Origin of the sequence: Pantoea phyllosphaerae (assembly GCF_051025595.1) — a bacterium.
Taxonomy (GTDB): Bacteria; Pseudomonadota; Gammaproteobacteria; order Enterobacterales; family Enterobacteriaceae; genus Pantoea.
In genome coordinates, this window is sequence record NZ_JBPFDE010000011.1 from 1 (window position 1) to 57,671 (window position 57,671).

The following is a 57,671-nucleotide window of genomic DNA, read 5'->3' on the forward strand; positions in this document are numbered from 1 at the left end:
TGGCGAGCCCCTTAACACGCACGCCAGCAGCGGAGCGGCTGAAACTCCCTGCCGTCTGGCGGGCGGAACCCGCTCAGCGCCCTGCCTGCGCAGCAGGCTAACCCGCCTGGCGGGCGGAACCCGCTCAGAGCACGTTCGCGCAGCGAACCTGAACCGTCTGGCGGGCGGAACCCGTTCAGCGCCCGCCTGCGCAGCAGGCCAACCCGGAACCCGCTCAGAGCCCGTTCGCGCAGCGAACCAGAGCCTCTGCGCAGCAGCCACCCTGTCAATAACGCCGATAGCTGCGCTGCGCCGTGCTCACCTTATACAGATAGCGCCGTGACTCCGCCGACGGATGCCGCGTCGTCAGCGTGTTATAAACCTCCCCAGGCGACATATTATTTATGGCGTTAAAAGCGCGATCCTTATCGCTGGAGAAGACGCGCAGCACGCTGCCCGCGCCGCCGTTATAGGCGGTGATCACCGCATAGCGACGCGATACCGGATCCTGGATCCCGCCCAGATAGCTCTTCTGCAACAGCGAAAGATAGGCGGTGCCCGCATCGATATTGTTCTCGGGATCGAGCAGATAGCTGCGGCTCGGCTTGCCCCACTTGCCCTTCATGCGGAACACATCGACGCCTGCGGTATGCTGCACCACCTGCATCAGCCCCAGCGCGTCGGAATGGCTGACCGCATAGGGGTTGAAGCTCGACTCGGTCTGCATAATCGCCAGAATCAGCGACGCGTCGACGCCGTACTCCTCGGCGGCCTTACGCACCATCGGCAGATATTTGTGCGCACGTTTGTCGAGGTGGTTAGGCACCATTGGAATGGTGACCGAGTAGATAACATGCAGGCCGGAAACGCGGCGCTGCAGTTTATTTTGCAGCAGGTAGTCGGCGAAGTTGCCCGCGCGGCCCTGCCAGCGAATCGGCTGGCCGGTGTTGTCCAGCACCTGGCCGTAGAGCAGCGGCTCTTTGCTGATAACAATATCGTTGGCGTCAGAATAGAGATCGACATTGCCTGGATCGTCGCCGATCAGCAGCGTGGTCACGATCGCCTGGCGCAGGCTGGCCATCGGATCGGTACCGGAAATGGTTTCGATAGTGATGTTGCCGCTTTCGAAGTTGATATGGCTGCGGGTGTAATAGTTGTCGCTGTATTTGACGTAATCTTTTGGTCCGGCGATCAGGACTTCGTTGATACCCCAAATGTTCTCAATGTTATGCGCAAACTGGCCCATTAAAATATCGAAGCCGTTGGTGTCCTTTACCCACTCTTCGTGATACTGCGAAGACTTCTTTCCTGAGCAGGAGACCAAAAGAGGGGCGATCACCAGCAGTGCGAGTAATTTCTTATTCATTGTAAATACGTGCCTGACCCGGAAAAGAGAGGGGCCTCAACGCTGAGGCCCTAAATTTATGCTTCTGGCGGCGTATAGCCTTCGATATGGACCTCTTTGCCTTCAAACAGGAAATTCACCATCTCCTTTTCCAGCACTTTGCGGTCTTCTGGATTCATCATGTTGAGCTTTTTCTCGTTGATCAACATGGTCTGTTTGGCCATCCACTTCTGCCAGGCTTCTTTGGAAATCTCATTGTAGATGCGCTTGCCCAGTTCGCCCGGATAGAGCTGGAAATCCTGCCCTTCGGCGTCGCGCTGTAGAAACGTACAAAAAATCGTGCGGCTCATTACTTTTCCTCTCTTATCTCATGCCGGTGCAGGGCCAGCTGTTGCGGGTGACGTAGCTCGTGCAGAAGCCGCTCAACCGGCGCCGCCAGCCCCACTGACGGCGGCTGGGCTAAGTTATACCAGAGACCGCCTGGTTCATCCATTGCCGCCCCGACAGATGACCACGATAGCCACATTGGGACAATATCCAGGTGGAAATGGCTAAAGGTGTGGCGAAACGCGGTGAGCTGCTGCGGCTTTGCATCAATGCCGCGCGCCTGCAGCCAGCTGTGCAGCGCATCCTCAGTAGGAAACTGTGGGAAACAGAACAGGCCGCCCCATAACCCCACCGGCGGGCGCTGCTCAAGCCAGACGTCGTCGCCATCCTGCAGCAGCAAAAACCAGCCGCTGCGCTCCGGCAGGATCTGCTTCGGCTTTTTGCCGGGATAGCTCCCCTGGCTATTACTGGCGTAGGCGATACAGCCGCTGTTAAGCGGGCAGATGTCGCATTTGGGCTTCGAGCGGGTGCAGACCAGCGCGCCGAGATCCATCATCGCCTGATTGAACTGGCTGACGCCCTCCGCTGGCGTGACCGTTTCGCTGATCTCCCACAGCCGCTTTTCGACCTCTTTTTTACCTGGCCAGCCTTCAACCGCGTAACAACGAGCCAGCACGCGCTTTACGTTACCGTCAAGGATGGGGAAGTGCTGGCCAAGCGACAGCGACAGCACTGCGCCTGCGGTGGAGCGCCCCACGCCAGGCAACGCCGCAACGTCATGGAAGTTGCGCGGGAACTCGCCCTGATGCCGATCGGCTATCTGCTTCGCCGCCTTATGCAGGTTGCGCGCGCGGGCGTAGTAGCCGAGTCCGGTCCAGAGGTGCAGCACCTCGTCGAGCGGTGCGGCGGCCAGATCGGTGACGGTGGGAAAGCGCGCCATAAAGCGTTCGAAATAGGGAATAACGGTGGCGACCTGGGTCTGCTGCAGCATCACTTCAGAGAGCCACACCTTATAGGGCGTTTTCTCCTGCTGCCACGGCAGGGTCTTGCGGCCAAAGCGCTGATACCAGTCCAGCACCTGTTGCGCGAACTGCGGCGCTTGCATCATAAGAAGGAAATTTTCCGTGATTACTCTACACTCAGGCAGGCATTCCAGCACAGGCGCGGCCCCGGTGTAAACCTGAAGATCGCAAGGGCTTGCTTCTGCTAATTAACTTTGCATAATGCGCCTTTCCCCAAACAGGCTACTCAGCAGGCTACAACATGATTAATGACGTCATCACTCCGGAATTTGATGAGAACGGGCGGCCGCTGCGCCGTATACGCAGTTTTGTGCGCCGCCAGGGGCGTCTGACCAAAGGGCAGCAGCTGGCGCTCGACCAATACTGGCCGGAGATGGGCGTTGAGTTTCAACCCGAGCCGCTGGATCTGACGCACCTGTTTGGCCGCGACGCGCCGGTGGTGCTGGAGATCGGCTTCGGCATGGGCGCCTCGCTGGTCACCATGGCGCAGAATAATCCGCAGCAGAACTTCCTCGGTATTGAAGTGCACGCACCGGGTGTAGGCGCCTGTCTCGCCTCCGCGAAAGAGGCGAACGTCGAGAACCTGCGCGTAATGTGCCACGATGCGGTGGAAGTGCTGGAGAAGATGATCCCGGATAATTCGCTGCGCATGGTACAGCTTTTCTTCCCCGATCCCTGGCATAAAGCGCGCCATAACAAGCGCCGCATCGTGCAGACGCCTTTCGCCGAGCTGGTGATGCGCAAGCTGAAGCTGGGCGGGGTATTCCATATGGCGACCGACTGGGAAGCCTACGCCGAACATATGCTGGAGGTGATGAACAGCATTGATGGCTACAAGAACCAGTCGGAAACGCAGGATTACGTGCCGCGTCCGGAGACGCGTCCACTGACCAAATTCGAGCAGCGCGGGCAGCGACTGGGCCACGGCGTTTGGGACTTAATGTTTGAGAGGATTAAATAATGGCCACACATCGCAGCCGCCGTTTACGTAAAAAACTGCATATCGACGAATTTCAGGAGCTGGGCTTTTCGGTCGCCTGGCGCTTCGCCGAGGGCACCACGGAACAGCAGATTGATAAAACCGTCGATGACTTTATCAACGAAGTGATTGCGCCAAACGGCCTCGCCTATGACGGCAGCGGCTATCTGGTGTGGGAGGGCTTGATCTGCCTGCAGAAGACCGGCAAGTGCACCGACGAGCACCGCGAGCTGGTGCGCAAGTGGCTGGAAGATCGTCAGCTGAGCGATGTGCAGGTTACCGAACTTTTCGACGTCTGGTGGGACTAATATTTTTATCCGGCGTTGAGTCCGCTTCAGGCTGGCTTACTTGCGCTACCGACGCCGGGCAGTGCTCGCCTTCCTCACGTACTTCAGTACGCTCCGGAGGCTGTGCGCTGGCCGTCGCCAGTATCGCTGCGCCGCCGACGCCTGACCCTTCAACAGCGGAAAGGCGATTACACGGAATAAGTTTCGTTGGGAGAGATTATGGTTCGTAAAACGCTTATCGCCGCGCTGCTGCTGGCAGCGACGCAGGCGCAGGCTGCCTGGGAGTGCAGCGTTAAACCGCAGGATGACGTGGTGATTAAGCCGCAAAGCGTGCAGGTGGTTGGCGCGAACGGCAACCTGGAGATCTCTCCGCAGGGCGATGTGCAGTTTAACGGCCGGAAGGTGGCGGTGAACAATGCGCAGCGCCAGCAGGCTATCGACTACCAGAATGCACTGCGTCGCGATCTGCCCTGGATCGATACCGGCGCCTCGTCGCGTCTGGAAAAAAGCCGCATCGCGCTGGATAAGGTGATTGTCGAGAAGCTCGGCGCCGACAGCAACGTACGTAACCGCCTCACCACGCTCAACGGTCAGCTGAAGCAGCAGATGAACCGTATTATCGAACATCGCGACGACGGCCTGACCTTCCATCATCAGGCGATCGACCAGGTGCGCGCCGACGGCGAGCGTCTGGTACAGAGCACCATGGGCGGCGTATTGCAGGACAGCCTGAACGAGATGGGCAGCAAGCAGGCGAGCGGCAACAATCCGCTGCAGGCGATCATGGGCAACCTGGGCGGGCTACAGCAGTCGATTCAGGCGGAGTGGAGCAATCAGGAGCAGGATTTCAAAAACTTCGGGCAGGAAGTCTGTCATCGCGTGATTAGCCTGGAAGATCAGCGCAAGAAGCTGGTCGGCAGCGTGAAGTCGTAAAAAAGGCGGCGCGCCTGTCAGTGACAGGCGCGTCTCACCAGGTTACTCGTTGCCCCACTGGTTAAGAAACTCAGCGATCTCATCAATACGCTGCGCGTCGATGCCCGCTTCGACAGCCATCTCCTGCTGCGCTTCTTCGCTGATCTCCTCATTATTCATCAGGCGCTCAATCAGCAGCTGGAAATAGCGCGCCAGTGAATCGCGTTCCGATTCCTCTACCGGCTTGTCGCTCTCTGTCGCATACTCATCGGCAACGTCGTAGTATTTGATTGGTATTTCATCGTTCATGAAGGATCTCCAGGTAACGCCTGTTCGGTTTTTGGGACAGTCTGCGGTATCTCAGACCTTGAGCATTTTTGCCGTGGCATCGACGTCGATCTCATCTTCCGAGAAGATCAGCGTCGTTCCCTGGAAAGTCGTGATCGCCAGCTTTCTCACCGTGCGCATTTCGCCAGGCTTAGCGTCACTTTTCGGCCGGATGTTATTCAACAGTGAACCGACAGAGAGTACGGTGTTCTCTTTATCGATACGCGTATCTGCAGGAACCTCTTCGCTGAAGACCACGAAAGATTTGATTGCGGTGAGCTTGATGCGCTCGCCAGCGATAAAGATATATTTGCTCTCCGGGAGCACCTTCACCGCATAGGCTGACAGCCCTTTGCTGTTGGTGGTGGGTTCGAAGGTCACCGCCGCACTCTTTTTGATCAGTTCAGGGTTGGCGACCTTGATCACATGAAAATAGCGGTTGTCGCCGTTCTCATCTTTGATAAATCCAAAACCCTTGTCCTGAAACCAGGTTGTGATCGTTCCGTTCATCGCCGTTACCGCCTGTTTAATCGTTAATCTACTCAGTTTTTGCAGCGCGCAGTGTAATGCACAATGGCAGTGCCGACTACGGCTTTGGGTAAGTGTGGATGATAAATTTAATGGGTGCGAGGAGGGAGCGGGCAGCGTCAGGGAAACAGATATAAAAAAACCCGCACGAGGCGGGTTCATTTTATTATCAGCGGCAGCTTAGCCGCTCAGGCTTGCGCCTTCATCGCTGTTGTAAGCGTCGCTGATAACAGGCGCGTCTTACAGCGCGGTGACGTTGCCGGCAGCAGGGCCTTTAGCACCATTTTCAATGGTGAAAGAGACTTTCTGGCCTTCGTCGAGGGTTTTGTAGCTGTCGCTCTGGATAGCAGAGAAGTGTACGAACACATCTTTGCTGCCGTCGTCCGGAGTGATGAAGCCGAAACCTTTGTCAGCGTTGAACCATTTTACTAAACCAGTCATTTTGTTAGACATCGATATTTCCTTAATTTATGAGCCACTTAACGCGGCGAAGATGGCCTGAGAATTACTTATGGGGCGCTTAGGAGAAGGCTCATGAAGAAGGGTATCTTTGGACAACACTTGAACTGAGGACTGCTTTACTAAAACTGCTTTCATAAGGTCTGTATTCCAAACCGATGGCGCTATTAAGCCACAGGAGATAAGGTCTGGCAACATTTGCATTAATTTATTTTAACCACTTATACACCTGGATGGCTGTATGAGGAGGGCGGTGAGCGCGTTACCGAGATGGTAGCCAGCTCACAACTCTGGAGGTCGCGGCCCGCTGATTGCGCGCGCGCGTGATAGGCTGGCCTGATGCCGCGCACCCATTCTTCTCTGTCACAGGCTGTATGAAACGCAGACTCTCTTTCCAGGTGAAACTCTTCCTTTCGCTGGTGTTATTCTCCTGCCTGCTGCTGGCGCTGCAGGGCGCCATCCTGTTTCACTTTATTGACCGGCAGCTGCATCACGATCTGGGGCAGCGCGCGCGAGTGCAGGCGAGCGAGATTGCGCTGATGCCAGGCCTGGCGGAGAAGGTGGCGAACCGCGATATCGCGGCCATTGCCCGCCTGATCCAGCCGCTGCGCGAGCAAAGCGACGCCAGCTATATCGTGATCGGCGACGCACGCGAGCAGCATCTTTACCACTCTGAATCGCCGGAACGCCTTAACTTGCCGCTGATTGGCGGCGATAACGCCGAGGTGCTGCAGGGGAAAACCATTATTTCGGTGCGTAAGGGCGGCATTGGCATATCACTGCGCAGCAAAGCCCCCATCTTTGATGCCCGCCATCAGGTGATCGGCATCGTTTCGGTCGGTTACCTCACCTCCTGGATCGCCAATCTCAACATCAGCCTGCTGTGGCAGGCGAGCCTGTACGGGCTGGCGCTGCTGCTGCTGCTGTTTATTTTTTCATGGGCTTTTAGCCGCAACCTGAAGAAGCAGATGTTCTGGCTGGAGCCGAAAGATATCGCGCTGCTGGTGCTGCAGCAAAAAGCGCTGCTTGAGGCGATGTATGAAGGCGTCTTTGCCGTCAACGCCGAACGTCAGCTGATTTTAATTAACCGCGCGGCGAGGGAGTTGCTGGAGATCGAGCGCAGCGAGAGCGAACTGCTGGGCAAGCCGCTACAGGAGGTCGTGCAGATCCATCCCGCCTTCCTCAGCCAGAGCGGCCGCCAGCACGATCAGATCACCGTCCTGAACCAGCGCCAGGTGATCGCTAACCGCGTGGCGATTGAACTTGAACCCGGCGTGCCGGGCGGCTGGGTCTGCAGCTTTCGCGATAAAAACGATATCAATACCCTGAGCAGCCAGCTGAGCCAGATAAGGCGCTATGCGGATAATTTGCGCATTATGCGCCATGAACAGCTTAACTGGACCGCCACGCTGGTGGGGCTGCTGCAGATGCAGCGCTACGACGATGCGATGCGCTATATTCAGGCGCAGTCCGCTGGCGCGCAGCAGGTGCTCGATTTCGTCTCGGCGCGCTTCACTTCGCCGGCGCTGTGCGGGCTGCTGCTGGGGAAATATGTCAGCGCGCGGGAAAAAGGGGTTGAGCTACAGTTCGATCCCGCCTGCCAGCTGACCCGTATTCCGACGGCAATCAGTGAAACGGCGCTGATGTCGGTGGTGGGAAATTTACTCGATAACGCCGTGGATGCCACGCTGAACGCCGGGCATCCGGTCGCGCCCGTTGAACTTTATATCTCCGATCGCAACCAGGAGCTGTTAATTGAGGTGGCCGATCGGGGTTGTGGCGTGGACGAGCAGCTGAAGCCGCATCTGTTTGAGCAGGGCGTGAGCAGCAAACCCGCCAGCGGCGATGCGCTGCTGGGGTCGGAACATGGTATTGGCCTCTACCTCGTGGCAGGGTATGTTCATCAGGCGGGCGGCAGCATCGAAATTGAGCACAACTCACCGCGGGGCACCATCTTCTCTGTTTTTATTCCCTATCAGCCCACAGCAATGACAGGACTTTCCCATGAGCAACGTTAAGCCACTTAATGTCGTGATTGTTGAGGATGAGCCGCATCTCGCCGGTTTGCACCGCGAGTTTATTGAGCAGCATTTCCACCTGCGCGTGGCGGGTATTGCGGCCACGCTGGAACAGGCGCGCCAACTGATCGAGCAGCATCAGCCGCGGCTGGTGCTGCTCGACAACTACCTGCCGGACGGGCAGGGCGTCACGCTGATCGACGACCCGCTGCTGAAGCGTTTTGACTGCTCCGTGATCTTTATTACCGCCGCGAGCGACATGCAGACCTGTAGCCATGCGATGCGCAGCGGCGCGCTGGACTATCTGCTCAAGCCGGTCTTTTTTCACCGTCTGCGCGCCTCGCTGGAGCGCTTTATGCTGCTGGTGCAGACGATGCGCCAGATGACCAATGTGGACCAGCATGCGCTGGACAAGCTGTTCAACCTGCCAGCCAGCGACGTCCCGCCCGCGCCGTCGACTAAAGGCATTGAGTCTCTGACCCTGACGCGAGTGAAACGCTTTTTCAGCGATGCGCCTGACCGCAGCTGGTCGGTAGAGCAGGTGGTAGAGAGCGTCGGGATCAGTAAAACCACCGGCCGCCGTTATCTGGAGTATTGCGTGGAGATCGGCTTTATTGGCGTCGAAATGCAGTATGGCAATATTGGCCATCCGCGCCGGCTTTATCGCAAAACTAGCGGCCTGTAATAGTGTGATCGTGCGCAATAAGGGCACGCGTCATCCACGTGGTTTTAATGGTGTTAATTGCCGAAAAAACGCCAATAATCACACTTCATGAAGATAACGCCTGGGCACCTCTTGCCTGACGGACCCGATCGGCTATGTTGACCTTTAGTTCCCAAAGTGTAACTAAAAGGTTAAATATAATGTCGAAAAAATACCCTCTTACTCTGGTTGCCGCTACTCTGTTTCTCTCCTGTTCCGCCTTCTCCGCGCCGCCGCAGGGCTATCCGGCGGACTACCAGGGCGTTATCGACGCCGCCACCAAAGAAGGCAAAGTGGTGATCTATTCCACCACCGACACCAAAGCCGCAGCGCCGCTGATCAAGGGGTTTGAGGCTACCTATCCCGGCATCAAAGTCGAATATAACGACATGAACAGCACCGAGCTGTATAACCGCTTTATCAGCGAGCAGGCTTCTGGCGGCACCAGCGGCGACGTGGTCTGGAGCTCCTCTATGGATACCGGCCTGAAGCTGGCGACCGACTACGCCCTGGAGTATCAGTCGCCCGAGCTCGCTCAGCTACCAAAGTGGGCGGTGTGGAAAAACCGCGCGTACGGTACCACCTATGAACCGGTGGTGATCATCTATAACAAGCGGCTGATCCCGGCTGGCGAGGTGCCCGATTCGCACGCCGCGCTGGCGAAGCTGATCGCCAGTCAGACCGATAAATTCAAGAGCAAAGTCACCACCTACGATATTGAGAAATCGGGGCTGGGCTTTATGCTGTCGGTGCAGGATTCCAAAGCCGATCCGCACTATTTCAAAACCTTGTCAGAAGTGGCGAAGGGCGGCTTAGCGGTGCAGTCCTCTACCGGCACCATGATGGAGAGGGTCTCTTCCGGCGAAAACCTGATTGGCTTCAATATCCTTGGCTCCTACGCCGAAGCCCGCGCCAAAACCGATCCTTCGCTGGGCATCTCTTATCCGAGGGATTACACGCTGGTGCTGTCGCGCGTCTCCTTTATCAGCCAGCAGGCGCAGAACAGCCATGCGGCGAAGCTGTGGCTCGATTACGTCCTCTCTGAAAAAGGGCAAACCATTCTGGCTAACCAGGCTGACATTCCCTCGCTGCGTAACGATATCGAAGGCAAAAGCGATATCGACGGCCTGACCAAAATGTTAGGCAATGCGCTGAAACCTATCCCGGTAGACGAAAGCCTGCTGGAGTACCTGCAGCCGAAAAAACGTCTGGATTACATCAAGCAGTGGCGCGCAGCCGCCGGTAAATAACGGCAGTTCGGAAGCGCGACCTGCTGCGTCGCGCTTCTCTTTCCTAAGATTTCGCCATTCAGGATCCCAATATGAATGCATTGCGCAGAAAGTGGCAAAGCCTGCCGCGCGGCGTCGTGGTGCTGTTAACCGCGCTGGTTATCTATGTTCCGCTGTCGTTTATTGTCATCCAGAGTTTCTTGTCCGCCCCCTTTTTTGCGCCGTCAAAAGCGTGGAGCCTGGAGTCGTTTGAATTTATTTTCACCGACCCCGACTTCTACAAGGCGCTGAAAAGCGGCTTTATTCTCGCCTTTGGGCTGGTGATTATCGCCATTCCGCTGGGCGGTATTCTGGCGTTTCTGATGGTGCGTACCGATCTGCCGGGCAGACGCATTATCGAGCCGCTGATCCTCGTGCCGATCTTTGTCTCGCCAATGGTGCTGGGTTTCGGCTATGTGGTGGCCGCCGGGCCGGTCGGCTTCTTCTCGCTGTGGGCGCAGTCCCTGCTCGGCTTTGTGCCGTGGAATATCTACGACATGTCGAGCATCGTGGTGATTGCGGGGCTGACGCACGTTCCTCATGCCTACCTCTATATCTCCTCGGCGCTGCGCAGCGTGGGCTCGGATGTCGAAGAGGCGGCGCGCATCGCTGGCGCCTCGCCGCTGCAGGTAATGACGGCAGTGAGCCTGCCGATGGTACGCCCCTCGATCCTCTATGCCGTGGTGCTGCTGTTCTTCCTCGGACTTGAGGTGTTTGGCCTGATGCTGGTGCTGGGTGATCCCGAAGGCAATATGGTGCTGGCGACCTATCTCTACCAGCTGACCAATAAGCTCGGCACGCCTTCGTATCACCTGATGGCCGCGGTGGCCGTGGTGCTGATCTGCATCACCATCCCGCTGGTGATGCTGCAGCGCCGCCTGATGCGCACAGCCAACCGCTTCGTGACCGTTAAGGGCAAAGCGTCGCAGGCGCGCGCCTTGCCGCTGGGGAAATGGCGCTGGGTGGCGGGCGCGGTGGTAGCGTTCTGGCTGACCGTGACCATTGGCGTGCCGCTGCTGGGCGTGGTGCTGCGCGCCTTTATCTCTAACTGGGGCGTCGGCGTCTCGCTGTGGGACGAGCTGTCGATCAAAACCTTCCAGACGATCTGGGCGCAGCCAAATCTGCTGCGCGCCATCGTCAACTCCATGGCGATCGGCGTGATCGGCGGCGCACTGGCGGTGGGATGCTACCTGTTCATCGGCATCGCCATGCACCGTAAGCCTGACAACACCACGCGCTTCCTCGACTACAGCGTGCTGGTACCGCGCGCCGTGCCGGGGCTGCTGGCGGGCCTGGCGTTTCTCTGGGTGTTTTTGTTCCTGCCGCTGTGGCTGGACAACGCGCTGAAGTCGGGCTGGCTTTCCGATTTCGCCTGGTCGCAGTGGCTGCGCGATAACCTTATTGTCTGGCTGCGCTCGCTGCGCAGCACCATCTTCAGCGTCTGGCTGGCCTACACCGTGGTGTGGATGGCCTATGGCCTGAGGCTGATCTCGTCGACGCTGCTGCAGGTAGGGCCCGAGCTGGAGGAGGCGGCGCGCAGCACCGGCGCCACACGCGGGCAGATTACGCGCCACGTGACCATTCCGCTCTCACGCTACGGCCTGATCGGCTCCTGGCTGCTGATGTTCCTGATTTTTGAACGCGAATACTCCACCGGCGTTTATCTGCTGTCGCCCGGCACGGAAACTATCGGCTCGATGCTGGTTTCCCTGTGGGCCGCGGGCGCGATCGACATCGTTGCTGCACTCTCCTTTATTAACATCCTGCTGGTGGTGGTAGGCCTGGGTATCGCCCTGCGATTTGGAGTTAAATTACATGATTGAATTATCAGTAGAAAATCTGCATTTAACCTATGGCGACAACCCGGTTCTTAAAGGGGTCTCCATGAATTTACAGCGCGGCGAAGTGGTGTCGCTGCTTGGCCCCTCCGGCAGCGGTAAAACCACGCTGCTGCGCGCCGTCGCCGGGCTGGAAAAGCCGACGCAGGGCAAGATTATCATTGGCAAAAATCAGGTCTATGCCGGGACGCCGCGCAGCGAGATCCCGGCGGAAGAGCGCAACCTCGGGCTGGTGTTTCAGTCCTACGCGCTGTGGCCGCATAAGACGGTATTTGAGAACGTGGCCTATCCGTTAAAGCTGCGTAAGGTCGCCTCTGCGGAGATTAATCAGCGGGTGCAGGACGTACTCAACCAACTGGGGCTAGGCCATCTGGGCAAACGCCATCCACATCAGCTTTCTGGCGGGCAGCAGCAGCGCGTCGCCATCGGCCGTGCGCTGGTCTATAACCCACCGGTGATCCTGCTGGATGAGCCGCTGTCGAACCTCGACGCCAAACTGCGCGAAGAGGCGCGCGTTTTCCTGCGTGAGCTGATTATCAAGCTCGGGCTGTCGGCGCTGATGGTGACGCACGACCAAAACGAGGCGATGGCGATTTCCGATCGCATCCTGCTGCTGAATAACGGCAAGATCGAGCAGCAGGGCACGCCGCAGGAGATGTACGGCTCGCCGAAAACCCTGTTTACCGCTGAGTTTATGGGCAGCAATAATCGCCTGAACGGAAAAATCGCCGAGTTGCGCGACGGTAGAGCGCGTATTGAGGGCAAAGGCTGGAGCCTGTGGGGCAGAGCGGGAGAAGGGGTGCAGCAGGGCCAGGAGGCCACGGCGGTGATCCGCGTGGAGCGTGTGAGGCTGGTAGAGGGGCCAGGCGAGAACCAGCTGGAGCTGCCGCTGGTCACCAGCATGTATCTCGGCGACCGCTGGGAGTACCTGTTCCGCACCGCAGGCGACGATTTTGCTATTCGCGCCTACGGCAATGAGGTGCGCGATCCGCAGCACTGCTATCTGGCGCTGCCGGAAAACCATCTGTGGATTTTCCCGAAGGCGTAACGGTGAGGGCGGCCTGTGCCGCCCTCGGCTTTTCCACTTACTCCTCCGCCAAAAACAGCTCCAGCAGCGAGTTCAAAAACAGCTTACCTTTCTCCGTTATCTGCCAGTGCGTCGCGCTCTCCGCGACGTAGCCTGCAGCGATCGCTGCCTCAATCTGCGGCCGAATGGTCTGCTCGCTCAGGCCGGTGTAGCGCGCAAACTCCTCGCGCGGCGCCGCTTCCAGCAGGCGGAAACGGTTCATAAAGTATTCGAACGGCTTCTCTGCGTCGGCGACCTCATACTGCTTCTCCTGATAGCGGCCCTGCATAAAGCCGCGCGGATGGCGCGTCTTCACGGTGCGCACGATGCGTCCGTCAGGCTGGGTCAGCTTGCCGTGCGCGCCACAGCCGATGCCGAGGTAGTCGCCGAAGCGCCAGTAGTTGAGGTTGTGCTCGCAGCGGTAGCCCGGCTTCGCGTAGGCAGAGGTCTCATACTGCTGATAGCCCGCGGCGGTCAGCAGGCGATCCCCTTGCTCGAAGATATCCCACAGCGCGTCGTCGTCCGGCAGCGTCGGCGGACGCGAGCCGAACAGCGTATTGGGTTCAATGGTCAGCTGATACCAGGAGAGATGCGGCGGATTGAGCGCAATCGCCTGCTTCAGGTCGCTCAGCGCCTCCTCCAGCGACTGATCGGGCAGGCCGTGCATCAGGTCGAGGTTAAAGCTGCGCAGATGCAGCCCCTCGGCCAGCTGCGCGGCGCGCTTCGCCTCGTCCGGGCCGTGAATACGCCCCAGCCGCTCCAGCTTCTGCGGGTCGAAGCTCTGCACGCCGATAGAGATACGGTTAATGCCCGCCCGCTGATAGGCGCTGAAGCGGTCCGCCTCTACGGTGCCGGGATTGGCCTCCATGGTGATCTCCGCATCCGCCGCCAGCGGCAGCCGCGCGCGCACGCCGTCCATCAGCATCTGCATCGCCTCGCCGCTCAGCAGGCTCGGCGTGCCGCCGCCGATAAAAATGGTGCGCACCGCGCGCCCGTGGGTCAGCGGCAGGTCGTTTTCCAGATCGCACAGCAGATGCTGCACATACTCGACGTGCGGCACCTCGCCTTTTAACGCATGGGAGTTGAAGTCGCAGTAGGGGCACTTCTGCACGCACCACGGAATATGGATATAGAGGCTTAACGGCGGTAAATCAGGCATTGCGCATCGCTTCCAGCAGCAGCGTCAATGCTTTGCCTCGGTGAGAAACCGCGCCTTTTTCCGTTTTGCTTAGCTCGGCGGCGGTTTTGCCCAGTTCGGGCACGTAGAAGATCGGATCGTAGCCGAAACCGCCTTCGCCAGCGGCGGAGCGGGTGATTTCGCCCGCCCAGCTGCCGTGGAACACCAGCGGCGTCGGATCTTCCGCATGGCGCAGATAGACCAGCACGCAGTGGAACTGCGCCTGACGTTCGCCGTCCGGCACCGCTTCCAGCGCGTTCAGCAGCTTCTCGAGGTTCTCCCGGTCGCTGGCTGCCTCTCCGGCGTAGCGCGCCGAATAGATGCCGGGCGCGCCGCCCAGCGCATCCACCGCCAGGCCCGAATCGTCGGCGATGGCGGGGAGGCCGGTGATCTGCGCGGCGTGACGCGCTTTCAGAAGGGCGTTTTCGATAAAGGTCAGGCCGGTCTCTTCCGCCGACTCCACGCCCAGATCGGTCTGCGCCACGATATCCAGGCCAAAGGCGGAGAGCAGATCCGCCAGTTCACGTACCTTGCCGGGATTGCCGGTGGCGAGCACAACTTTTTGCATAGCAGTTCCAGTCATATTTACAGCAGAAACCAGAGGCCTGGAAACAGGTCCATTCCGAGGAAGTTCAGGGCGTAAAGCACCAGAATCACAATCATCGCCGAGAAGTCGATGCCGCCCATCGCAGGCAGAATGCGGCGAATCGGCGACATCAGCGGTTCAGTCAGCTGCACCAGCACATAGTCCAGCGGGCCGCGTCCCTGGCTGATCCAGCTCATCAGCGAGCGAATGATGATCACCCAGAACACCAGATAACCGGCAGATTTCAGCAGCGAGAGCAGGCCAACCAGCAGATTGGCCGGATCGACCGAGAAGGCGCCCACCTGGATCAGCAGCAAAATCGGATATTTTAGCGTCGTCAGCACAAACGCCAGCAGCAGCGAGGCGGTGTCGATTGGGCCGATAGCAGGAATAATGCGGCGCAGCGGCTTGATGATCGGCTGGGTAATCTTCACCACAAACTGCGACAGCGGATTATAAAAATCGCAGCGCGACCACTGCATCCAGATGCGCAGCAGCAGCACCATCACGTACAGGTCGATCAGCGTTTTGACTAAAAACGTCAGTGTTAACATGAGGTTCCTCAATTATTGTTGTGGGTTGCGCGCATAATTCCGCGCGCCGAAAATCGCAGTGCCGATGCGCACCATGGTGCTGCCTGCGGCGATAGCCGCTTCCATGTCGTCGCTCATTCCCAGAGAAAGCGTGTCGACGTCGGGGTAGCGCTGCTTCAGCTGACGGAAGGCGTCGGCCATTCGCTGACAGACCGCCAGCTGGCGCGCGTAATCGCTTTCCGGCGCCGGAATCGCCATCAGGCCGCGCAGCCTCAGCCGCGGCAGCGCGGCAACCTGCTGCGCCAGTTCGGATAAAGCCTCCAGCATGATGCCAGATTTGCTGTTTTCGTCACTGATATTTACCTGAATCAACACATTCAGCGGCGGCAGCGAGTCGGGACGCTGATCGTTCAGGCGCTGGGCAATCTTCAGGCGATCCACCGTATGGCACCAGGCGAAATGCTCCGCGACCAGACGGCTTTTATTCGACTGCAGCGGGCCGATGAAGTGCCACTCCACCTCTGGATGTGCGGCCAGCGCCTCAATCTTTTCAACCCCTTCCTGCACGTAATTTTCGCCGAAGGCGAGCTGGCCAGCTTCGATGGCTTCCTCGACCGCGCTCGCAGGTTTGGTTTTACTGACGGCAAGCAGCGTAACTTCTTCTGGATCGCGCCCGCATTGCGTTGCGGCAGCGCGGATCCGCTGACGCAGTTGCTGTAGGTTGTGCTGGATTGAGGTCATCGTCAGGAGGCTATCTATGGAGTTGGAAGAAATGGTGGCGCTTAGTGTAAAGCATAATGCCGCCGATCTGCACCTGTGCAGCGGAGATTCGCCGCGCTGGCGGCGCCACGGCAGGCTGGAGCGCATTCCCGATCTCGCGCCGCTGACGGCTGACTGGCTGGAGCAGGCCATCGGGCGCTATCTCGACTCGCGACAGCGCGAAGAGCTGGCGGCGCAGGGGCAAACCGACTTCGTCTTCTCGCTGGCCGACGGTCAGCGGCTGCGCGCCAGCGTGTTTCGCCAGCGGCAGGGGCTGTCGCTGGCGCTGCGGACGCTGGCGACCCGCTGCCCAGCGCTAGAGAGCCTGCGACTGCCGGCGGTAACGTCGCGCTGGCTGCGGCTGGAGGATGGGCTGCTATTAGTGACCGGCGCGACCGGCAGCGGCAAATCGACTACGCTTGCCGCGATGGTCGACGCCATTAACCGCCAGCAGGCGAAGCACATTATTACGCTGGAAGATCCCATCGAGTTCATTCACCAGAGCCGGCAGTCGCTGATCCAGCAGCGCGAAATCGGCACGCACTGCGCCTCGTTCAGCCTCGGGCTGCGCGCCGCGCTGCGTGAAGATCCCGACGTCATCCTGCTGGGCGAGCTGCGCGACGGCGACACTATCCGCCAGGCGCTCACCGCCGCCGAAACTGGCCACCTGGTGCTCGCCACGCTGCATACGCGCGGCGCGGCGCAGGCGATCGATCGTCTGGTGGATGTCTTTCCGGCGGAGGAGAAAAACCTGGTGCGCGCCCAGCTGGCAGGCAGCCTGAAAGCGGTACTGGCGCAGAAGCTGACGGCGGCGCGCGACGGCGGGCGCATCGGGCTGTTTGAGGTGTTGATCGCCACGCCTGCTATCGTCAACCTGATCCGCGACGGCAAGATGCATCAGATTGGCGCACTGCTGCAAACCGGCGCGCAGGCTGGCATGCAAACCTTCGAGCAGAGCCTGCTGGCGCGGCAGCGGGAAGGGCTGCTCGCCCCTGAACCAGGTGCGAGCGAGGCGGGCCCTAGTGGGTTTCGAACCAGTCCTGCAGAATAATCGCCGCCGACTGCGAGTCCACCGAGCCTTTATTCAGCGCGCGATAGCCGCCGCGCTCGAACAGGCCAGCACGCGCTTCTACCGTGCTGAGGCGCTCGTCCTGCAGCTCGACACGCACGCCGAAGCGGCCGTGAAGGCGGTTGGCAAACTTGCGCGCGCGCGCGGTCAACGGCTGCTCGGTGCCGTCCATATTCAGCGGCAGGCCGACCACCACAAAATCGGGCTGCCACTCTTTCAGCAGGCGCTCGATCTGCAGCCAGTCCGGCGTGCCGTCCTGCGCTTTCAGCGCGGCGAGCGGGCGGGCACTGCCGGTCAGCTGCTGGCCGACCGCGACGCCGATGCTTTTGGTGCCGAAGTCGAAACCGAGCAGCGTTTGCGTCGTCATCAGGCGTGTCCCGCATCGCTGGCGATGCTGTGAATATCGATGCCAATGCTGCGCGCCGCTTCGCGCCAGCGCTCGGCGATTGGCGTCTGAAACAGAATATTGCTGTTGGCGGGCGTGGTGAGCCAGGCGTTCTCCATCAGCTCATTTTCCAGCTGATCTTTCTCCCAGGCGCAGTAGCCCAGCGCCACCAGCACATGCTCCGGCTGCGAAGCGGTGCCGAGCGACTCCAGCACATCGCGCGAGGTGGTGATCACCGTGGTGTCGGAAATGCGGATGCTGGATGAGAAGATGCGCTGCGCGGAGTGAAGAATAAAGCCGCGATCCTCGGCCAGCGGCCCGCCGCTGAATACCGGTTTGTCCAGGCGAATTGCGGGGTCGCGCTCGCCTGACGTGATTTTCAGCTTCTTTAAAATGCCTTCGACCGTCAGGTTCTCCATCGGCTTGTTAATAATCAAACCCATCGCGCCTTCTTCATTATGCTCGCAGATATAGACCACAGAGCGTTTGAAAAAGGGATCCTGTAGGGAAGGCATGGCAATCAAAAAATGATGCTGTAAATTCATTCTCACTCGATGTACCAAAAATAGCCGGCGCGGGTGTGCGCCGGTTTGGGTTGATCACGGAGCCTGGCTCCAGGGTCATGCTCAGCCCAGACGCTTCTCGATAGCGTCCATCAACATGCCGGTGATGGAGATCGGGAATGCGGCTTCGATTTCACGCACGCAGGTCGGGCTGGTGACGTTCACTTCAGTGAGTTTATCACCAATGATATCCAGGCCGACAAAAATCAATCCTTTTGCTTTCAGCGTCGGGCCAACGCGGCGGGCAATTTCCCAGTCGCTTTCGCTCAGCGGACGCGCTTCGCCGCGGCCGCCGGCCGCCAGGTTGCCGCGCGTTTCGCCGCCCTGCGGGATGCGCGCCAGGCAGTAAGGCACCGGCTCGCCGTCCACCACCAGCACGCGCTTGTCGCCTTCTTTAATGGCGGGCAGATAGTTCTGCGCCATGCAGAAGAACTGGCCGTGGTTGGTCAGCGTCTCGGTGATCACGCCGAAGTTTGGATCGTCCTGCTTGACGCGGAAAATCGACGCGCCGCCCATGCCGTCCAGCGGCTTCATGATAATGTCGCCGTGCTCCTGCCAGAAGGCGCGCAGTTTCTCTTTGCTGCGCGTCACCAGCGTATCCGGCGTGAACTCCGAGAACCAGGCGGTGTAGAGCTTCTCGTTACAGTCGCGCAGGCTCTGCGGCTTGTTAACGATCAGCGTGCCTTGCTCTTCGGCGCGCTCCAGAATATAGGTGGCGTAGATAAACTCGGTGTCGAACGGCGGATCCTTACGCATCAGGACCACGTTGAGATCGGCCAGCTTGATCTCCTGCTCGCTGCCGAATTCATACCATTTATCATAGTTCTGATCGACGCTCAGCAGGCGGGTGCGGGCGTAAGAGACGCCGCCGCGCAGCGAGAGGTCGGCCATTTCCATATAGTGAATTTCGTAACCGCGGCGCTGTGCTTCCAGCAACATGGCGAAGCTGGTGTCTTTTTTAATGTTGATGGACGCGATAGGGTCCATAACGATGCCAAGTTTAATCATTATTCTCTCCTCAGAGAGGCGGTCTTTTCCGCCTCGTTCTGTGCGGTCAGCGCAGGCTGACCAGTCAGGACGCCAGTAAGTGCTGCGCGCGTCTTAATATAATCCCTGATTATTCCCTAGCCGAGATCGCCAAACCTCACCTGAAGTGCCGTAATCGCGGTCAGCGCGGTGGTTTCCGTGCGTAACACGCGCGGGCCGAGCAAAATATCGGTAAAACCGCGCTCGCCGGTCATGGCGATCTCCTCGGCGCTAAGCCCGCCTTCCGGGCCGATCAGCAGGCGAACCCGCTCGACCGGCTGCGGCAGCGTGTTGATGCTCTGCTGCGCGCGCGGATGCAGGTTGAGCTTCAGACCGTCGTCGGCCTCGGCGCACCAGGCCTCCAGCGTCATGGCCGGACGGATTTCCGGCACGCGGTTGCGGCCGCACTGTTCGCAGGCGGCAATCGCGATCTTTTGCCACTGCTGGCGTTTTTTCGCCAGCCGTTCCGCATCCAGCTTAACGCCGCAGCGTTCGGAAAAGAGAGGGGTAATCACGCTCACACCCAGCTCAATCGATTTCTGGATGGTGAACTCCATCTTTTCGCCGCGCGACATCACCTGGCCAAGATGCAGAAACAGGGGAGACTCACGATCGTCAGGCTGGCCTTCAAGGACCCTTACTTTTACACGCTTTTTATCGACAAGAGTGATCTCTGCCGCAAAAGTCAGATTAGTGCCATCAAAGAGTTCCAGACGCTGGCCGCTGGTCATACGCAGCACGCGTCCAACGTGGTTAGACGCGTCTTCGTCCAGCGCGATCTCGCTGCCGCTGGTTAAAGGTTCGGAATGATAAATGCGAGGTATGCGCATACGGGCCCTGAAAGCTGAACGCCGCGCACCCGGCGCGGCAATATCGAGAAGACGTTAGTGTAGGGCAGTGATTTTAATGCTGGCAAGCCTGCTGCACATAAGGATTGTGATTGCCCTGCACGCGCGCGATGCGCTGGTCGCGTTCGCACTCCCAGCTGGAGACCGGATAGAGCTTGTTCCAGACGGTGAAAAGCTGAGTCTGCTGGCGCGACAGGCGCAGGTGGTACTGGTCACGCATATAGAAATAGGTGCGCGCGATAGCGCCGCGGGCGCGGGCGGGCGGCTCGGCCTGCTTGTTCTTGAAGTCCACCTTCATGGCGCACTGGCCATACTGCTGTTCGCCGCCGTTCCACTGGCTGTAGGCGAAGTTGCCTCGGTCGCCGTTGACCTCGCCGACGGCGGGCTGCAGGTTATGCAGATCGCTTTCGATGCGGCGGTAGTCGGCGTCTTTGCTGCAGTTTTTGCGGCCGCCGTTCTGCCAGCACTGACGCTGGTGGCCGAATTCCCAGGCGGGCATCACATGTTCCCACTCGATGCGTCCGGCGCGGTTGGCGTTTTTACGCGCCTGATAGCCGCAGCTATTGAGATCGGGTATGCCTTTTTTACCCTGCCAGCTGATTTTACAGCCGCAGTAGAAGGAGCCGGGCGCGTCGGCGTTAATCGCCACAGCGAAGGTTTTCGCCTGCTGAAAGTTATTTTGATGGTAGTTATTGAGTGCGATCGCCTGGGCGGCGAGAGGAGAGAGCAGCAGCGCGACGGCGCAGATCATTTTGCGAGACATGTTGCGGAATTATTCTCAGTCGGTAAAAAAGTGCGGCAGGGTAGCAGAATGGCGCCGCAAGCGGAATGAGAATTGCGCTCAGGCTGGGGAGTAGTCGCCCGGTTTTAACAGGCTTTTGCAGCGCACGCAGCGGTATTCGCTTTCGCCGCGCAGCACGCGGTTATGGCGGCGTACCGTGAGGTGATGCTGCTGGCATCCGCAGCGGTAGGGGAAGGTGGCGGCGCGCACCGAGGCGATTTCGAACTGATGGGTGCGGCGCGCGGGCACGCCAAGCACCTCCTGCATCATCCACTTCCACTCTTTGCCGTGCGGCGGCACGCGGCCAAAGACTTTCCATACCAGCAGATGCGCCAGCTCGTGCGGCACCACCTCATCAATGAACGCCTGCTGGTTTTCCAGCAGCAGCACTGGATTAAGGCGAATTTCCCACTTTTCCAGCCAGGCGGTGCCTGCCGCCGTGCCGCGCTGCTGATAGACCAGCGCCGGTTCGGCAAACGGGCGCTCCAGCTTCTCGCTGGCAAGCTGTAAGAAATGGCGCAGCGAGCGCATAACCGCCTGCTGGAGGGCGATGGGGAGTCGGGGCGTTTTCATGCCGGAAGCATAGGCGGGGCGGGCGAAGAACTCAATCAAATAAAAAAGGCGGGCCATAAGGCCCACCTTCAGGCGGCGAACAAACTCAAAACACGGGTGACAAGGACCGAAGAGCAAAGCGTCCCGCGCAAGGGACTGCGCGGGCCGAGCCGCCATGGATGGCGCTTTTGCGTCTTTGCGATCGGGCCTTGTCACCCGTGTCCGCACATTGCTAACCGCTTCAGGCGGGCCTTTTGGCCCGCCAGGGTAACTTAGTTGTTTGAACCGATATCGCGCAGTTTCTTGCCGGACATCAGGTTGCGCTCAATGTGCTCCAGCGAGACGTTTTTGGTCTCTGGAATCAGCATCAGCGTCAGCACAATAAAGAAGACGTTCAGCAGCGCATAGACCCAGAAGGTATTGGCGTTGCCCAGCGTATTCAGCATGGTGAGGAAGGTCGCGCCGACAATCATGTTGGCGATCCAGTTGGTCGCGGTCGAAACGGTAATGCCGAAGTCGCGGCCTTTCAGCGGCTGGATCTCTGAACAGAGCACCCAAATCAGCGGACCGGCGCTCATCGCGAAGCCAACGATAAACATCAGCAGCATGGCGATAGCAAAGTACTGCGCGCCCTGCGAATGGATGCCCATATGCAGCATGGTGCCCAGCACGCCCATCCCTGCCGCCATCACCAGGAAGCCCAGGATCAGCGTCGGTTTACGGCCCCAGCGGTCCACCAGACCGATAGCGATAAAGGTCGCCAGCACGTTGACCAGGCCAACGATAACGGTGCCCCACATCTGCTCGGTGGTATTGGTGAAGCCGGCGATTTCAAAAATCTTCGGCGCGTAGTACATGATGACGTTCATACCGGTGAACTGCTGCATCACCTGCAGCAGCACGCCGAGGAATACCGCGCGGCGGAAGTTGCTGTTGCTCTGGAACAGCTGCCAGCCAGACTGCTTGATCTTCAGGCTCTCGCGGATCTCTTCCAGCTCGCGTTTCGCCTGCTCGCTGGTGTCGCGCAGACGATCCAGCACGCGCTGGGCGTCGCGGAAGTCGCCTTTGGCCGCCAGCCAGCGAGGGCTGTTAGGCAGGAAAATGACGCCCACCAGCAGCAGCACCGCCGGAATGGTGATGATGCCCAGCATCCAGCGCCAGTCGCCAGACGCGCTGAAGGCGGTGTCGGAGAGGTAGGCGCCGAGAATACCGATGGTAATCATCAGCTGATAGAGCGAAATCATCGAGCCGCGAATTTTTTCCGGCGCGATTTCAGACAGGTAGAGCGGCGCGGTGTAGGAGGCCACGCCGACGGCGAGACCCAGCACGACGCGTGCCACGATCAGCATCTCCGGGTTCGGCGCCATGGCGGACCAGAGCGAACCGATCACAAACAGAACAGCGCCAGCCATCAGGCTTTTTTTACGACCAAGACGCGACGACATCCAGCCGGAGCCGACCGCGCCGACCGCTGCGCCAAACATCATGGAGCTAACGATCCACTCCTGCTGGTGTGCGGTAACGTTAAAGTCTTTGGCGATAAACGGCAGCGCACCTGCGATAACACCGATATCCAGTCCAAATAACAGCCCTGCGAGAGCTGCAAGAAAGCAGACAAACAAGGTCATCGCCTTGTTTGAGGTTCTGCTTTTGTGAGTGTTGCCAGGCATATTGCCTCCGAGTTTATCCATCATTGTTGTTATCTAATGTTAAAAAACCTTTCTCGGGTAAAAAGTGAGGACGATCACGCTAATGTAATCGCTTACACAAGCTGAAACCCTGAAATTCAGCATATTCAGCCCGAAAAGACTCATTAACCAGTAAGGTATAGCACTTGTTAAGTTTCCGACACGGCGTCAATTATCGGCTATCAGAGGACGCTGAAAATAACGCATTTTCAGTCGAATAACCACGCAGGTTAAATCCTAAATAACAGATTAATAAAGCGTTTCAATTTGTAATCGGTAACACGCCGGGGCTTGACGAGTGTGAAAAGTGTAGTTGAGAAAAGAAATTGTGCTGAGCAGGGCGGAAGGCTGAGGAAAAAGAGCACAAAAAACAAGGCTCTCCCCTGTTACAGGGGAGAGCCTTTAGCGGGAAATCTTACAGGCCAGCCGCGTCGCGTAGCTGAGCAGCCTTGTCAGTTTTTTCCCACGGGAAGTGCTCGCGACCAAAGTGACCATAAGCGGCGGTCTCTTTGTAGATCGGCTGCAGCAGGTCCAGCATCTGAATCAGGCCGTAAGGACGCAGGTCAAAGAACTCACGCACCAGCAGCGTCAGCTGTTCGGTTGAGATCTTCTCGGTGCCGAAGGTTTCCACCATGATGGAGGTCGGCTCCGCCACGCCGATAGCGTAGGAGACCTGAATCTCGCAGCGGTCGGCCAGGCCGGCGGCAACGATGTTTTTCGCCACGTAGCGCGCCGCGTAGGCTGCAGAACGGTCAACCTTCGACGGATCCTTGCCGGAGAACGCGCCGCCGCCGTGACGTGCCATACCGCCGTAGGTGTCGACGATGATTTTACGGCCGGTCAGGCCGCAGTCGCCCATCGGGCCGCCGATAACGAAGCGGCCGGTCGGGTTAATGTGGTATTTGGTGCTGGCGTTGATCCACTCGCTCGGCAGCACCGGCTTGATGATCTCTTCCATCACCGCTTCGCGCAGGGTTGCCTGGTCGATATCTTCAGAGTGCTGAGTTGACAGCACCACCGCGTCGATACCTACGATTTTGCCGCCGTCGTACTGGAAAGTGATCTGGCTTTTCGCATCCGGGCGCAGCCACGGCAGCGCGCCGTTTTTACGTACTTCAGACTGGCGCTGCACCAGACGGTGCGCGTAGGTCACCGGTGCTGGCATCAGCACGTCGGTTTCATTGGTGGCGTAGCCAAACATCAGGCCTTGGTCGCCCGCGCCTTGCTCCAGCGGGTCGGTGCGGTCAACGCCCTGGTTAATGTCAGGAGACTGCTTGCCGATGGCGCTCAGAACGGCACAGGAGTTGGCGTCAAAGCCCATATCAGAATGGACATAACCGATTTCACGTACGGTATTGCGGGTGATCTCTTCGATATCGACCCATGCGCTGGTGGTGATCTCACCGCCGACCAGCACCATACCGGTTTTAACGTAGGTTTCGCAGGCCACGCGTGCTTTGGGATCCTGCTCGAGGATGGCGTCCAGCACGGCATCAGAAATCTGGTCGGCGATTTTATCAGGATGTCCTTCTGATACGGACTCGGACGTAAAAAGGTGTTTAGCCATTCTGTTCTTTACCTTACAAATGGTTTGAATTCGACTGCATAGCGTAAGTGAGATGAACTTACTTGACGCCCCTTCAGGCAAAGCCGCGAGCAGTGTTAGAAGTGTCAGTATGTCAGACGTGAAACGCCTGGATGTTAACCAGTTTAGATGGAAAACCATCTGGACGGCTATTTTAGGTTAAGGGATGAGCCAAATGCCAGCCCTTTTTCTGTTTCCGCATTTTTCAGAAAAGCGTCTGCTGGCAAAAAATCGTGACGCGGAACGGCGGCGAGCCAGCAAAACGCTTTGCAATTTAGGCCGTCAGACGGTATAAAACGCCGCTGCTGCCTGCAGCTATAAGGATGACGCCGCTGCGCGTAAGCCACTGTCAGAGCTTCTCTGACGTTCGCCCAGATTGTTTCCACATGCGAAAACATGTGTGGAGGTGACAGAAGTAATGAACCACGCTCTCTTCTCTTGCGGTTCTCTGCGCTTATCGGGCGCGCTGGCGTACTCCTTTCCTGCCTTTTCTCCTCTTTTCCGACGTATCGCCTGTTGCGGTCATTCTCCCGACACGCGCGCCGGTTAACCTGTTTTTCCTTATTTACGCTACTGGCGCTCGCACGTCGGTGAACGTCGTGATGCATTCGGGGTCCATTTACACGTAACGGGCCAGGGTGTTTTACACTTAGTTTTGTGCTTTTTTCACATTCCAACAGAAATTCGAGGTTCGTGATGTCTGGCGACATGAAGACTATCAAGGGTTCGTCAGCTGGCGAACAGGGTGTGCTCCGCTCAATGCAGGAGGTTGCAATGAACGACCAGGATGCCAGCAAAATGCTGCGTACCTATAACGTTGCCTGGTGGGGCAATAACTACTACGACGTTAACGAACTCGGTCACGTCAGCGTCTGTCCGAACCCGGACGAGCCGACGCTGCGCGTCGATCTGGCAAATCTGGTGAAAGAGCGCGAGGCCCAGGGCCAGCGTCTGCCTGCGCTGTTCTGCTTTCCACAAATCCTGCAGCATCGTCTGCGCTCGATTAACGCGGCGTTTAAGCGCGCGCGCGAATCCTACGGCTACCGCGGCGACTACTTCCTGGTCTACCCAATCAAGGTCAACCAGCATAAGCGCGTTATTGAATCGCTGGTCAACTCCGGCGAACCGCTGGGGCTGGAAGCGGGCTCCAAAGCGGAGCTGATGGCGGTGCTGGCTCACGCCGGCAAAACCCGCACGGTGATCGTCTGTAACGGCTACAAAGATCGCGAATATATCCGTCTGGCGCTGATTGGCGAAAAGCTCGGGCACAAAGTCTATCTGGTCATCGAAAAGATGACGGAAGTGCGCCTGGTGCTGGAAGAGGCCGAGCGTCTGAATGTGGTGCCGCGCCTTGGCATCCGCGCGCGTCTGGCGTCGCAGGGCTCGGGTAAATGGCAGTCGAGCGGCGGCGAAAAATCGAAGTTCGGCCTCTCGGCGTCGCAGGTGCTGCAGCTGGTGGAGATAATGCGTAACGCGGGCCGTCTCGACAGCCTGCAGCTGCTGCACTTCCATCTCGGTTCGCAGATGGCCAATATTCGCGACATCGCCACCGGCGTGCGCGAGTCGGCGCGCTTCTATGTGGAACTGGCGAAGCTGGGCGTCAACATCAAATGCTTCGACGTCGGCGGCGGTCTGGGCGTCGACTATGAAGGCACCCGCTCGCAGTCCGACTGCTCGGTCAACTATGGCCTGAACGAATACGCTAATAACGTTATCTGGGCGATCGGCGATGCCTGTGAAGAGCATGGGCTGGATCACCCGACGGTCATCACCGAGTCGGGCCGCGCCGTCACCGCGCACCATACCGTGCTGGTCTCCAACATTATTGGCGTGGAGCGTAACGAGTTCATTACGCCGCAGGCGCCGCAAGAAGATGCGCCGCGCCCGATCCTCAGCATGTGGGAAACCTGGCAGGAGATGCACGAGCCTGACGTACGTCGATCGCTGCGCGAATGGCTGCACGACAGCCAGATGGACCTGCACGATATCCACACCGGCTATGCGTCTGGCACCTACGATCTGACGCAGCGCGCCTGGGCGGAGCAGCTTTACCTGAGTATCTGCCACTATATTCAGCAGCATCTCGACCCGAGCAACCGCGCGCACCGTCCGATTATCGACGAGCTGCAGGAGCGCATGGCGGACAAGATGTACGTTAACTTCTCGCTGTTCCAGTCGATGCCGGATGCCTGGGGCATCGATCAGCTGTTCCCGGTACTGCCGCTGGAAGGGCTGCATAAAAAGCCGGAGCGCCGCGCGGTGCTGCTGGACATCACCTGCGATTCCGACGGTACCATCGATCACTACGTCGACGGTGACGGCATTGCCGCCACCATGCCGATGCCGGAATACGATCCAGAGAACCCGCCAATGCTCGGCTTCTTTATGGTCGGCGCCTATCAGGAGATCCTCGGCAACATGCACAACCTGTTCGGCGATACCGAGGCGGTTAACGTTTACGCGCGGGCGGACGGCGAAGTCGAGGTCGAACTGTCGGACGAGGGCGATACCGTTGCGGATATGCTGGAGTACGTCCAGCTGAATCCCGACGAGCTGATGACGCTGTTCCGGAACCAGGTCAAAGAGACCGATCTCGACGACGAACTGCGCGCGCAGTTCCTGGAAGAGTTTGAAAGCGGCCTGTACGGCTACACCTATCTTGAAGATGAGTAAATAATGCTTTATGCCGGGCTTTGTCAGAGGCCCGGCACGCTCTTCTCCCGCCTGAAATTCCCCTTTTTATCTGTTTTGTGAGCGCAATCACCGTTTTACGCCTGATTAAGTTTCGTAAAGCATGTGTTCCCACTCAGCTTCTTCACCGCCCCGAAATTTTTCAAAAAAAAACGAGACGTTAGCGTCAGCCTCTTTTTGCGCTTCCAGAATGGTTAAATCTAAAACCTGAATAGCTTATGATTTCCCGGTTTATATATTATTAAACTTAAACATTATGACTAAAGTCGAATTGGCGGGTGTGATTTTTATCTGACGCTTTCTGGAGCGGTGTTCATTTAATTTTCCAGAAAAAAATTATCACTATTTGTGATGTTTTACAGGGGTGATATGCTGTTTTTTTGTATTTAAAACAAATGAGTACGAAATTAGCGTTTCGTCAAGTCTGTCATAACAATTAATTTAAAGCATGTTTTAAGAATTTTATTAACCCTGCGCAGCTTTAAACGGTCTCTTTTGATTGCTTTTGTCTATTGAAAATTTGAGCGTATTTGGCTTAAATCTATTTTTCAAAATGTAAGTTGTACGTTAGCATCAGGCTAAGGTGTTAAGAATCCTCTGGGTTTTCTTAACGTTCATATGAGTTTTCCTGACATTTCCGTTGCGGTTTTCAGGCAGCTGACTTATCGGGTCAAGCGGGTAGCAGCAGAATGGGTCGTCAACTACATCTTCGTCAGCACTACGTCTTTTTGCTCGACCCGATTCATGCTCCCTCAGGGAAAGTGATAGCGTGGGAGCTGTTAACGCGCTTCGCGCCGGATGGCGACATCGCCAGGCTGGCGGATGACAGCAGCGAACACCGGCTGCTTGAGTGTCTGCTCGAAGCGGAAAAAAGGCAGCTGTTTCAGCGACAGCTAAACCGGCTTGAGACGCTTTATAACCGCGGTTTCAACCAGCTAATTAGCCTTAACGTCGATGGCGATATTATTCGCCATATTCTTGAGGATGCTGCGACGCAGCAAAGGCTGGATGAGCTGCCGTTATTGCGTCTCGAAATTTCCGCTTTTTTCACCCAGCGCTATTGCGCTGCCGATCGTCTGCTGCTGCAAAAGCTGGCGGGTATTACGCCTGCGTTATTATGGCTTGATGATTTTGCCGCGGGCGGTTCAACCCTTTCGATGCTCACCAGCGGTCTGTTTGAATATGTTAAAACCAGCCGCGACTTCTTCTGGAAATATGGCGAAGGCTACGCGTTTGATACGTTGCTTAATCATGTAAACGATTTCTGCAGCGGTATTATCGTTCAGGGCATAGAAACAGAGCGCCACCTGGAACGGGTTATGCGGAAACCGGTTATTGGTCTTCAGGGCCACCATTGGTCAGCGCGCCCACTGGCTGATGTTATTGATAAGACAGTAAAAGTAATGCCTTCTCAGGCGATAAAACAACAACAGACCTCCATCGCCAGCTACCCTAATTTTTTATGATATATCGCCTGCCTCCGCTATTGCGGGAGCGGGCCAGCCCGTTGCGGTTATTAAAACAATAAAAGTCACTCTCTCACCAGGATAAAGATTCAAAACGGCTCAGCGCGATTTCGTCATGCAGATGGGATCGACAAAGAGGGAAGTGAATAGCGCGCAGCGTTATTCACGGATAAACCGGGATCTTCAGGTGCCGGGCACTTTTATGAATATCAATAACCTCAGTGGGATATACATAACATGAATAATATCTCAGTAACGCCTAAAGGCGGTACTATCGCCTCTCAGCTGAGCGGCAGCGACGTCAATTTATCCACCCCAAGTGTGGTTAAACTCAACCTCAATCGAACTGACATTAAGTCTTTCGCACGCAACGGCAACGATCTCGTTGTGACGACGAAATCTGGCGAAAAGGTGGTTATTCATAATTTTTATGGCCCGGCAGGTGAAAGCGATCTGGTGCTGCAGGATGACAAGGGCGCGCTCTGGTGGGTAGAAAATCCCGGTGAACAGGGTTTCCAGTACGTCTCTATCGACAGCACCGAAGGGCTGCTGGCGGATAACCTGACCAGCGACAACACGATTGCCGCCTTTGGTATCGGCGGCGCGGCGCTGGCGGGTATCGGCGCGCTGTTTGCTACTAACGGCGGCGGCGGCGGCGGTGGTGGCGATGCAGGCGGCGGTGACGCCGGCGGCGGCGAGAACCCCGGCGGTGGCACAGGCGGTGGCGATACCGGTGGTGGCACAGGCGGTGGCGATACCGGTGGTGGTACAGGTGGCGGCACTGGCGGCGGCGATACTACCGCGCCCGGCGCGGCGGCCAATCTGGTCATTAGCGATAGCGTCGGCAGCATTCAGGGCGCCATCGCCGCAGGCGGCATTACCGATGACAATACGCCGGTCTTAAGCGGAACCGCTGAAGCGGGCGCCACCGTCAGCGTTTATGACAACGGCACGCTGCTGGGTACGGCAACTGTCAACGCCGACGGCAGCTGGAGCTTTACCACGCCGACGCTGGCGGAGGGGCCGCACAGCCTGACGGTAACGGTGACCGATGCCGCAGGCAACACCAGCAGCGCCACCGATCCGCTGACCTTTACCGTTGATACCCTGGCGCCGGTACTCACCGACGTGAGCGCCGCCAGCGATAACGGGTCGATCCTCACCCCCATCGCGGCAAATGGCGCGACCAGCGACACGACGCCGACGCTGCAGGGGACGGCCGAGGCGGGCAGCACCGTCACCATTAGCGATAACGGCAGCGTGCTGGGCACGGTTATCGTCGGCAGCGACGGGCGCTGGTCTTTCACGACGCCTGCGCTGAGCGAAGGCAGCCATACGCTGAGCCTGACCGCCACCGACGCGGCAGGCAATGTTAGCCCGGCAACAACGCTGACTTTCACCGTTGATACCGCTGCGCCGGATGCAGCCAGCAACCTGCAGCTGACCGATAACGTTGGCGACAGCCAGGGCCCACTCGCTTCCGGCAGCTCGACCGACGACAATACCCCAACGTTGAGCGGACAGGCAGAAGCGGGCGCCACCGTCAGCGTCTATGATGGCGATACTTTACTCGGCACGGTCACGGCTGGCGCTGATGGCCTCTGGAGCTTTACCCCACCCGCCCTGAGCAACGGCAGCCATAGCCTGACGGCGACCGTGACCGATGCCGCAGGCAACGTCAGCGCGCCGACGGCGGCGATTGTGATCAACGTCGCGGCGGATCTGCCGCCAGCGACCAGCTCGCTGGAGATTACCGACGACAGCGGCACCACGCTGGTGCCGCTGACCAACGGCGCCTCAACCGCTGACAGCACGCCGACCCTGAGCGGCCTGACGACGGCGGGCGCGCTGGTGACGCTCTATAACGGCGATACGGTCATCGGCAGCGTCACCGCCGACGCCAGCGGCCAGTGGAATTTCACCCCCGCTGCGCTGGCGGACGGTACCTACGCCTTCCGCGCCGATACCACCAACGCCGACGGCAGCATCACCCCCTCGCCGGTGCTGACCATCACTATCGACACGCTGGTACCAGCCACGCCAGCCGATCTGCAGCTGGTTAACGACGACGGCGCGGCGGTAGCCGCTGGCAGCGCAACAAACAACAACGCCCTGACGCTGAGCGGCAGCGCGGAACCGGGCAGCACCGTCACCGTGCGCGACGGCGATACGCCGCTGGGCAGCGTGACAGCAGGCGAAGACGGCAGCTGGAGCTTCACCACGCCGGTGCTGACCGACGGCAGCCACAGCCTGTCGGCAACGGTCACGGATGCGGCGGGTAACGTCAGCGCGGCTTCCGCGCCGCTGAACTTTACCGTCGATACGCAGGCACCGGAAGCGGTCAGCGGCCTGGTGGTCACTGACGACGTCGGCGACAGCACCGGCCCGCTGGCGTCAGGCGCGACCACTGATGACGCGACGCCTGTTCTGAGCGGACAGGCGGAGCCCGATTCGCTGCTGACGATTTACGATAACGGCGTCGCCATTGGCAGCCTGACGGTCGGCACCGACGGCAACTGGAGCTTTACCACGCCGACGCTGAGCAACGGCGCGCACAGCCTGACGCTGACCCTGACCGATGCGGCAGGCAACATCAGCGCGCCGACCGCACCCTTCGATCTCACCGTCGCCGCAGGCGAACCGCCGGCGGCCAGCACGCTGGTCATCACCGACGACAGCGGCAGCGCGCCGGTGGATCTGGCCGACGGCGCCAGCACGCGCGACACCACGCCGACCCTGAGCGGACAGACCCTCGCCAACGCGCTGGTGACGCTCTACAACGGCGATAGCGTCATCGGCAGCGTCACCGCTGATATCAACGGCCAGTGGAACTTTACGCCCGCCGCGCTGGCGGACGGCACCTACGATTTCCGCGCCGCCGTTACCGATGCCGCCGGCAATACCACCGATTCCGCCACTCTGGCGATCACCATCGATACCGTCGCCCCGACAGCGGCGGCGGACGTTACGCTGGCGGACGCCAGCGGCGATCCGATCGGCGGCCTCACCAACAATAACGCGCCGGTGCTGAGCGGCACGGCGGAGCCGGGCAGCAGCGTCACCGTCTCTGACGGCGATACGGTGCTGGGCAGCGTCACGGTTGGTCAGGACGGCAGCTGGAGCTTCACCGCGCCAGCGCTTGCCGACGGCAGCCACAGCCTGACGGCGGTGGTTACCGATGCGGCGGGCAACGCCAGCGCGCCGAGCACGCCAGCGAACTTCGTTCTGGACACACAGCCGCCGGTCGCCGCGGCCGATCTGGCGCTCAATAGCGACAGCAGCGGCGTTTCCGTGCCGGTCGCCGCAGGGTCTGCCACGCGCGACGCCTCGCCGGTATTGAGCGGCAGCGCCGAACCAGGCAGCACCGTGACCATTTCTGACGGTGATACCGTCCTGGGCACGGCGACCGTCGGCGGAGACGGGCGCTGGAGCTTTACCGCAGCAGGCCTTGACGACGGCGGCCATAGCCTGACCACTACCGTGACCGATGCGGCGGGCAATACCGGCCCGGCTTCGGCTCCGATCTCCTTTACCGTTGATACCCTCGCCCCAGAGGCGTCTACCGGCCTGGTCGTCACTGACGACGTGGGTGTCGACCAGGGCGATCTCGCCTCCGGCGACACCACCGACGACAGCACGCCGACCCTGAGCGGCGCGGCGGAGGCCAACGGCGTCGTCAGCGTCTACGACGGCGACACGCTGCTCGGCACCGTGACGGCAGATGCCAGCGGCAGCTGGAGCTTCACCACGCCGGTGCTGAGCAACGGTCTGCACAGCCTGACCGTCACCGTGACCGATGCGGCAGGCAACGTTAGCGCCCCGACAGCCGCGTTTGATCTCACCGTTGACGCTGGCGTGCCGCCAGCCACCGCCTCGCTGGAGGTGGCCGACGACAGCGGCAGCACCCTTGTGGCGCTGGCCGACGGCGACAGCACGCGCGACACCACGCCGGTGCTGAGCGGACTGACCACCGCGGGCGCGCTGGTGACGCTCTATAACGGCGACGCGGTCATCGGCAGCGTCACCGCCGATGCGGCGGGCCAGTGGAGCTTCACGCCCGCGGCGCTGGAGGATGGCAGCTACGCCTTCCGCGCCGACACCGCCAATGCAGACGGCACGATCACGCCATCGCCGGTGCTGACGATTACGGTTGATACCGTGGCGCCGACGGAGGCGGCGGACATCGCGCTGACCGATGCCAGCGGCGACCCGATCGCCAGCGGCGGCGCAACCAACAGCACCGCGCCGGTGCTGAGCGGCACGGCGGAGCCGGGCAGCGTGATTACCGTAGCCGATGGGGATAACGTGCTGGGCACCGTCACCGTTGGGCCGGAGGGCAGCTGGAGCTTCACCGCGCCAGCCCTTGCCGACGGCGATCACAGCCTCACCGCCACCGTGACCGACGCGGCGGGCAACGTCAGTGCGCCATCCGCGCCGCTGACCTTCACCATTGATACCGCTGCGCCACCGGTTGCCGCCGACCTGACCGTGACCGATAACGTCGGCGACCGCCAGGGTGAACTCGCTTCCGGCGATACCACCGACGACAGCACGCCAACCCTGAACGGCACGGCGGAAGCCAACAGCGTCGTCAGCGTCTATGATGGCGGCACGCTGCTGGGCACGGCCAATACCGACGCCGACGGCAACTGGAGCTTCACCACGCCGCCGCTTGACGACGGCCCGCACAGCCTGACCCTGACCGTGACCGATGCGGCAGGCAACGTCAGCGCAGCGACGCAGCCCTTCGATCTCACCGTCGCTGCCACCCAGGCGCCTGCGACCGTCACCCTGACGGTCACTGACGACAGCGGCAGCGCACCGGTTGAGCTGGCCAATGGCGCCAGCACCCGAGACGCGACGCCGCTGCTGAGCGGTGTCACCACCGCTGGCCTGCTGGTGACCATCTTTAACGGCGATGCGGCTATCGGCAGCGTCACCGCCGACGCTGACGGCAACTGGAGCTTTACGCCGCAGGCGCTGACAGATGGCAGCTACGATTTCCTCGCCACCGTGACCGATGCGGCTGGCAACAGCGCCTCATCGGCGACCCTGACCATCGCCATCGACACCGCCGCGCCGCAAGCCCCTGCCGACGTCGCGCTGGTGGATGCCAGCGGTGATGCGATCGCCAGCGGCGCTCTTACCAACAGCAATGCCCCTGTATTGAGCGGTACGGCGGAGCCGGGCAGCACCGTCACCGTTTCTGACGGCGACGTCGTACTGGGCACCGCGACGGTGGACGAAGACGGCAGCTGGAGCTTCACCGCGCCCGCGCTGGATGACGGCAGCCACAGCCTGACGGCCGTGGTGACTGATGCGGCGGGCAACGCCTCCGCGCCGTCCACGCCGTTCACCTTTACGCTGGATACCGTGCCGCCAGCCGCCGTCGCAGAGCTGGCGCTGGTTGCAGACAATAACGGCGTCTCGGTACCGGTTACCGGCGGCGGCCTGACCGGCGACGCCTCGCCGGTGCTGAGCGGCAGCGCCGAGCCAGGCAGCACGGTGACGGTCTCTGACGGCGACGCGGTGCTGGGCACCGCGACGGTCGGTCAGGATGGCCGCTGGAGCTTTACCGCAGCCGATCTGACCGACGGCGGCCACAGCCTGACCGCCACGGTGACCGATGCGGCGGGCAACACTGGACCGGCCTCTCCCGCACTCGACTTCACGGTCGACACGACTGCGCCTGACGCCATTGTTGACCTGACGGTAAGCGACGACGTGGGCGCCTCGCAGGGCGATCTCGCCTCCGGCGACACCACCGACGACAGCACGCCGACCCTGAGCGGCACGGCGGAGGCCAACGGCGTCGTCAGCGTCTATGACGGCGACACGCTGCTGGGTACCACCACGGCAGATGCCAGCGGCAGCTGGAGCTTCACTACGCCGGTGCTGAGTAACGGCCTGCATAGCCTGGCCGTCACCGTCACCGACGCGGTGGGCAACGTCAGCGCGCCGACGGCAGCGTTCGATCTGACTATTGACGCCGACGTGCCGCCAGCCACCGCCTCGCTGGTGGCGACCGACGACAGCGGCAGCACCCTTGTAGATCTGCCCGACGGCGCCACCACGCGCGACAGCACGCCGGTGCTGAGCGGCCTGACGACGGCGGGCGCGCTGGTGACGCTCTATAACGGCGACGCGGTCATCGGCAGCGTTACCGCCGACGCGGCGGGCCAGTGGAGCTTCACGCCCGCGGTGCTGGACGATGGCAGCTACGCCTTCCGCGCCGACACCGCTAATGCGGACGGCAGCGTCACGCCTTCCCCGGTGCTGAATATCACCATCGACAGCGTCGTGCCGGATGCGGTCAGCGGACTGCAGCTGAGCAGCGACGCCAGCGGCGCGCTGGTGCCCGTCACCACGGGCGCGACCAATGACACGACGCCGGTGCTGAGCGGCACGGCGGAGCCGGGCGGCATTGTCACCGTTTCCGACGGCGATAACGTGCTGGGCAGCGTAACGGCCGATCCAGACGGCAGCTGGCGCTTCACCACGCCTGCGCTGAGCGAGGGCGCACACAGCCTCAGCGCCACCGTGACCGATGCGGCGGGCAACGTCAGCAACGCCTCCGCGCCGGTAACCTTTAGCGTCGATACCACCCCACCAGCGGCGGCGGGCGATCTGCTGCTGAGCGATAGCCGCGGCGGTACGCTACAGCCGATCGCGGCGGGTGGATCGACCAACAGCACGACGCCAACCCTGAGCGGCAGCGCCGAACCGGGCAGCACGGTTACTCTCTCGGACGGTGATCAGGTGCTCGGCACCGCCACGGTCAACGGCGACGGCAGCTGGAGTTTTGTCACCCCCGCGCTGGGCGAGGGGGGCCACAGCCTGACCGCCACGGTCACCGATTTAGCGGGCAACAGCGGCCCGGCCTCTGCGCCGCTGGCCTTTAACGTCGATACCGTCGCGCCTGCCGGGGTGAGCAACCTGGTGGTCAGCGACGATTACGGTGACGCCACAGGTCAGCTCGCCTCGGGCGATACCACGGACGATCGCACCCCGACCCTCAGCGGTCAGGGCGAGCCAGGCGCGCTGGTGACCATTTATGACGGCCAGACCCTGCTGGGCTACACCACCGTCGACACCGACGGCAGCTGGAACTTCACTACGCCGACCCTGAGCAGCGGCGCGCACAGCCTGACCACGACCGTGACGGACGCGGCAGGCAACGTCAGCCCGACGTCAGATGCCTTTGACCTCACTATCGACGGCGGTCTGCCGCCGGCCACTACGCCGCTGGAAGCGGCCAGCGAAAACGGCAGCACCGTCGCGCCGCTGTCTGATGGAGCGGTAACCAATAACGACAGCCCGGTACTGACTGGCCTCGCCGATCCGAACAGCGTGGTGACGCTCTACGACGGCCAGACGCCAGTAGGCAGCACCACGGCAGACGGCAGCGGCCAGTGGTCTTTCCGGCTCTTCTCGCTGTCGAACGGCCTGCATGCGTTTTATGCCACTATCGTCAGGCCTGACGGCACCACCAGCAACGCTGGTCCGCTCAACATTACTGTTGATACCCTGGTGCCCGCGGCGGCTGATAACCTGCAGCTTACCGGCGACAACGGCAGCACCAGCGCACCGATCGGTGACGGCAGCGCCACCCGCGATACGTCACCGGTGCTGAGCGGCACGGGCGAGCCGGGCAGCACCGTCTCTGTTTCCGACAATGGCAACCTGCTGGGCACTGCCACGGTCGATAATGACGGCAGCTGGCGCTTTGCCACGCCAGCGCTGGCGGAAGGGCCGCACAGCCTGACCACCACCGTTACCGATCTCGCTGGCAACGTCGGCCCGGCTTCGGCGCCGCTGAGCTTTACCGTCGATACCACACCGCCAGCCGCCGCCAGCAACCTGGTGGTGACTGACGACGTCGGCGGCAGTCAGGGCCCGCTGGCTTCCGGCGACACCACCGATGACAATACCCCGACGCTGAGCGGCCAGGCGGAAGCGGGGGCGCTGGTCAACGTTTACGAAGGCAGCGTGCTGCTGGGCAGCGCCGTCGCTGACGGCAGCGGCAACTGGAGCGTCACCACCATTGCGCTGAGCAACGGCAACCACAGCATGACGGTGACCGTTACCGACGCGGCGGGCAACGTCAGTCTGGCGACGCCAGCCTTTAACCTGAATATTCAGGCGGGGCTGCCGCCGGCCACCCTCTCGCTGGAGGCGATCGACGACAGCGGCAGTCCGCTGCTGCCGCTGGCCAACGGCGCCAGCACGCAAGACACCACGCCGATCCTTAGCGGCCTGGCGACGGCGGGCGCGCTGGTGACCCTCTTCAGCAACGGTGACGCACTGGGCAGCGCCACCGCCGACGCGAACGGGCAGTGGAACGTCACGCCTGCGGCGCTGGCGGATGGCACCTACACCTTCCTCGCCAGCTATACCGACGCGACCGGCAACCTGGTTGAATCCGCGCCGCTGACGCTGACCATCGACACTGTTGCGCCGACCGCGGCGGCAGACCTCGCGCTGACCGACGCCAGCGGCGATCCGGTGGGCACCGATACGCCGACCAGCAACAATACGCCGACGCTGAGCGGCAGCGCGGAGCCGGGCAGCATCGTGACCGTTTCCGACGGCGGCCAGGTGCTGGGCTCGGCCACGGCAGGCACTGACGGCAGCTGGAGCTTTACCACGCCGACCCTCTCCGATGGCGATCACAGCCTCACCGCTGTGGTCACCGATGCGGCTGGCAACACCAGTCCCGCCACCGCGCCTGTCGCCATCACCGTCGACACATTACCGCCATCCTTGCCGACGGATGTAGTGCTGAGCAATGACGGCGCGCCGATCGCGTCCGGTAGCCTGATTAACAACGCTACGCCGGTCATGAGCGGCAGCGCCGAGCCGGGCAGCATCGTGACCGTTTCCGACGGCGACACGCCGCTGGGCAGCGTAACGGTGGGCAATGACGGCAACTGGAGCTTCACTACGCCGACGCTGGGCGAGGGCGACCACAGCCTGAGCGCGGTGGTGACCGACGCGGCGGGCAACAGCAGCAGCGCCACAACGCCCGTGCGGGTGAGCGTCGATACGATCGCGCCGACCGCAGCAGGGGATCTGCTGCTCAGCAGCGATGAGAGCGGCACCCCTGTACCGATCGCCGGCACCGTCACCAACGATCCGACGCCGGTCTTGAGCGGCACCGCCGAAGCGGGCGGCTTTGTCACCGTTTACGACGGCGATACAGCGCTTGGTTCCGCAGTGGTGGGCAGCGACGGCAGCTGGAGCTTTACCGCACCTGCCCTGAGCGAAGGGGATCACAGCCTGACGGCCGTGGTGACCGACGCGGCAGGCAACGCCGGTCCGGCGTCGGAAGCGGTCGCCATCACCGTCGATACCACGCCGCCAGCCGTGGCGGCCGACCTGCAGCTCGCTAACGAAGACGGCACGGCGATCGCCGCAGACGGCCTGACCAACAGCGCCGCGCCGGTGCTGAGCGGCACTGCCGAAGCGGGCAGCCTGATCGTCGTCTCTGACGGCGACCAGGTGCTCGGCTCGGTCACCGCCGCGGATGACGGCAGCTGGAGCTTTACGTCGCCGCCGCTTGACGACGGCCCGCACAGCCTGAGCGCCACCGTGTCGGACGCCGTGGGCAACGCCAGCGCGCCAACCCCGCCGCTGAACTTCACGGTAGACACGCTGCCGCCAGCGGCCGCGCTCGGCCTGACGCTGGTTGACGATCGGAGCGGGGCGACGATCCCGGCAGACGGCGCGACCAACGACACGACGCCGGTGCTGAGCGGCACGGCGGAGCCTGGCGGGGTCGTCACCATCTTCGATGGCGCAACTGAACTGGGTTCCGTGGCGGTAGACGCGGAGGGCAACTGGCGCTTTACCACCCCGGCGCTGGCGGCGGGCGATCATAGCCTGACCGCCACCGTGACCGATGCGGCGGGCAATACCGGCGAGGCGTCGGCGGCCTATCTCTTCAGCGTCGATTTATCGGCGCCAGCGGCGCCGGCGGATCTGCTGCTGACCAATGACGGCAGCAACGCGGCCATCACGGCGGGCAGCCAGACCAACGACACCACGCCGGTGCTGAGCGGCACCGCAGAGCCAGGCGGCACGGTGACGGTGCTCGACGGCGCCACGGTGCTCGGCACCGCGACGGTCGATGCAGACGGCAACTGGAGCTTTACCGCACCCACCCTGAGCGAAGGGGCGCACAGCCTGAGCGCAACCGTCACTAACGCCACCGGCAACAGCAGCGCGCCATCCGAGTCGATCGGCTTTAGCATCGACACCGGCGCACCTGCGGCGGCGGCAGACCTGCTGCTGACCAACGATGCCAGCGACACGGCTATCGCGGCGGGCGGCGTCACCAACGACAGCACGCCGGTGCTGAGCGGCACCGCAGAGCCAGGCGGCACGGTCAGCATCTCTAACGGCGCCGCGCTGCTGGCGACGGTGCCGGTCGCCGCCGACGGCAGCTGGAGCTACACGCTGCCGACGCTGGCTGAGGGCAACTACAGCCTTACCACCGTGGTGACCGACGCGGCAGGCAACGTCGGCCCGACCTCCGACGCCTTTAACTTCAGCGTCGATACCACCGCGCCGACGCTCCCGAATGATGTCGTGGTCAACAACAACGCTGGCCAGACGCTGGTGCCGATTGCAGAAGGCAGCACCGTCAACGACGCTACGCCGGAGCTGACCGGCACGGCGGAAGCGGGCAGCATCGTTACCCTGTTTGACGGCGATACCGTGCTGGGCTCCGTCACCGCCGGAGCGGACGGCAGCTGGATCTTTATTACCCCAGAGCTGGCAGACGGGCCGCACAGCCTGAGCGTGAGCGCCATCGACGCGGCGGGCAACAGCAGCGGCAATACGCCTGCTATCAGCTTTACCGTTGACACCGCCGCACCAGAGGCAGCGACGGAACTGGCGCTGACCAACGACGCTACCGGTGCGGCAATTCAGCCTGGCGGCCTGACCAACGACAATACGCCGGTGCTGAGCGGCACGGCGACGGGAGGCAGCATCGTCACCGTGCTGGACGGCACGGCGGTGCTCGGCAGCGCCACCGTGGCGGACGACGGCAGCTGGAGCTTCACCACGCCGACGCTTAACGACGGCCCGCACAGCCTGAGCGCCATCGTGACCGACGCGGCGGGCAACGCCAGCGCGGCCAGCGAAGCGATTGCGCTTAACGTCGATACTCAGCCGCCAGCGGCGGTAACCAGCCTGGCGCTGACCAACGACAGCGGCGCCGGGGAGGTGGCCATCCCGAACGGCGGCCTGACCGACGACAGCACGCCAGTGCTGAGCGGCCTGGCAGAGGCGGGCGGCACGGTCGCCATCTACGAAGGCGCGACGCTGCTGGGCAGCGTGGCGGTTAACGATGACGGCAGCTGGCGCTTTACTCCGTCTGCGCTGGACGACGGCACCCATACCTTCACCGTGACGCCGACCGATGCGGCGGGCAACGCCGGCGCCTCCGCCGCTATCAGCGTGGTGATTGACGCCACTGCGCCGGAGGCGGCGCTGGATATCACCCTCAACAGCGATAACGGCACGACGCCGGTCGCCATCGCCGACGGCGACACCACCAGCGACAGCACGCCGCTGCTGAGCGGCAGCGGCGAGGCGGGCAGCATCGTCACCGTCTATGACGGCGCTAACGCGCTCGGCACCACGACGGTCGGCGCCAGCGGCCTGTGGAGCTTCTCCGTGCCGACCCTGAGCGACGCGTTGCATAGCCTGACGGTGACCCTCACCGACGCGGCGGGCAACGTCAGCGCACCTTCGGCGGCCATCGGCTTTACCGTCGATACCGTCGCGCCGGACGTGACTGCGCTGACGGTCAGCAGCGACAACGGCCCTGAGCCGGTGGTGCTGACGCCAAACGCCGCCACCAGCGACAGTACGCCGCTGCTGAACGGCACGGCGGAGCCCAACAGCCTGGTGACCCTTTATGACGGCGACGTAGTGATTGGCTCAACAACAGCAGACGGTCAGGGGGCATGGAGCTTTACCTCGCCGACGCTGGCGTACGGAACCCATGTGCTGAGCGCCACGGTCACCGACGAGATCGGCAACGTCAGCCCGCGCTCTGACACCTTCACTATTCAGGTGGATGTCACGCCGCCAGAACCGGTAGCTGCGCTGACGCTGAGCAATAACGCTGGCGCTGCCATCCCCGACGGCACCACCACTAACGACAGCACGCCAGCCATCAGCGGCACGGCAGAGGCGGGCAGCATTGTCACCGTCTATGACGGCACGACGCCGATCGGCTCGGTGACGGCGGATAACAGCGGCGCCTGGAGCCTGACGCCGACCACCGCGCTTTCCGATGCCCTCCATACGCTGAACGTGACGGTCACCGACGCGGCGGGCAATGTCAGCGCCACGACCTCCACCACGTTGACGGTAGATACGCTTGCGCCGGAGCCGGTAGCGACCTTTGAGATCTACGATACCAACGGCGCAACGCCGGTATTGATCGCCAGCGATGGCTATACCAACGACGATACGCCGGTGCTGCGCGGCACCGCCGAGGCGGGCACCTCGGTCAATATTTATGAGGGGGACACGCTGCTCGGCACCGCGACGGTGAACCAGAGCGGCGTCTGGCGCTTTGAAACCGGCACGCTAGCCGAAGGGCAGTATACCTACACCGTGTCGGTTACCGATGCGGCAGGTAATACCAGCATCGAGGCGCAGCCCTACACCATCAATGTCGACCTCACCCCACCGGCGGCTATCGCCGATCTGACGGTGAGCGACGATGCGGGCGCCACCAGCGGCCCGCTGGCTAACGGCGCCATCACCGATGACAACACGCCGACGCTGAGCGGAACGGCGGAGGCGGGCAGCCTCGTCAGCATCTATGACGGTGACACGCTGCTGGGCTCGGTGACGGCGGGCGTCGATGGCGCATGGAGCTTTACCACCGGCGCGCTGAGCAACGGTCCGCACAGCCTGATCGTGACGCAGACCGACGTGGCGGGCAACGTCGGCGCGGCGAGCACGCCTTTCGCCATCACCGTTGAGAATGGCCTGCCGCCGACCACCAGTACGCTGCAGCTCACCGACGACAGCGGCAGCACGCTGGTCAGTCTGACTAACGGTTCCTTTACCCGCGACACCACGCCGGTATTGAGCGGTCAGGCAACCGCTGGCGACGTCATTACTATTCTTGACGGCACCACCACGCTGGGCAGCGTGACCGTGGGGGCAGGCGGCGTGTGGACCTTTACGCCAGCGGCGCTGGCGGAAGGGGCGCACAGCTTTACTATCAACACCGTGGATGCGACAGGCAATCCGGGCGCGTCGGCTGGCCCAGTGGCTATCACCATCGATACCACGGTGCCAGCCACGGCCACCGATCTGCTGCTGAGCAATAACAACGGCACCACGCCGGTAGAGATCGCCAGCGGTAGCGCCACCAACGACAACACGCCTGTGCTCACCGGCACTACCGAAGCGGGCGCGCTGGTTACCGTCTATGACGGCGACATCGTGATCGGCTCGACCACGGCGGGAACCGGTGGCGCATGGAGCTTCGTCTCGCCGCTGCTGACCAACGGGCCGCACGCGCTGAGCGTCACGGTAACGGATACGGCGGGCAATCTGAGCGGACGCTCTGAGGCGATCGGCTTTACTGTCGATACCATTACGCCCGCGCCGGCCGCCAGCCTGGTCATCACCAACGACGCCACCGATACGGCGGTGCCGAACGGCGGCTTTACCAATGACGACACGCCGGTGGTCAGCGGCACTGCCGAAGCGGGCAGCCTGGTGACCATCTATGACGGCGCCACGGCGCTCGGCTCCGTCACGGCGGACGCTGGCGGCAGCTGGCGCTTTGTCTCGCGCGCGCTCTCCCAGGGTACGCATACCCTGAGCGCCCGCGTCACCGACGCGGCGGGCAACGTCAGCGCGCCATCCAGCACCGCAACGGTAGTAGTCGACACGGCGGCGCCAGCGCCGGTGACGCTGGCCGCCAGCAACAACAACGGCTCGACGGCGACGCCAATCGCCAGTAACGGCACCACTAACGACAGCACGCCGCTGCTGACGGGGACGGCGGAGGCGGGCAGCCGTATCCTTATCTCCGACGGCAACGTGGTGCTGGGCAGCGTTACGGCGGGCAGCAACGGGCAGTGGAGCTTCACCACGCCGACGCTGGCCGACGGCCCGCATACCCTGAGCGTGACCGCCACCGATGCGGCGGGCAACACCAGCGAAGCCGCGCTGCTGACGCTGACGGTCGCGACCGCCGCGCCGGCGCCGGTTGCTGACCTGATCGTTAGCGATAACGTGGGCAGCGTGCAGGGCAGCCTGGCCAACGGCGCAGTGACTGACGACACCACGCCAACGCTCACCGGCACCACCGGCGCAGGCAACATCGTGACCGTCTATGACGGCACCACGCTGCTTGGCTCGGTGACGGCGGGCGCAAACGGCGCCTGGACCTTTACCACCGGCGTGCTGAGCAACGGCCCGCATACCCTGAACGTGACGGTAACCAACGCCGCGGGCAACACCAGCGCGGCGACGCCGTTCAACCTGACGGTGGATACCGTCGCGCCAGCGGCGTCAACGCTGGTGGTCACCAACGACGCTGCCAACGTGACGGTGCCGAACGGCTCCACCACTAACGACAATACGCCGGTGCTGAGCGGCACGGCGGAAGCCAACAGCGTCGTCACCATTTATGACGGCACCGCAACGCTCGGCTCGGTCGCCGTGGGCACCAGCGGCGCATGGAGCTTTGCGTCGACGACGCTTGGCGAGGGCCCGCACGCGCTGCGCGTGACGGTAACGGATCTGGCGGGTAACGTCAGCGGCTCCACCACGGCCAGCATTGTGGTAGACACCACGCCGCCTGCGGCCGTGACGCTGGCGGCAAGCAACAACAACGGCGCCACGCCGGTGGCGATCGCCAACGGCAGCGCCACCAACGACAACACGCCAGCGCTCACCGGCACGGCGGAGGCGGGCAGCCGCGTCACCATTACTGACGGCACCACGGTGCTCGGCAGCGTGACCGCCGGCAGCAACGGGCAGTGGAGCTTCGTCACGCCGACCCTGGCGGACGGCCCGCACACCCTGAGCGTCACCGCCACCGACGCGGTCGGCAACACCAGTACGCCGACCACGGTAACATTCACCGTCGATACCACCGCGCCAGCGCCGGTCACCAACCTGGCGATTAGCGACAACGTCGGCAGCATTCAGGGCGACCTGGCGAATGGCGCGGTCACCGATGACAACACGCCGACGCTGCGCGGTACGGCGGAGGCGGGCGCGACCGTGATCGTTTATGACGGCACCACCGCGCTCGGGTCGGTCACGGCGGGCGCCGACGGCGCATGGAGCTTCACCACCGCCGCACTGAGCAACGGCGTCCATCCGCTGAGCGTCACGGTGCGTGACGCGCTGGGCAATACCAGCACGGCATCCGCCACGGTTTCCATCACGGTGGACACCGTGCCGCCAGCCGCTTCGACGCTGCAGATCCTCAACGACGTCACCGGCACGGTGGTGGCGAACGGCGGATCGACCAACGACAGTACGCCAACCCTGAGCGGCACGGCGGAGGCGGGCAGCCGTATCACCCTCTTCGACGGCACCACGCTGCTGGGCACGGCCACGGCAGGCGCCAGCGGCGCATGGAGCTTTACCACCAGCGCGCTGACGCAGGGCACCCATCCGCTGAGCGTCACGGTGACCGATCTGGCGGGCAACGTCAGCGGTTCGACGGCGGCCACGGTGATTGTTGATACCACGGCGCCTGCGGCGGTGACCGCGCTGACGGTGAGCAACAACAACGGCAGCACGCCGGTGACCATCCCGAACGGCGGTGTCACCAACGACAACACCCCGCTGCTGAGCGGCAGCGGCGAAGTCGGCGCGCGGATTAGCGTCTATGAGGGCGCCACGCTGTTGGGCACCACCACGGTGGGCAGCAACGGCCAGTGGAGCCTGATTAGCCCGACGCTGGCCAGCGGCCCGCACACCCTGACCGTGACCGCGACCGATGTGGCGGGCAACGTGAGTCCGGGCGTTAACGCCACCCTGACCATCGACACCACGGCGCCAGCGGCCAGTACGCTGGTGATCACCAACGACTCGGTGACGCCGACCGTTACGGTGCCGAGTGGTGGCGCGACGCGCGATACCACCCCGGTGCTGAGCGGCACGACAGAAGCGGGCGCGCTGGTCAGGATCTATGACGGCACAGCGCTGCTGGGCAGCGTGACCGCCAGCAACGGCGGCGCCTGGAGCTTCACCACCCCTACGCTGACGCAGGGCGTTCATGCGCTGAACGTCACGGTGACCGACACGGCGGGCAACGTCAGCACCACCACGACGGCGAGCGTGACCATCGACAACGTGGCGCCGACGGCGGTCACTGGCCTGGCGCTCAACACGGCAGGCACCACCCTGACCGGTAGCGGCGAGGCAGGCGCGACGGTGACGGTACGTGACGCGGGCGGTAACGCCATCGGCAGCGGCACCGTGGCGGCCAACGGCAGCTTCTCGCTGGCGCTCTCCACGGCGCAGACCACCGGCGCGACGCTGTCGGTCACCCAGGCCGACCAGGCAGGCAACGTATCGCCCGCCGCGACGGTGCTGGGCGCTATTCGCGTGGTGGCGGCCAACGACGTCACCGAGGTGGATTACGCCACCCAGACCGGCACCATTACCAACGCGAATACCAGCACCAGCGGGGTTTCGCTGCTGAACGTAAGCCTGGGCGGCGCGATCACGCTCGACGTGCTGCAAAGCGCCAACGCCTATCAGTTCTCCGTGGGCGCGGGTGACACCCGTACGGTGACGCTGCACGCCTCGGCGACCAGCCTGGTGGCGCTGACCTCAACCTATACGCTCTATCTCTATCAGCAGCAGGCGAACGGCACCTGGGTGGTGAAATCGAGCAACGCCAACTACATCTCTACTTTCCTGACGATAGGGACGCAGACGGGCGCGAACGTCACCTACAGCAACCTCGGCACCGGCAACTACGCCGTGCTGCTCGGCACCAGCAGCGGCGTCGGCGTCCTGCCGTCCACCAATATCACCACCACATCGGATATCACGACGCTGGCGGTGACGGTGGCGGCCACCGTGACGGGCAACCTGCTGGCGAACGACACCAGCTCGGTGGTCGGCACGATACCGGCCGGTACGCTGGTGACGGCGGTTGGCAGCAGCGCCATCGCGGCGACCGGCAATACGGTGATCAACACCACCTGGGGCACCCTGACCGTCAATGCGCAAGGTAACTACACCTATGCGCTGAAAGCGGGGCTGGATGTCGACAGGGTGCCAGCCACGGATGTGTTCACCTATTCGGTGCGCGACGCCAGCGGCGCGGTGACCTCGGCCGCCCTGACCGTGAACCTGCACAACGGCCCGGCCGCGACGCTCTTCTCGGTCAACAGCCTGTTTGCGGAAGCCAGCGTCGATGACGGCACCACGGCGAGCGGCAGCATCTACGGCGACAGCAGCGTGGCCCACAACGGCGCGCTGAGCATCACCAACGAGGCGGGGCTGACCACCGCCGTCAGCAGCACGGGCATTACGCTGGTGGCGGGCGAATACGGCACCCTGAGCATCTCCGCCGACGGTTACTACACCTACACCCTGAACTCAGCGGTTAACGTGCAGGATATCGCGCATAAAGAGGTGTTCAGCTATAGCCTGGTGGCAGCCGACGGCACCCTTACCACCAACAGCTTCACCATCGACCTGCATCCGCTTATTACCGGAACCGCAGGGGCGGATGCGCTGACCAGCAGCGCCTACGACGACACCATCACGGCCGGAGCGGGCGCCGATACCCTGGTGTATCACCTGCTCAACAGCGCGGATGCCGTCGGCGGCAACGGGCATGACACCTGGACCGATTTCTCTGTCGCCGAGGGTGACAAGATCGATATCAGCAGTCTGCTCGTCGGCTGGAACGACGCCACCAGCAACGTCAACGACTTCGTGAAGGTGGACCATACCGCCGATGGCAATACCGTTGTGTCGATCGATCGCGACGGCACCGGCACCGCCTACAGCAGTACGCAGCTGGTCACGCTGGAAGGGGTGAACGTTTCGCTGGAGGAGCTACTGCAACAGCCGCACCAGAATCACACGGTCTGATCGCCGTGATGTCTGGCAGGGAAGCATTATCGGGCGCAGGGATGCGCCCCTTTCTCTAACTGACGAGTGGAAAACGAGGGACCGGATGCAATCAAGCGCAACACATCGCCGTTCTTTTAAGCTCAGCGTTCTCTGTGCTGGCATCGCTTTTTTTACAACTTCCTCTCTGGCGGCCAGCAGCGACCTGATGCAGTCGGCCAGCCAGATCGCCGCCACCGGCCTGGCGCAACAGCAGGATCTCCCTTCATTAACCGGCGAAAGCGCCGAACCGGCACTTTCGCGCGTGCCTGATTCCCTGACCATCAATCAGGCGGTGCAGCGGGCGATCCAGTGGCATCCCGACATCGCCGAAGCGGTGGGACGGCTGCTTGAGCAGGCGGATCAGGTGGACGTGGCGAAAGCCAAATACTATCCGCAGATCAGCGGCGGCATGAATAACGGTTACAGCAACAGCTACAGCGAAAAGGGCTACAGCCCCTCGTTCGTGCTGTCGGTCTCCCAGATGCTCTATGACTTCGGCAAGGTCAGCAGCTCGGTGCGCTCCGCCGAGGCGGGCGTCGCCCAGCAGCAGGCCAACGTGCTGGTGAGCATCGACACCGTGGCGCACGACACGGCCGCGGCGCTGGTGCAGGTGCAGGGCTATCAGCAGCTGGTGAAGATCGCCCAGGAGCAGCTATCGGCGCTGATGAAAATCGGCGATCTCGCGCGTCAGCGCAACAGTGAGGGCGCCGCCTCGCTCTCTGACGCGACGCAAACCGACGCGCGTATCGAAGGGGCGCGCACCGTGCTGACACAGTATCAGGCCAACCTCGACCGCTGGCGCGCCACGCTGGCGACCTATCTCGGCTGGCCGCAGGTGAAAAAGGTCAGCGACGACTTTCCCGCCAGCCTGACGCGCTCGTGCGAGGCCGCAAAAAGCGACGACCGCACCATTCCGGCGGTGCTGGCCGCCTGGGCGCAGGCCAACGAGGCGCAGGCGAAGCTGGATAACGCCAACGCGCAGATGCTGCCCACTATTTCGCTGGAGCCGCAGGTCACGCACTACCTCAACAATCACTACGCCAGCAGCGAGACGCTGGACCGCACGCAATATTCCGCCTGGGTCAAAGTCGAGATGCCGCTCTATCAGGGCGGCGGCATGACCGCCAGCCGCAACGCCGCCGCCAACGCGCTGACCGCCGCCAACGCGGCGGTGAACTCGGCGCGGCTGAAGGCGCGCCAGCAGCTAAACGAATCGCAGAGCCAGTCGCAGAGCCTGGCGCTCAGCCTGGCGATTCAGGCGCGGCAGCAGAGCCTGGGCGAAAAAACCCAGGCGCTTTATCAGGATCAATATCTGCAGCTCGGCACCCGTCCGCTGCTTGACGTGCTTAACGCCGAGCAGGAGGTGTTTCAGACGCGCTTTACGCTGCAGCAGACCATCAGCCAGTTGCGCGCGCTGCAGCTCGACTGCCTTTACAGCACCGGCCATATGCGGTCGGCGTTCGCCCTGAATAATCAGCGGATCCAGTCCGTGGAGATCCAGCCATGACGCAAATGCAGCTTCCAGATTCGCCCGCCGGCAAGCCCGAAGAGGGCGAAGGCGGGGTGCCGCTCCAGGGCTGGGCGACAGCCATAATCCTGATCGCTGCGCACTACCGTCTGCCCTGTTCACCGGGCATGATCCTTGCCGCCAGCGAGTGGCAGGGCAAACAGACGCGCGACAAGGCGCTGCGCCATCTGGCGCGCCAGGCGGGCATGTCGCTGCAGCTTTATCAGGATAATAAGTGGGAGATTAACCATTGGCGGCTGCCGCTGGCGGTGGAGCTGGCGGATGGCCAGGTCGGGGTCATCGTCAGCTTCGACGGCGAAGACGAGGTGCGGGTGCGCTTCAGCGGCGACGAGCAGCCGACGCCGCTGGCGCTCGGCGCGCTCTTGCCCGATATCCGCTTCGCCGCCGCTTTTCGTCCGCTCACCGCTGCCAAAGACAGCCGCGTCGACCGCTATCTGGAGACCATCAAGCCCGACTGGCTGCGGCGGCTGGTGCTGCGCGATCTGCGCCCCTACGGCTACGTGATGCTGGGATCCTTCCTGATCAACCTGCTGGCGCTGGTGGGCATTATCTTCTCAATGCAGGTCTATGACCGGGTGATCCCGGCGCAGTCCTACCCCACGCTTTACGTGCTCTACGGCGGGGTGATTATCTCGGTGATCTTTACCTATATCCTGCGCGTCGGGCGCGATCACGTCACCGATCTGCTCGGCAAGCGCGCCGATATGCGCGTCTCCGACCGGGTGTTCGGCCATGCGCTGCGGCTGCGCAACAGCGCGATTCCGCGATCCACCGGCACCTTTATTTCCCAGCTGCGCGAGCTGGAGGCGATCCGCGAAATGGTCACCTCGACCACCGTCAGCTCTATCGTCGATATGCCGTTTTTCCTGCTGTTTATGCTGGTGATGGCGATTATCGCGCCGCAGCTGGCGTGGATCGCGCCGGTGGCGGTGATCCTGATGATCCTGCCTGGCGTGCTGAAACAGAAAACCCTGGCGAGGCTGGCGCACCAGTCGCTGAAAGAGTCGACCCTGCGCAATGCGGTGCTGGTAGAGAGCGTGCAGGGGCTGGAGGATATCAAGCTGATGCAGGCGGAGGATCGCTTCCTGCAGCAGTGGAACAGCTATATCCGCATCACCGCGCAGTCCGGCGTGGAGATGCGCAAGGTGATGCACTCGCTGATCAGCTGGGGCGTGACGGTGCAGGGGCTGGTCTATGCCAGCGTAATCGTCATCGGCGCGCCGATGGTGATCAACGGCGACATCACCACCGGCGCCATCGTCGCGGCGTCGCTGCTCTCGTCGCGCATGATCGCGCCGATGGGCACCCTGTGCGGCGTGCTGGCGCGCTGGCAGCAGGTCAAGGCGGCGAAAACCAGCCTCGACGCGCTGATGGCGCTGCCGGTCGAGAACAGCAAAGACGAAACCCGCATTCACTGCCCGGTGCTGTTCGGCCACTACCAGTTCAGCGAGGCGATGTTTCGCTACTACAGCGACTCCGCCACCATCGCGCTGCGCATCAAAAGCCTGACCATCAAGCCGGGCGAACGCGTCGCCGTACTGGGCCGCAACGGATCGGGTAAATCGACGCTGCTGCAGGCGATGATCGGCGGCATGGATCTGGTGGGCGGCGAGCTGCGGCTCGACAACCTGAGCCTGCCGCATATCGATCTCGCCGATGTGCGGCGCAACGTCGGCCTGATGACCCAGAACGCGCGGCTGTTCCACGGCACGCTGCGCGAAAACCTGACGATGGGCGCGGCGCACGCCAGCGACGAGGCGATCTTCGCCGCGCTGGCGGTGAGCGGCGGCGCGGACTTTATCCGTCGGCTGCCGCTCGGCCTCGATCATCCGGTGATGGAGGGCGGCGTCGGGCTGTCCGGCGGCCAGCGACAGTCGGTGCTGCTGGCGCGCATGCTGCTGCGCGATCCTAATATCGTGCTGCTGGATGAGCCGACCGCCTCGCTGGACGACCACACCGAAAAAGAGTTTATCGAGCGGCTCGGCCAGTGGCTCAACGGCCGCACGCTGGTGGTGGCGACCCACCGCGCCGCCATTCTCGCGCTGGTGGATCGCGTGCTGGTATTAAAAGAGGGGCAGCTGGTGATGGACAGCCCGAAAGAGAGCGCGCTGCCGCCTGCGCGGCCGACGCTCAATCGTCCGGAGGATCAGGCATGAGCGAGCTATCAACCAAACTGCGGCTGGTGGCGCCCGAAGCGGAGACCTCAGACGATCTCAACGGCGATCTGCGCTCGGAAGCCTACTACAGCGGCGCGGTGCGCCTGATCGTCATCAGCTTTTTTCTGCTGATGGCGGGGCTGATCTGGGCCTGGTTCGGCGTGCTGGACGAGGTGTCGACCGGCACCGGCAAAGTGATCCCCAGCTCGCGCGATCAGGTGCTGAGCTCGCTGGAAGGGGGGATCCTCGCCGAGCTTAACGTGCATGAAGGGGATCGGGTCGAGGCGGGGCAGATCGTGGCGAAACTCGATCCGACGCGATCCGTCTCCAGCGTCGGCGAAAGCGCGGCGCGCTATCGGGCCGCGCTGGCGGCCAGCGCGCGGCTCTACGCCGAGGTGAACGATCGGCCTTTGCGCTTTCCCGACGAGCTGAAGGCCTTTCCCGATCTGATCGCCTCGGAAACCCGGCTCTACACCACCCGACGGGCGCAGTTAAAAGATGCGACGGCGCAGATCCAGCACTCCCTCGAGCTGGCCAACCGCGAGCTGGGCATTACCCAAAGGCTGGCGAAAAGCGGCGCCGCCAGCAGCGTCGAGGTGCTGCGGCTGCAGCGCGACAAGTCCGATCTGGAGCTGAAGCTCACCGATATGCGCTCGCAATATTACGTGCAGGCGCGCGAGGATCTGGCGAAGGCGTCGGCGGAAGCGGACAGCCTGGCGCAAACGGTGAAGGGGCGCGAGGATACCGTCAGCCGCCTGACCCTGCGCTCGCCGATGCGCGGCATCGTGAAAAACATCAAGGTCACCACCGTCGGCGGGGTGATCCCGCCCAACGGCGAGCTGATGAATATCGTGCCGATGGATGACCGCCTGCTGATTGAAGCGCGTCTTTCGCCGCGCGATATCGCCTTTATCCATCCCGGCCAGAAGGCGCTGGTGAAAATCTCCGCCTACGATTACGCCATTTACGGCGGGCTGCACGGCGTGGTGGAGAGCATCTCACCCGACACCATCCAGGATGAGGTAAAGCCGGAGATTTACTACTATCGCGTCTTTATCCGCACCGATACCGACTATGTGCAGAATAAAGCGGGACGCCGCTTCGCCATCAGCCCCGGCATGGTCTCTACGGTGGATATCAAGACCGGCGAGAAAACGGTGATGGACTACCTCGTCAAGCCGTTTAACCGCGCCAAAGAGGCGCTGCGGGAACGTTAATGCGATCGCAACAAACGCGTTTCCGGCGCGTCGCGCATTGCAGCGCGCGCCGAACTCCGCAATAATTGCGTAAACTGCGGCAACGCAAACATCCCTTCCTCGTCGGGCTTAACGACGCGGAGGGGATTTTTTTTATCTGGCCTTCACCTGTAACTTAATGCCATGCGGCAGCGAGGATGATTTATGTATAACACCCTGGGCAATCAGTACGACAATTCGCTGGTTTCAAACGCCTTCGGCTTCATGCGTTTTCCGGTCAACTTCCAGCCTTACGACAGCGACGCCGAGTGGGTCATCACCGGCGTGCCTTTCGACGCCGCGACCTCTGGCCGTCCGGGGAGCCGTCTGGGACCGGGCGCGATCCGTCAGATCTCCACCAACCTCGCCTGGGAAGGGTGCCGCTGGCCGTGGCAGTTCGATCTGCGTCAGCGCCTTAACGTGGTGGACTGCGGCGATCTGGTTTACGCCTTCGGCGACTCGCAGGATCTCTCTGACAAATTACAGGCGCACGCGGAAAAACTGCTGGCGCACGGCAAGCGCATGCTCACCTTCGGCGGCGATCACTACGTGACGCTGCCGCTGCTGCGCGCCCATGCGAAACATTTCGGCAAGCTGGCACTGGTGCATTTCGACGCCCATACCGATACTTACTCCAACGGCCCGACGTTCGATCACGGCACCATGTTCTATACCGCGCCGCAAGAGGGGCTGATCGATCCGCAACACTCAGTGCAGATCGGCATCCGCACCGAGTTCGACAAGAGCCTGGGCTTTAACGTGCTGGATGCGGCGCAGGTCAACGATCGCAGCGTCGACGATATCCTGGCGGAAGTGAAGCGCACCGTTGGCGATATGCCGGTGTACCTGACCTTCGACATCGACTGCCTCGATCCGGCGCACGCGCCCGGCACCGGCACGCCGGTAATCGGCGGCCTGACCACCGACAAGGCGACCAAACTGGTGCGCGGCCTGCAGGGCCTCAACATTGTCGGCATGGATCTGGTGGAGGTGGCCCCAGGCTACGATCATGCCGATCTCACCTCGCTGGCCGCCGCGACGCTGGCGCTTGATATGCTGCACGTGCAGGCGGCGAACAAAGGCGAATAACCCTTCAAACCGGGCGCAATGGCGCGCCCGGTGTTACCGTAACGGAGAGCATGATGGGCTTACTTGATGAATTAGTCGGCACCTTAGGCAACGGACGCAGCACCTTAGGTGAACTGCAGGCGGTCTGGAACTGGGTGCAGGAGCAGGGCGGAGTGCAGGTGCTGCTGCAGAAATTCCAGCAGGGCGGGCTGGGCGAAATTTTAAGCTCATGGATCGGCAGCGGCAGTAACCAGTCGGTCAGCGGCGGGCAGCTGCAGTCGGCGTTTGGCGAAGAGGCGATGCAGTCGCTGGCGCAGAAGCTGGGCACCGACGTAAACGGCGCCTCCGGCAAACTGGCGGAGCTGTTGCCGCATCTGGTGGATCGCCTGACGCCGCAGGGCCAGATCGACGATCAATCCCTGCACGACAAGCAGCGCGATCTGGGATCGATGGTCGATCAGCTTTTTAAGCGCTAGTCTCCACGCGCGCCGCCGCAGGGCGGCGCGCGCTCGCTTATTTTCCGGCGTCCGCCGCGATGCGTTCGCGAATATGCTGCGCGCGCGCCGCGGAGTCGGGATGCGAATCAAACAGGCTGCTCTGCTGGCCCTGCTGCATTTTCGCCAGCTTCTCAAAGCTGGTCGCCAGCCCCATCGGGTCGATGCCGCGTTTTTTCAGTAGATCGTAGGAGTAGTCATCCGCCTGCGACTCCTGGCTTTGCGAGAACTGCGCATTGACCAGCTTTTCGCCCAGGTCCCCCAGCTGCGACTGCGACAGCGAGCCGATCACGCCGCCGACAGACGCGGCCGCGGTGCGCGCCGCCGTGGTGCCGAAGGCGACCTGCATCGCCTTGCGCGTATGGCCCAGCGCAACGTGGCCCATCTCATGCCCCAGCACCCCTTCAACCTCGTTGTCGTCCATCATATCCATCAGGCCGCTATAGACGCGGATGCAGCCGTTGGCCATCGCCCAGGCGTTGACATCTTTGGTGACGTAGACGCGGTAGTTGGCCGGCGTGCCGTTGATATTGTCGCCCAGCGCGGCGGCGATTTTGTTCAGACGCTGCTGGTAGGTGCTGTCGGCAGGCGCAAGCTGGTTCTCTTTATCCATCTGCGCGCAGGATTGATCGCTGAGCTGCTTCACCTGTGCGTCGTTGAGGGTGTAGGCCTGAAAAGCCTGCGCGCCCGACTGCAGCAGTGCGTTATTGTCCATGCCCTGGCAGCCGCTGAGCAGCGCCGCGAGGCTGATTGCCATGATGCCTGTCTTGATTGTCATGCGTACATCCTGTGAGTAACAAGAGAAGAAAAGCAGGTATCTGAAAAAGGGTCAGATACGGTAAAGAGTGGGTTATAGCCTGTCGTCGGCCACTTCGCTAGCAGACAGTGCCGTAAATGCCAGACGAAACGGCGACATTTAGCACGGTGCGGCATGTACTTTTGCCCCGATTTTCATGTACATTGATGAGCGACTTTTTCCTTGTTTTGCCTAATAAACCATTAATAACAATGCGTTAAACAGGCGAATCATTCATCCGACCTGGAGTAGAACATGCCCTCTCGTAAAGAGCTTGCCAACGCCATTCGCGCGTTAAGTATGGATGCAGTACAGAAAGCCAAATCGGGACATCCGGGGGCCCCGATGGGTATGGCAGATATTGCCGAGGTGCTGTGGCGCGGCTACCTGAACCATAACCCGACCAACCCACTGTGGGCCGATCGCGACCGCTTCGTGCTCTCCAACGGCCACGGCTCGATGCTGATTTACAGCCTGCTGCACCTCACCGGCTACGATCTGCCGATGAGCGAGCTGCAGAACTTCCGCCAGCTGCATTCAAAAACTCCAGGTCACCCGGAATATGGCTACACCCCAGGCGTAGAAACCACCACCGGCCCGCTGGGTCAGGGCATTGCCAACGCGGTCGGCTTCGCTATCGCCGAGCGCACGCTGGCGGCGCAGTTCAACCGTCCGGGCCACGACATCGTCGATCACAACACCTGGGTGTTTATGGGCGACGGCTGCATGATGGAAGGCATCTCGCACGAAGTCTGCTCGCTGGCAGGTACCCTGAAGCTGGGCAAACTGGTCGCCTTCTATGACGACAACGGCATCTCTATCGACGGTCACATCGACGGCTGGTTCACCGACGACACCGCGAAGCGCTTTGAAGCCTACGGCTGGCACGTGGTGCGCGGCGTAGACGGCCACGACGCGGACGCTATCGCGAAGGCGATCGACGAAGCGAAAGCGGTGAGCGACAAGCCTTCGCTGCTGATGTGCAAAACCGTTATCGGCTTCGGCTCGCCGAACAAAGCGGGCACCCACGACTCACACGGCGCGCCGCTGGGCGACGACGAAGTGGCGCTGACTCGCAAACAGCTGGGCTGGACGCACGCGCCGTTCGAGATCCCGTCGGAGATCTACGCCGAGTGGGACGCGAAAGAGGCCGGTCAGGCGAAAGAGGCGCAGTGGAACGAGAAATTCGCCGCCTACGCGCAGGCGTTCCCGGAGCTGGCCGCCGAGTTCAAACGTCGCGTCAGCAACGAGCTGCCGGCTAACTGGCAGGAAGAGTCGCAGAAGTTTATCGAACAGCTGCAGGCGAATCCGGCGAAAATCGCCAGCCGTAAAGCTTCGCAGAACGCTATCGAAGCGTTCGGCAAGCTGCTGCCGGAATATCTGGGCGGCTCTGCCGACCTGGCGCCGAGCAACCTGACGATGTGGTCCGGCTCTAAGCCGATCAACGTCGACCTGGCGGGCAACTATATCCACTACGGCGTGCGCGAGTTTGGTATGACCGCTATCGCCAACGGCATTGCGCTGCACGGCGGCTTCCTGCCTTACACCGCCACCTTCCTGATGTTCGTGGAGTATGCGCGCAACGCGGCACGTATGGCGGCGCTGATGAAGATCCGTCAGATCATGGTCTACACCCACGACTCCATCGGTCTGGGCGAAGATGGCCCGACGCACCAGCCGGTCGAGCAGCTGGCCAGCCTGCGCACCACGCCAAACATGAGCACCTGGCGTCCGTGCGACCAGGTCGAGTCTGCGGTGGCGTGGAAATACGCTATCGAGCGCAAAGATGGCCCGAGCGCGCTGATCTTCTCTCGCCAGAACCTGGCGCAGCAGGAGCGTACGCCTGAGCAGCTGGCGAACATCGCGCGCGGCGGCTACATCCTGAAAGAGTGCGACGGTCAGCCGGAGCTGATCCTGATCGCCACCGGTTCTGAAGTCGAGCTGGCGGTCGCGGCCTGGGACAAGCTGAGCAGCGAAGGCGTCAAGGCGCGCGTGGTTTCCATGCCCTCTACCGACGCCTTCGACAAGCAGGATGCTGCCTACCGCGAAGCGGTGCTGCCGAAAGCGATCGGCGCGCGCGTCGCTATCGAAGCGGGCATCGCCGACTACTGGCAGCGCTACACCGGCCTGCACGGCGCGGTGGTCGGCATGACCACCTTCGGCGAGTCCGCCCCGGCCGAGAAGCTGTTCGAGGTGTTTGGTTTCACCGTTGACAACGTTGTCGCACAGGCGAAAGCGGTGCTGGCGTCATAAACCCTTAGCCTGAAGAGAAAGGGACGCCGTCGGGCGTCCCTTTTTTATAGCCCGCTGAATTATTCCTCAAGTAATAGTCCGCACCCTGGCAAAAATGTGACGCAGATCCAATAATCAGCGGCGCGTTTGATCGCAGTCATTCCCGTTATTCCTTCCATGCTTTATTGTAGCTGAACCGTTTCAGTTGGCCGTTTTTTGGCAGCGATTTCGGCGCGGTGCGCGCGAAAATCTCCTGTACAAACCCGCGTGAAACGCTCAGGCTATCGGCACGTTTATGAGCAGGAAGTGGCAGAAAAGATGACCATTCGGGTGGCGATAAATGGCTTTGGCCGCATTGGGCGCAACGTACTGCGCGCCCTTTATGAGACCGGGCGTCGTGCCGAAATTACCGTGGTGGCGATTAACGAACTGGCGGAGGCGGCTGGCATGGCGCACCTGTTGAAGTACGACACCAGCCACGGCCGCTTCGCCTTCGACGTGCGTCAGGAGCGCGATCTGCTGTGGGTCGGCGACGATACCATCCGCATTCTGCATCACGCCGCTATCGACGCGCTGCCGTGGCGCGAGCTTAACGTCGACGTGGTGCTGGAGTGCACCGGCGTTTACGGCAGCCGGGCGGACGGCGAAGCGCATCTGCAGGCGGGCGCGAAGAAGGTGCTCTTCTCCCACCCGGGCGGCAGCGATCTCGACGCCACCGTGGTGTTCGGCGTGAACGAAGGGGCGCTTAAGCAAACTGACCGCATTGTCTCTAACGCCTCCTGCACCACTAACTGCATTATTCCAGTGATCAAGCTGCTGGACGACGCTTTCGGCATTGAGTCGGGCACCGTGACCACCATCCACTCGGCGATGCACGACCAGCAGGTGATTGACGCCTATCACAGCGATCTGCGCCGCACGCGTGCCGCCAGTCAGTCCATCATTCCGGTCGACACCAGGCTGGCCGCCGGGATCACCCGTATTTTTCCGAAATTCGCCGATCGCTTCGAAGCGATTGCGGTGCGCGTGCCTACTATCAACGTCACGGCCATCGATCTTAGCGTCTCTGTACGCGAGGCGGTAAGGGCCTGCGAGGTCAACGCGCTGCTGCAAAACGCGTCAGAAGGGGCATTTCGTGGTATAGTTGACTATACGGAATTACCGTTAGTCTCAGTAGATTTTAACCACGATCCGCACAGTGCCATTGTGGATGGCACGCAAACGCGGGTCAGCGGTCAGCACCTCATCAAGACC

Annotated in this window: 38 protein-coding genes (1 of these 38 running past the window's edge); 19 read left to right on the forward strand and 19 right to left on the reverse strand. The window is 61.7% G+C overall.

Going from position 1 to position 57,671, the window contains the following annotated elements; translation table 11 throughout:
• Nucleotides 1–265: 265 nt before the first annotated feature.
• The 3 genes from mltC to mutY are packed head-to-tail and all read right to left on the reverse strand — an operon-like array spanning nucleotide 266 to nucleotide 2,759.
• Nucleotides 266–1,345, reverse strand: coding sequence for a membrane-bound lytic murein transglycosylase MltC (gene mltC / locus ACR6A7_RS14940; protein ID WP_434125734.1), 1,080 nt, complete (start codon nucleotides 1,343–1,345; stop codon nucleotides 266–268).
• 56 nt (nucleotides 1,346–1,401) lie between these two features.
• On the reverse strand, nucleotides 1,402–1,674 hold the full coding sequence (locus ACR6A7_RS14945) for an oxidative damage protection protein (protein ID WP_033792153.1): 273 nt from the start codon (nucleotides 1,672–1,674) through the stop codon (nucleotides 1,402–1,404).
• The gene (gene mutY, locus ACR6A7_RS14950) at nucleotides 1,674–2,759 is read right to left on the reverse strand and encodes an A/G-specific adenine glycosylase (RefSeq protein ID WP_434125735.1); all 1,086 of its coding nucleotides are present in this window, start codon (nucleotides 2,757–2,759) and stop codon (nucleotides 1,674–1,676) included. The genes ACR6A7_RS14945 and mutY overlap by 1 nt, the downstream gene beginning before the upstream one ends.
• Nucleotides 2,760–2,914: 155 nt before the next feature.
• On the opposite strand from mutY, the gene trmB reads away from it, so the two are divergent.
• From trmB to ACR6A7_RS14965, 3 genes are all read left to right on the forward strand, one after another.
• The gene (gene trmB, locus ACR6A7_RS14955; RefSeq protein WP_434125737.1) at nucleotides 2,915–3,634 is read left to right on the forward strand and encodes a tRNA (guanosine(46)-N7)-methyltransferase TrmB; all 720 of its coding nucleotides are present in this window, start codon (nucleotides 2,915–2,917) and stop codon (nucleotides 3,632–3,634) included.
• Complete coding sequence (locus ACR6A7_RS14960; RefSeq protein ID WP_434125738.1) at nucleotides 3,634–3,960, forward strand: YggL family protein; 327 nt, start codon at nucleotides 3,634–3,636, stop codon at nucleotides 3,958–3,960. The genes trmB and ACR6A7_RS14960 overlap by 1 nt, the downstream gene beginning before the upstream one ends.
• Nucleotides 3,961–4,158: 198 nt before the next feature.
• Nucleotides 4,159–4,872: a YggN family protein gene (locus tag ACR6A7_RS14965; RefSeq protein ID WP_434125739.1), complete on the forward strand. Its 714-nt coding sequence runs from the start codon at nucleotides 4,159–4,161 to the stop codon at nucleotides 4,870–4,872.
• A 42-nt stretch (nucleotides 4,873–4,914) separates the two neighbouring features.
• On the opposite strand, the gene ACR6A7_RS14970 is transcribed toward ACR6A7_RS14965, so the two are convergent.
• The 3 genes from ACR6A7_RS14970 to cspE form a co-directional block, all read right to left on the reverse strand.
• Nucleotides 4,915–5,160, reverse strand: a complete 246-nt coding sequence (locus ACR6A7_RS14970; protein ID WP_434125741.1) for a DUF2543 family protein — start codon at nucleotides 5,158–5,160, stop codon at nucleotides 4,915–4,917.
• A gap of 51 nt (nucleotides 5,161–5,211) precedes the next feature.
• On the reverse strand, nucleotides 5,212–5,688 hold the full coding sequence (locus ACR6A7_RS14975; protein ID WP_434125743.1) for a cold-shock protein: 477 nt from the start codon (nucleotides 5,686–5,688) through the stop codon (nucleotides 5,212–5,214).
• A gap of 258 nt (nucleotides 5,689–5,946) precedes the next feature.
• Nucleotides 5,947–6,159: a transcription antiterminator/RNA stability regulator CspE gene (gene cspE / locus ACR6A7_RS14980; protein WP_434125745.1), complete on the reverse strand. Its 213-nt coding sequence runs from the start codon at nucleotides 6,157–6,159 to the stop codon at nucleotides 5,947–5,949.
• Between the two features lie 380 nt (nucleotides 6,160–6,539).
• On the opposite strand from cspE, the gene ACR6A7_RS14985 reads away from it, so the two are divergent.
• From ACR6A7_RS14985 to ACR6A7_RS15005, 5 genes are all read left to right on the forward strand, one after another.
• Nucleotides 6,540–8,183, forward strand: coding sequence for an ATP-binding protein (locus ACR6A7_RS14985; RefSeq protein WP_434125746.1), 1,644 nt, complete (start codon nucleotides 6,540–6,542; stop codon nucleotides 8,181–8,183).
• Nucleotides 8,170–8,868 carry a response regulator gene (locus ACR6A7_RS14990; protein ID WP_434125748.1) on the forward strand — a complete coding sequence of 233 codons (699 nt, stop codon included), beginning with the start codon at nucleotides 8,170–8,172 and terminating at the stop codon, nucleotides 8,866–8,868. The genes ACR6A7_RS14985 and ACR6A7_RS14990 overlap by 14 nt, the downstream gene beginning before the upstream one ends.
• A gap of 179 nt (nucleotides 8,869–9,047) precedes the next feature.
• On the forward strand, nucleotides 9,048–10,136 hold the full coding sequence (locus tag ACR6A7_RS14995; RefSeq protein ID WP_434125749.1) for an ABC transporter substrate-binding protein: 1,089 nt from the start codon (nucleotides 9,048–9,050) through the stop codon (nucleotides 10,134–10,136).
• 71 nt (nucleotides 10,137–10,207) lie between these two features.
• Entirely contained in the window at nucleotides 10,208–11,977 is a 1,770-nt protein-coding gene (locus ACR6A7_RS15000) for an ABC transporter permease (RefSeq protein ID WP_434125751.1), read from the forward strand.
• Nucleotides 11,970–13,040, forward strand: coding sequence for an ABC transporter ATP-binding protein (locus ACR6A7_RS15005; protein WP_434125752.1), 1,071 nt, complete (start codon nucleotides 11,970–11,972; stop codon nucleotides 13,038–13,040). The genes ACR6A7_RS15000 and ACR6A7_RS15005 overlap by 8 nt, the downstream gene beginning before the upstream one ends.
• A 37-nt stretch (nucleotides 13,041–13,077) precedes the next feature.
• On the opposite strand, the gene hemW is transcribed toward ACR6A7_RS15005, so the two are convergent.
• Genes hemW through ACR6A7_RS15025 form a run of 4 tightly spaced genes read right to left on the reverse strand, consistent with a single transcriptional unit; the run spans nucleotide 13,078 to nucleotide 16,095 of the window.
• A complete protein-coding gene (gene hemW / locus ACR6A7_RS15010; protein ID WP_434125754.1) occupies nucleotides 13,078–14,217 on the reverse strand; it encodes a radical SAM family heme chaperone HemW in 1,140 nt (379 codons plus the stop codon).
• Nucleotides 14,210–14,803 carry an XTP/dITP diphosphatase gene (locus ACR6A7_RS15015; RefSeq protein WP_434125756.1) on the reverse strand — a complete coding sequence of 198 codons (594 nt, stop codon included), beginning with the start codon at nucleotides 14,801–14,803 and terminating at the stop codon, nucleotides 14,210–14,212. The genes hemW and ACR6A7_RS15015 overlap by 8 nt, the downstream gene beginning before the upstream one ends.
• 17 nt (nucleotides 14,804–14,820) lie before the next feature.
• Nucleotides 14,821–15,375, reverse strand: a complete 555-nt coding sequence (locus ACR6A7_RS15020; protein ID WP_434125758.1) for a YggT family protein — start codon at nucleotides 15,373–15,375, stop codon at nucleotides 14,821–14,823.
• A gap of 12 nt (nucleotides 15,376–15,387) precedes the next feature.
• Nucleotides 15,388–16,095 (reverse strand): YggS family pyridoxal phosphate-dependent enzyme, encoded by a 708-nt coding sequence (locus ACR6A7_RS15025; RefSeq protein WP_434125759.1) that lies wholly within the window; start codon nucleotides 16,093–16,095, stop codon nucleotides 15,388–15,390.
• Between the two features lie 16 nt (nucleotides 16,096–16,111).
• Between ACR6A7_RS15025 and ACR6A7_RS15030 the strand changes: the two genes are divergently transcribed.
• On the forward strand, nucleotides 16,112–17,164 hold the full coding sequence (locus ACR6A7_RS15030; protein WP_434125761.1) for a type IV pilus twitching motility protein PilT: 1,053 nt from the start codon (nucleotides 16,112–16,114) through the stop codon (nucleotides 17,162–17,164).
• Here the strand turns inward: ACR6A7_RS15030 and ruvX are convergent.
• The 8 genes from ruvX to metK all read right to left on the reverse strand — a co-directional run bounded on the left by ruvX (nucleotide 17,133) and on the right by metK (nucleotide 24,592).
• On the reverse strand, nucleotides 17,133–17,549 hold the full coding sequence (gene ruvX / locus ACR6A7_RS15035) for a Holliday junction resolvase RuvX (protein ID WP_033752261.1): 417 nt from the start codon (nucleotides 17,547–17,549) through the stop codon (nucleotides 17,133–17,135). The two genes, ACR6A7_RS15030 and ruvX, sit on opposite strands and share 32 nt — an antisense overlap.
• Nucleotides 17,549–18,112 (reverse strand): YqgE/AlgH family protein, encoded by a 564-nt coding sequence (locus ACR6A7_RS15040; RefSeq protein WP_434125763.1) that lies wholly within the window; start codon nucleotides 18,110–18,112, stop codon nucleotides 17,549–17,551. Before ACR6A7_RS15040 ends, ruvX begins: the two co-directional genes overlap by 1 nt.
• Before the next feature lie 81 nt (nucleotides 18,113–18,193).
• On the reverse strand, nucleotides 18,194–19,138 hold the full coding sequence (gene gshB, locus ACR6A7_RS15045; protein WP_033752255.1) for a glutathione synthase: 945 nt from the start codon (nucleotides 19,136–19,138) through the stop codon (nucleotides 18,194–18,196).
• Between the two features lie 116 nt (nucleotides 19,139–19,254).
• Nucleotides 19,255–19,986 carry a 16S rRNA (uracil(1498)-N(3))-methyltransferase gene (gene rsmE, locus ACR6A7_RS15050; protein WP_033752252.1) on the reverse strand — a complete coding sequence of 244 codons (732 nt, stop codon included), beginning with the start codon at nucleotides 19,984–19,986 and terminating at the stop codon, nucleotides 19,255–19,257.
• A gap of 73 nt (nucleotides 19,987–20,059) precedes the next feature.
• Nucleotides 20,060–20,767: a deoxyribonuclease I gene (gene endA / locus ACR6A7_RS15055; protein WP_434125765.1), complete on the reverse strand. Its 708-nt coding sequence runs from the start codon at nucleotides 20,765–20,767 to the stop codon at nucleotides 20,060–20,062.
• Nucleotides 20,768–20,845: 78 nt separating this feature from the next.
• On the reverse strand, nucleotides 20,846–21,358 hold the full coding sequence (locus ACR6A7_RS15060) for a SprT family zinc-dependent metalloprotease (RefSeq protein ID WP_434125903.1): 513 nt from the start codon (nucleotides 21,356–21,358) through the stop codon (nucleotides 20,846–20,848).
• 251 nt (nucleotides 21,359–21,609) lie between these two features.
• Complete coding sequence (locus ACR6A7_RS15065) at nucleotides 21,610–23,007, reverse strand: sugar porter family MFS transporter (protein ID WP_434125767.1); 1,398 nt, start codon at nucleotides 23,005–23,007, stop codon at nucleotides 21,610–21,612.
• 433 nt (nucleotides 23,008–23,440) lie between these two features.
• Complete coding sequence (metK, locus tag ACR6A7_RS15070) at nucleotides 23,441–24,592, reverse strand: methionine adenosyltransferase (RefSeq protein ID WP_434125769.1); 1,152 nt, start codon at nucleotides 24,590–24,592, stop codon at nucleotides 23,441–23,443.
• A gap of 714 nt (nucleotides 24,593–25,306) precedes the next feature.
• Between metK and speA the strand changes: the two genes are divergently transcribed.
• The 8 genes from speA to ACR6A7_RS15110 all read left to right on the forward strand — a co-directional run bounded on the left by speA (nucleotide 25,307) and on the right by ACR6A7_RS15110 (nucleotide 53,371).
• Nucleotides 25,307–27,283 (forward strand): biosynthetic arginine decarboxylase, encoded by a 1,977-nt coding sequence (gene speA, locus ACR6A7_RS15075; RefSeq protein WP_434125771.1) that lies wholly within the window; start codon nucleotides 25,307–25,309, stop codon nucleotides 27,281–27,283.
• A gap of 707 nt (nucleotides 27,284–27,990) precedes the next feature.
• Complete coding sequence (locus ACR6A7_RS15080) at nucleotides 27,991–28,767, forward strand: EAL domain-containing protein (RefSeq protein ID WP_434125772.1); 777 nt, start codon at nucleotides 27,991–27,993, stop codon at nucleotides 28,765–28,767.
• 237 nt (nucleotides 28,768–29,004) lie between these two features.
• Nucleotides 29,005–46,887 (forward strand): Ig-like domain-containing protein, encoded by a 17,883-nt coding sequence (locus ACR6A7_RS15085; RefSeq protein WP_434125774.1) that lies wholly within the window; start codon nucleotides 29,005–29,007, stop codon nucleotides 46,885–46,887.
• Between the two features lie 187 nt (nucleotides 46,888–47,074).
• Nucleotides 47,075–48,415 (forward strand): TolC family outer membrane protein, encoded by a 1,341-nt coding sequence (locus tag ACR6A7_RS15090; RefSeq protein ID WP_434125775.1) that lies wholly within the window; start codon nucleotides 47,075–47,077, stop codon nucleotides 48,413–48,415.
• Nucleotides 48,412–50,592, forward strand: a complete 2,181-nt coding sequence (locus ACR6A7_RS15095; RefSeq protein ID WP_434125776.1) for a type I secretion system permease/ATPase — start codon at nucleotides 48,412–48,414, stop codon at nucleotides 50,590–50,592. The genes ACR6A7_RS15090 and ACR6A7_RS15095 overlap by 4 nt, the downstream gene beginning before the upstream one ends.
• Nucleotides 50,589–51,809 (forward strand): HlyD family type I secretion periplasmic adaptor subunit, encoded by a 1,221-nt coding sequence (locus ACR6A7_RS15100; protein WP_434125777.1) that lies wholly within the window; start codon nucleotides 50,589–50,591, stop codon nucleotides 51,807–51,809. The genes ACR6A7_RS15095 and ACR6A7_RS15100 overlap by 4 nt, the downstream gene beginning before the upstream one ends.
• Nucleotides 51,810–51,992: 183 nt before the next feature.
• A complete protein-coding gene (speB, locus tag ACR6A7_RS15105; protein WP_434125779.1) occupies nucleotides 51,993–52,916 on the forward strand; it encodes an agmatinase in 924 nt (307 codons plus the stop codon).
• Nucleotides 52,913–53,371: a YidB family protein gene (locus ACR6A7_RS15110; RefSeq protein ID WP_434125905.1), complete on the forward strand. Its 459-nt coding sequence runs from the start codon at nucleotides 52,913–52,915 to the stop codon at nucleotides 53,369–53,371. Before speB ends, ACR6A7_RS15110 begins: the two co-directional genes overlap by 4 nt.
• A 37-nt stretch (nucleotides 53,372–53,408) precedes the next feature.
• Here ACR6A7_RS15110 and loiP read toward each other — a convergent pair whose 3' ends face one another.
• Entirely contained in the window at nucleotides 53,409–54,167 is a 759-nt protein-coding gene (loiP, locus tag ACR6A7_RS15115) for a metalloprotease LoiP (protein ID WP_434125780.1), read from the reverse strand.
• A 273-nt stretch (nucleotides 54,168–54,440) separates the two neighbouring features.
• On the opposite strand from loiP, the gene tkt reads away from it, so the two are divergent.
• Both tkt and epd read left to right on the forward strand, forming a co-directional pair.
• The gene (gene tkt / locus ACR6A7_RS15120) at nucleotides 54,441–56,438 is read left to right on the forward strand and encodes a transketolase (protein ID WP_434125781.1); all 1,998 of its coding nucleotides are present in this window, start codon (nucleotides 54,441–54,443) and stop codon (nucleotides 56,436–56,438) included.
• A gap of 297 nt (nucleotides 56,439–56,735) precedes the next feature.
• Nucleotides 56,736–57,671, forward strand: partial view of an erythrose-4-phosphate dehydrogenase gene (epd, locus tag ACR6A7_RS15125; RefSeq protein WP_434125783.1) — the 5' portion only. Its footprint extends 84 nt past the window's final position; the window shows 936 of its 1,020 coding nt (coding positions 1–936); the start codon lies at nucleotides 56,736–56,738; the stop codon falls past the right edge of the window.

What these genes read in the sequence shown, in the direction of transcription:
- mltC (WP_434125734.1), bottom strand. Translation starts at nt 1,345, where the DNA reads ATGAATAAGAAATTACTCGCACTGCTGGTGATCGCCCCTCTTTTGGTC.
- ACR6A7_RS14945 (WP_033792153.1), bottom strand. Translation starts at nt 1,674, where the DNA reads ATGAGCCGCACGATTTTTTGTACGTTTCTACAGCGCGACGCCGAAGGG.
- mutY (WP_434125735.1), bottom strand. Translation starts at nt 2,759, where the DNA reads ATGATGCAAGCGCCGCAGTTCGCGCAACAGGTGCTGGACTGGTATCAG.
- trmB (WP_434125737.1), top strand. Translation starts at nt 2,915, where the DNA reads ATGATTAATGACGTCATCACTCCGGAATTTGATGAGAACGGGCGGCCG.
- ACR6A7_RS14960 (WP_434125738.1), top strand. Translation starts at nt 3,634, where the DNA reads ATGGCCACACATCGCAGCCGCCGTTTACGTAAAAAACTGCATATCGAC.
- ACR6A7_RS14965 (WP_434125739.1), top strand. Translation starts at nt 4,159, where the DNA reads ATGGTTCGTAAAACGCTTATCGCCGCGCTGCTGCTGGCAGCGACGCAG.
- ACR6A7_RS14970 (WP_434125741.1), bottom strand. Translation starts at nt 5,160, where the DNA reads ATGAACGATGAAATACCAATCAAATACTACGACGTTGCCGATGAGTAT.
- ACR6A7_RS14975 (WP_434125743.1), bottom strand. Translation starts at nt 5,688, where the DNA reads ATGAACGGAACGATCACAACCTGGTTTCAGGACAAGGGTTTTGGATTT.
- cspE (WP_434125745.1), bottom strand. Translation starts at nt 6,159, where the DNA reads ATGTCTAACAAAATGACTGGTTTAGTAAAATGGTTCAACGCTGACAAA.
- ACR6A7_RS14985 (WP_434125746.1), top strand. Translation starts at nt 6,540, where the DNA reads ATGAAACGCAGACTCTCTTTCCAGGTGAAACTCTTCCTTTCGCTGGTG.
- ACR6A7_RS14990 (WP_434125748.1), top strand. Translation starts at nt 8,170, where the DNA reads ATGAGCAACGTTAAGCCACTTAATGTCGTGATTGTTGAGGATGAGCCG.
- ACR6A7_RS14995 (WP_434125749.1), top strand. Translation starts at nt 9,048, where the DNA reads ATGTCGAAAAAATACCCTCTTACTCTGGTTGCCGCTACTCTGTTTCTC.
- ACR6A7_RS15000 (WP_434125751.1), top strand. Translation starts at nt 10,208, where the DNA reads ATGAATGCATTGCGCAGAAAGTGGCAAAGCCTGCCGCGCGGCGTCGTG.
- ACR6A7_RS15005 (WP_434125752.1), top strand. Translation starts at nt 11,970, where the DNA reads ATGATTGAATTATCAGTAGAAAATCTGCATTTAACCTATGGCGACAAC.
- hemW (WP_434125754.1), bottom strand. Translation starts at nt 14,217, where the DNA reads ATGCCTGATTTACCGCCGTTAAGCCTCTATATCCATATTCCGTGGTGC.
- ACR6A7_RS15015 (WP_434125756.1), bottom strand. Translation starts at nt 14,803, where the DNA reads ATGCAAAAAGTTGTGCTCGCCACCGGCAATCCCGGCAAGGTACGTGAA.
- ACR6A7_RS15020 (WP_434125758.1), bottom strand. Translation starts at nt 15,375, where the DNA reads ATGTTAACACTGACGTTTTTAGTCAAAACGCTGATCGACCTGTACGTG.
- ACR6A7_RS15025 (WP_434125759.1), bottom strand. Translation starts at nt 16,095, where the DNA reads ATGACCTCAATCCAGCACAACCTACAGCAACTGCGTCAGCGGATCCGC.
- ACR6A7_RS15030 (WP_434125761.1), top strand. Translation starts at nt 16,112, where the DNA reads ATGGAGTTGGAAGAAATGGTGGCGCTTAGTGTAAAGCATAATGCCGCC.
- ruvX (WP_033752261.1), bottom strand. Translation starts at nt 17,549, where the DNA reads ATGACGACGCAAACGCTGCTCGGTTTCGACTTCGGCACCAAAAGCATC.
- ACR6A7_RS15040 (WP_434125763.1), bottom strand. Translation starts at nt 18,112, where the DNA reads ATGAATTTACAGCATCATTTTTTGATTGCCATGCCTTCCCTACAGGAT.
- gshB (WP_033752255.1), bottom strand. Translation starts at nt 19,138, where the DNA reads ATGATTAAACTTGGCATCGTTATGGACCCTATCGCGTCCATCAACATT.
- rsmE (WP_033752252.1), bottom strand. Translation starts at nt 19,986, where the DNA reads ATGCGCATACCTCGCATTTATCATTCCGAACCTTTAACCAGCGGCAGC.
- endA (WP_434125765.1), bottom strand. Translation starts at nt 20,767, where the DNA reads ATGTCTCGCAAAATGATCTGCGCCGTCGCGCTGCTGCTCTCTCCTCTC.
- ACR6A7_RS15060 (WP_434125903.1), bottom strand. Translation starts at nt 21,358, where the DNA reads ATGAAAACGCCCCGACTCCCCATCGCCCTCCAGCAGGCGGTTATGCGC.
- ACR6A7_RS15065 (WP_434125767.1), bottom strand. Translation starts at nt 23,007, where the DNA reads ATGCCTGGCAACACTCACAAAAGCAGAACCTCAAACAAGGCGATGACC.
- metK (WP_434125769.1), bottom strand. Translation starts at nt 24,592, where the DNA reads ATGGCTAAACACCTTTTTACGTCCGAGTCCGTATCAGAAGGACATCCT.
- speA (WP_434125771.1), top strand. Translation starts at nt 25,307, where the DNA reads ATGTCTGGCGACATGAAGACTATCAAGGGTTCGTCAGCTGGCGAACAG.
- ACR6A7_RS15080 (WP_434125772.1), top strand. Translation starts at nt 27,991, where the DNA reads ATGGGTCGTCAACTACATCTTCGTCAGCACTACGTCTTTTTGCTCGAC.
- ACR6A7_RS15085 (WP_434125774.1), top strand. Translation starts at nt 29,005, where the DNA reads ATGAATAATATCTCAGTAACGCCTAAAGGCGGTACTATCGCCTCTCAG.
- ACR6A7_RS15090 (WP_434125775.1), top strand. Translation starts at nt 47,075, where the DNA reads ATGCAGTCGGCCAGCCAGATCGCCGCCACCGGCCTGGCGCAACAGCAG.
- ACR6A7_RS15095 (WP_434125776.1), top strand. Translation starts at nt 48,412, where the DNA reads ATGACGCAAATGCAGCTTCCAGATTCGCCCGCCGGCAAGCCCGAAGAG.
- ACR6A7_RS15100 (WP_434125777.1), top strand. Translation starts at nt 50,589, where the DNA reads ATGAGCGAGCTATCAACCAAACTGCGGCTGGTGGCGCCCGAAGCGGAG.
- speB (WP_434125779.1), top strand. Translation starts at nt 51,993, where the DNA reads ATGTATAACACCCTGGGCAATCAGTACGACAATTCGCTGGTTTCAAAC.
- loiP (WP_434125780.1), bottom strand. Translation starts at nt 54,167, where the DNA reads ATGACAATCAAGACAGGCATCATGGCAATCAGCCTCGCGGCGCTGCTC.
- tkt (WP_434125781.1), top strand. Translation starts at nt 54,441, where the DNA reads ATGCCCTCTCGTAAAGAGCTTGCCAACGCCATTCGCGCGTTAAGTATG.